The sequence below is a fragment of the uncultured Pseudoramibacter sp. genome, assembly GCF_903789625.1.
GTDB classification, from domain to species: domain Bacteria; phylum Bacillota; class Clostridia; order Eubacteriales; family Eubacteriaceae; genus Pseudoramibacter; species Pseudoramibacter fermentans.
In genome coordinates this window covers 1-57671 of record NZ_CAIFFF010000007.1, presented here as the reverse complement: position 1 = coordinate 57671, position 57671 = coordinate 1, and the positions used below count along the sequence as shown (strand labels likewise).

Genomic DNA, 57671 nt, shown 5'->3' with positions numbered 1-57671 from the left:
CGATGAGTCTCATCGCTTCGATTTTATTTAATCTGATCCTCGCCCACGCCAACCCGATTAATCTGCCGGCGATCTGGGTCGGCACCGTGATCAAGAACCTGCCGATGGCGTTTTTCTGGAATATGTTCTTCGCCGCGCCGCTGACCCACTGGATTTTCGGCAAACTCTTTCCCAATCCGTAAATCGCAAAAACCCAATGAAAATTTGCTTTTCATTGGGTTTTTAATTTAGCGCTTGAACTGCTTGAGCTGATCGAAAAAAATTTTTTTGATCGCTTTAACGCCCTTCTTATTTTTCAAATCTTCGGGATGGATTTCACCCTTTGCCATTTTTTCTAAAATGATGATGGTGGTTTCGCCAAGGGCTGAGGTCAGCGAGGCTGCGGTTGCCGCGGAAATGACGCTGCCTGCGGCTGTCCCCGCTCCCGGAATGAGCTTCGGCAGCTCCGCCACGATCGTCCGGCCAGTGATCGTCGCCAGAAGCGGTCCGATGACGGCAATCACGTCTGACTTGTGAAAATCCATGCCGTAGATCACCGTGATACCTGCCAGCATCGAAATCTGCTCCGGGATCAAAATCGCCGCATCCTGCCCGGGAATGGGCACCGCGCCGATGCCTGCCGCTGTCGCCGATGCCGTCGCCACGAGACGGCGCGCCCGCTTCTTCTTGAGTGCCAGATCCTTTCCCACCACGACGAAAGCCTCCCGAACCTCCTCCGGGATGACCCGATAGGTCACCTCCGCCAGCGAATCGAGCCCATAAGGCAGAATGGCTGGAAACGCCTCATCGATCACAAAGGGCTCTGCCAGCACCGGCACCACGTCGACGACGCCCAGCTTCTCTGCCTCGACGGTCTCCCGCATCGTCTCTGCATCACGCTTGGAATAGGACTGAGTCAACACGACGATCACCGGAATCCCGGTCCCGGATTGAGCTGAAACGCGCCGCAGAAATTCGATCTCTGCGCTTTCAAAACGATGGGACGGCGTAGAGATGCAGTACCACAAACAGTGGACCATTTGATTGACGTCGCCGCTCTTTCTGCCCGATTTGATAATCGCCGTCACATCCTCGAGCAGCTGCTCTAGCGCGTTGCTGCCGTCGAGCTCCAGCCCCGGCGTGTCGTAAATGGCCAGCGGAAGCCCCGGCTTTTCGAATTTTTGAATTTCTTTCGTGACCGGTTTGCCCACACCGGTCTCGGCTAAATGCGCGCTGAACATATTGTTGATTAACGTACTCTTGCCCACGCCGGTCTTCCCGAGCACCATGACATTTAATATTTTCAGTTCATCGTATTTTTTCTGCGCCTGATCCATCATCTGCTGGATCATCGCGTCCATATCCGCCTCATCTATCGTGTTTTTCAGATGACGCTTTAAATTGCCGCCGGTAGTCTTCATATTCAGCCTCCCAGAGTTTTCGATCGGCTTCGCCGATTTCCCGGATCACCCGACAGGGATTGCCGGCCGCGACGACGCGGGCCGGTATCGCGTGGGTGACGACTGAGCCAGAGCCGATCACACTGCCCTCGCCAATGGTGACGCCGCAGTTGATGACCACATTGCCGCCGATCCAAACGTTGTCGCCGATGGTGACCGGCGCTGAAATTTCCAAATCGGTGCCGCGAATTTCCGGATCGATTGGGTGACTCACCGCGTAGATGCTGACGTGGGGCCCGAGCATGACGTGATCCCCGAAGCGGACTTCATTTTCATCCAAAATTGTCAAATCCGTGTTCGCGTAAAAATGCTCGCCGAAAAACACGTGAACGCCCTGATCGAAATACACCGGCGGCGTAAGCTTTAAGTCGTCCGGCGCCGCCCCAAAGCATTTTTTTAGTGCCGTCATCGCCTGGCAGTCATCCCTAAGCGTTGAATCGTCAGCATCGTTAAAGGCCTTTTGAGCCGCGTGAACCCGCTTCCACTCGTCTCTGCCTAGACCTGCCGGCGAAAACAATTTTCCCGCCAGCATCCGTTGAATTTCTTCTTCTTTGCGCATCTGTTTTCCTTTTACTTATTTAAATTTTGATCGTTACCGTATCTTATTTTAAATTATCATAACACAGGGCTTTTTTTTGGGCAATGCAGTGCCGTGAACCGCTTTACGTCCTGTGTTATAATGCAGAGAGTTGAATAATTTAATAAAAATAAGGAGCGTAATAATGAAATCCTACCGCAAAGAATTACATTTTCATTTTAATACCCGTAGAGGGCTGGTCAACATCACGCCGGACGTCGAGGAAGCCCTCGAAGAAAGCGGCATCAAGGAAGGCTTGATCCTTGTCAACGCGATGAACATCACCTCCAGCGTCTTCATCAACGACGACGAACCGGGGCTTCATCAGGATTTTGAAAACTGGCTAGAAAAATTAGCGCCGGAAAAGCCCTACAGCCGCTACCACCACAACGGCTTTGAAGACAACGGCGACGCCCACCTGAAACGGACCATCATGGGGCGGGAGGTCGTCGTCGCCGTGACAGACGGCCGTCTCGACTTCGGCACCTGGGAACAGATTTTCTACTTCGAATTTGACGGCAAACGGGACAAACACGCCCTGATCAAGATTATCGGGGAATAAATATGCCAGAATCCCTTAAATCGCGCTTTGAAAGCTGTGACCGGAGAACAATGAGTCAAAATGAAAAGGAAGCGCTGAAAAGCGATATTTTGGCCGCAGCAGAGGCCGACAGCGCCCAGGCCATGTATCTCGCGGGGCGGCTCTACTACGAGGGCTTTACCGTCGATCAGGATTACACGACGGCCCGTAAATGGTTCGAACGCGCCGCCGACCAAGGCGAGGACGGCGGTCGCCTCTACCTCGGCTACTGCCATTATTACGGGCGTAACATCCCGGTCGATTACGAAAAGGCCTTTCACGCATTCAGCCTAGCCGCAGAAAACGGCGACCACTGCGCGCTGTACAAGCTCGGTGACATGTACCGGGACGGCCGTTACGTTAAACAAAACAGCGAAAAGGCGATTCATTATTACAGGCAGGCGCTGTCACACGTCACCCCCGACAGCCCCGACTACCCCAATATCGTCTCCCGCATCGGGCACTGCCGCTTCCTCGGCATCGGCTGCCCTCCCGATTTACTCGCCGCGATGCACGATTTAAACACAGCCAAGGAAAAATGCTACGCCCTGCTCGCCAAAGGCGATCCTTACGCCCACCTGCCCCTTTCCGGGATCAAGGCTGATCTCTCCGCGATCGAATCGCAGCTGGACCGCCAATTTTCACCTGAAGCGCAAAACGTCCAATATACCTAAAAATTTACACAAAAAAGCCGTTTGATAATTTTATCTATCAAACGGCTTATCTTTTTAAATGGTGCGCTCGAGCCGATTCGAACGGCCGACACATGGCTTCGGAGACCATTGCTCTATCCACCTGAGCTACGAGCGCAAAAATTACTTTTCTTATGGTATCAAAACCTTTTGCAAAATGCAAGGGCATTTCAAAAAAATTGGGATTCGGCGATTAACCGAATCCCTTTTGTATTTAGATCAAACCAAATTAGAGAATAACTGATAAGTCTGTCTGTTCTTTTTTCTGTGGGTCCAACTGAATATTGGTGTGAATCTGGTATTTCGGCATTTCGACACCGAGGGCTTCCTTCAGCACATCGTCGATCGTTTCCGCGTAGACAAAGGTCAGCTCGTCGGTGACTTTCTTCGGCACATCTTCGAGATCTTCCTTGTTTTCAAGGGGCAGGATGATTTTCTTTACGCCCGCGCGCTGCGCCGCGATGACCTTTTCCTTGATGCCGCCCACAGGAAGCACATTGCCGGACAACGTGATTTCGCCGGTCATCGACAGATGGCTGTCCACAGATTTGCCGAGAATCAAGGATGCCAGCGCGGTGGTGATTGTCACACCGGCACTCGGTCCATCCTTCGGCGTCGCGCCTTCCGGCACGTGAATGTGGGTGTCAAATTTCGAATAATCGAATCCCGTCGCTTCTTCGCTGAAACGCGAGCGGATCAAGCTCATCGCGATGGTCGCCGATTCCTTCATGACGTCGCCGAGCTGGCCCGTCATGATCAAGCGTCCGGACCCCGGCATGAACGTCGCTTCGGTGAACAGGATTTCCCCGCCGACCGCCGTCCAGGCCATCCCCGTCACAACGCCTGGCGCGTTGTGCGCTCTGACCTTTTCGTGATAACGTTTTTTGCGCCCGAGCCACTTTTCGACGTCGTCGGCATCGATCGAAACGCTTTCAGCGCTACCAGTGACGATTTTTTCAGCGGTCATCCGAGCGATTTTCGCGAGCTGTTTGGTCAGCCCTCTGACGCCGGCTTCTGCCGTGTAATCTTCAATGATGCGGCTGATCGCTTCCTTTGAAATGCTCAACTGTTCCGGTTTCAGGCCGTTTTCTTCGATGACCTTTGCAACCAAATGTTCCTGTGCGATATGCAGCTTTTCCGTATTAGTGTAGGACGAAAGCTCAATGATTTCAGCCCGGTCAAGCAATGGCCCCGGAATGCGGGAGGCGTCGTTAGCCGTGCAGATAAAGAAGACATTGGACAGGTCATAGGGCACTTCCAGATAGTGATCGGAGAAGGTATTGTTCTGTTCCGGGTCGAGCACTTCGAGCAGAGCCGCTGACGGATCGCCCTGAGCGGAAATACCGAGCTTGTCGATTTCGTCGAGGACGAAAACCGGGTTCATCGTTTTGGCGTCTCGGATGCCTTTAATGATGCGGCCTGGCAGTGCGCCGATATAAGTCCGGCGGTGCCCTCTAATTTCAGATTCGTCTCGAACGCCGCCGAGGCTGGCGCGGACGTATTCGCGGCCGAGAGCTCTCGCAATGGATCGGCCAAGACTCGTCTTCCCAGTTCCCGGAGGACCGACAAGGAGTAAAATGGTCCCCTGGTTGTCGTTTTTCATTTTCATGACGGCCAAATGTTCGATGATTCGTTCCTTGACCTTTTCGAGGCCGTAGTGGTCTTCGTCGAGGACGCGCTTAGCTTCTTCGATATCGATCTGCTGCGGTTCACAGGTCCACGGCAGATCCAGAAGCAGATCGAGGTAGTTCATGATGATCGACATTTCTGAGGATCCCTGCGGCACCGCTTCGAGTTTTTTCACTTCCCGCATCGCGACTTTTTTGACGTCTTCCGGCATGTCGGACGCTTCAACCCGTTCACGGTAGCTCTGGGATTCGTCGCCGTCGTCTTCTCCAAGCTCTGCTTCAATATTGTGAAGCTGTTCTCTGAGCATGGCGTTGCGGTAGTTCTTATCCTTTTCTCTGGCGTACTTCTTGCTGATTTCCAGCTGCAGGTGTACGGAATCCTTTTCTTTAATCAAGTAGTCGATGAATTTGAGCGCGCGGCGTTTCTGAGAGTTGATTTCCAAAAGCGCCTGCTTTTCCGGAATGGACATGCTCATCATCGGCACCAGGTAGCCCATGATCTGCTGGACGTGCTGCTGACGGTTCAACACCTTCATAAAATAATCTGCGCCTTTGAAGTTTTCAGAAAATTCGCTGCACAGATTTTTAATGTAAGCCGTCATTTCTTCGTCGTCGGCTTCGGTCATGTCTTCCCATTCGGGATATTCTTCGTATTCCGCGATCAGCTGATGATCCGGTGTGTCGGCAACGCTTAAAACTTCAACGCGTCTAAGCGTAAAGATTTCGATGACGTAACCGCCGTTATTCGCTTCTTCAATGCGGTTGAATTGAAAAAGCACGCCGATGCGGTAAAAAGACGAGTCGTTTAATTCTTCGTAGGGAATGTTGCCCTTTGTCGTCAAGCCGACAGCCAGCGTGTTCGCATCACCCATGTACTGTTTAATGTTGTTGCCAATGGTTTCATTGACATAAATCCGGTTCTTGATACCCGGAAATATAACGGTCTCCGTAATTGGAATAACCGGTGCTTTCATTGGGATTTTTCCTTCTGTGGCCATATAATCGCCTCCTGTTTTATGTTAATGCACTTTTTGCAGCAGTGAAATCAGCAGATCGATCTCATCGTCCGTCAGGCTGGCTTCAATATGATAAATCAGCTGCATTTTTCCGCGTTGTTCGCAGCGCGCGGCTGCTTCACCCTTTTCGGTCAGCCGGATGTAAGAGACCCGCCTGTCCTGCTGGCTTTTCTCCCTGACCACACAGCCTTGATCCGACAATTTGTCGATCATTTCCGTGATGGTCGGTTTCGATAAACTAAAAGTATGCGCCAAATCAGAAAAAGTAATGTTCTGACGCTCATCAATAATGTGCAGGCACTCGACTTGGCGCTGCGTGAGCATCGTCCGACACTCATCCTTCACCGCGTCGTTGCAATGGGTTCCCAGTGTCATTAAATGACCCAATGCCTGAATTAAATCTTGCCTTCTACATGCCATACTCGCTCCTATCAAACATCGAACCATCTCAAAAATTAGTTTGGTTTTACCTAAATTTCGATGTTAGTATAAACATTCTGATTCTGATTGTCAAGGCGCTTCAGTTTTATTTAAAGAAAAAGACCGGACAACCCCGTCTGGGGATATCCGGCCTTTGGAAAAAGCGATTCAATTACTTGACATTCGGACCTGCGTCGATGATTTCCTGCGGCATGGTGTCGTATTTCTTGAAGTTTTCGACGAAATGAGCAGCCAAATCCTTGGCGGTCTTGTCGTAGGCTTCCTTGTCTTCCCATGTGTTCTTCGGCATCAAAAGTTCTGAAGGCACGCCCGGGCAGCTCGTCGGAATTTCGATATTAAACAAATCGTCGTGAACCGTCGGAATGTCTTCCAGCTTCCCTGCCGTCGCTGCGGAAACGATCGCGCGGGTGTATTTCAGCTTGAAACGGCTGCCAACGCCGTAAGGGCCGCCGGACCAGCCAGTATTGACCAAGTAAACATTGCAGTGATATTTATCGATTTTTTCGCCTAAAAGTTCAGCGTAACGGGATGCCGGCAATGGCATAAAGGGTTCGCCGAAGCAGGTGGAGAATGTCGTCTGCGGTTCAGTGACGCCGCGTTCCGTTCCAGCGAGTTTGCTGGTATAGCCAGAAACGAAGTGGAACATCGCCTGATATTTGTTGAGTTTTGCGACCGGAGGCAAAACCCCAAAGGCGTCAGCTGTCAAGAAAATGATCGTGTTCGGATGGCCGCCGATACTCGGAATCACCGCGTTTGGAATATAGCTGAGCTGATAGCCCGCACGGGTGTTCTGTGTGTATTTGTCGTCGCTGTAATCCGGTTTGCCGTTTTCGTCCAGCACAACGTTTTCGACGACTGTACCAAAACGGATGGCGTGATAGATTTCAGGTTCACTTTCTTCTTCGAGGTCGATACATTTTGCAAAGCATCCGCCTTCAAAGTTGAAAATGCCATTGTCGCTCCAGCCGTGTTCGTCATCGCCGATCAGACCGCGTTCAGGATTGGCGGACAGCGTCGTTTTGCCCGTACCGGAAAGGCCGAAGAACAATGCGGTCCGGCCGTCGTCGTCCATATTGGCCGAACAGTGCATGGTCAAAACATCCTTCTGCGGCAGCAGGAAATTCATGACAGAGAAAATCGATTTTTTGATTTCTCCGCAGTAGCGGGAGCCCGCGATCAAAACGACGCGCTTTTTGAAGCTGATGATGATCGCCGCTTCGCTGTGGGTGCCGTCAACCGCCGGATCACAATGAAATCCTGGAACCGCGATCACGGTAAACTGCGGATCGATGGCTTTAGATTCTTCATCGTCCTTCGGTTCGATGAACAAATTTTCAACAAAAAGGTTCTGGCTCGCGTACTGATTCACGACGCGAATCGGCAGCTGATAATCCTTGTCAGCGCCGGCGTATCCATTAAAGACGTAAACTTCATCCAAGGTGCCGACGTAAGCCGTCATCTTTTTGTATAAAGCTTCAAATTTATCTTCGTCAAAGGGCATGTTAATAGGACCCCAGGCAACCTTATCGTGGCTGACTTCATCGTCGACGATGAAACGGTCCTTAGGCGAACGCCCAGTGTATTTGCCAGTGTTGACGACGATGGCGCCGGTATCGGACAAATGCCCTTCACCGCGGGAGAGTGCCTTTTCCGTCAACACTGATGCTTTCGCATTCACGAGTGCTTTTTTTCCGTCTAATCCCAAAAAAGATAAATCACAATCGTACATAAGTCTTCCTTTCAGATTTATATTTATTTAATCACATACATAAAAATACACGTTATATTTTCAAGAATTTTCATTACAACCGAGCGATTTCTGTTTAGTTTCGGTTATTTTTCGAAAAAACAGAGGCACAATCGGCTTTTCTTGTAATATTTTCATCGTGTATACAAGGTATTATATGATAGGATGAGTAAAAATGCAAATTGAATTTGTCATTTTCATGTTTTTTTTACACATCCCAATTTTCGGCCATCAATTTTTCAGACAGTCGATTGAGTTTTTTCCGCTGTATTCTGTAATCAGGACAATATTGTTCGACCAGGTTCCAAAATGCCTTCGAGTGGTTCATATACTTAATGTGCGCCAGCTCGTGAATCACGACAGAATCTATGGCCTTGCCGTCCGCCATAACCAGCCGCCATGAAAAATTGATGCTCTTCTTTGACGAGCAGGAGCCCCACCGGCTGGCCGCGTTATTGATCCGGACCTTGGTTGGATGCAGATCCATCACCGCCTCATACCAGGCAACCCGCTGAAGAATGATGTCCTCTGCCAGCTTCCTATAAATGTTGACGATCCCCCGCTTAACGGTTTTGGGATCGGCGCCGGATGGAATCGTAATGACAGAATGGTCCAGCTTCACGGCGCGTTTAAATTCAAACCGGCCGTCCGGCACAGCCAAAACCGGAATATCGACACCGAGCACCCGAAGCCAAGAACCGTCTGAAATTTCAAAATCTTCGGCTGATTTGATCTGTGCGGTCCGTTTCGCAATCCAATCTGATTTTTCTTCTATAAAACGCTCGATTTCGCTCTGACTGACCTGCCGAGGTGCCTTGACCTGCAGCGTGCCGTCCTTCAAAACCTTCAGCGCGATGGTTTTTCGGCTGCTGCGTATTAATGTGTACATGCCCAAAACCTCCTCTCAATGCGGATTCACCGTGCCAATCTTGTATACGCCCCGCCTTTTTGCTATAATACTGAAAAATGAATAATGCCAAAATATTGGAGAAAGGGCAACATGAATTTAGAAAATCGTACGGTGATTCTCGGCGTTTCTGCGAGCATCGCCGCCTACAAAATGGCCGATGTCGCGTCGGCCCTGGCTAAACAGAAATGTGACGTTCATGTCATCATGACGCCGAACGCCACCGAAATCATCCAGCCGATGACCTTTTCCACGCTGACTGGAAATAATTGTATCACAGATACTTTTGATAAGACAATTCAATATAACGTCGCACACGTCGCGCTGGCCAAAAAGGCGGATATTCTATTCATCGCACCGGCTACCGCCGACATCATCGCGAAACTGGCCTACGGCCTCGCCGACGACATGCTGACCACAACCGCTCTGGCTTGTACCTGTCCCAAATATATCGCGCCGGCGATGAATACCGCGATGTACAACAACCCGATCGTCCAGCACAACCTCAGTGTTCTGAAGGACTACGGCTGGCACGTCATTACGCCGGATTCCGGTATTCTCGCCTGCAAGGACAACGGTGCCGGCAAGCTCCCGCAGCCTGACGTGCTTTTGGATTATATCTACCACGAAATCGCCTACGAAAAGGATTTGACTGGGAAAAAGATTTTAATCACCGCCGGTCCGACTCATGAAGCCATCGACCCGGTGCGCTACATCACCAACCATTCCAGCGGAAAAATGGGCTACGCCATCGCCTACGACGCGATGCTGCGCGGCGCGGAGGTCACCCTTGTTTCTGGGCCGACGTCCTTAAAGCCCGTGCCCTTTGTCAATTTTGTTTCCATTCAGTCTGCCGAGGACATGGCTGAGGCCGTGCTCTCCGCCGCACCGGAACAAGACGTCATTATCAAAGCCGCTGCGGTCGCCGACTACACGCCAAAAACGATGGCTGCCGAAAAAATTAAAAAAGACAAGGGCGTCCCAGCCATTGAATTAAAGCGCACGACCGATATTTTAAAGCGTTTGGGCGAAATCAAAAAGGCCCACCAGTTTATCTGCGGCTTTTCGATGGAAACGGAAAATTTAATTGAAAACAGCCGGAAAAAGCTGGAAAAGAAAAAAATCGACATGGTCGTCGCCAACAATCTGCGGGTGAGCGGCGCTGGTTTTCAGGGCGACACCAACGTGGTCACCCTGATCACCAAAAACGGCAACGTTGCCCTGCCGCTGATGCCGAAGTCCCAGGTGGCCCACTGCATCCTCGACGCCATCTTAGAAGCACAGAACGGCCAGCAATAAAAATATTAAATTAAAAGTGTAATTTGGCCGTAGGAAACCTTCACGAGGTGTTTGAGCTCCATCATCATTAACACCGCGTTGAGCTTCGCGATGGGCGTGTCCAGTCTCTGGACCAGCCCGTCAACGGTATCTACGCCCTTTATTACTGCGTCTAATACCGCTTTTTCGTCTTCCGATAACGACAATTGTTTTTCAGCCTGCGCCGATTTCTGAGGGTCCTCAGACGGCGCAGGCTTTGTTTTTTTAACAGCCTTTAACTCGACAAAATCCTCGAGCACATCCTTCGGCTCCGTGACAAGCTTGGCCCCTTCCTTGAGCAGCTGGTTAGAGCCTTCCGCAGATTTTATCCCGATGCTCTGGGGCATCGCGTAAACCGTCTTGCCCTGCTCGAGGGCGTGATCCGCGGTGATTAACGCCCCACTTTTAAGCCGCGCCTCGACCACGACGACACCGTCGGAGAGACCCGCGATGATCCGGTTGCGCAGTGGAAAATGTCCGGATTTCGGCGGCTGCCCGATGAAAAACTCGCTCAATAGCAGCCCTTTCTCCCGGATGCGCTCGTAAAGTTCGCGGTTGCCCGCCGGATAACAGACGTCAATGCCGGAACCGAAAACGGCCACCGTCGAGCCGATGCCGTCAAGGGCGCCCTCGGCCGCAGCGCTGTCGACCCCGTCCGCCATGCCGGAAATCACCGTCATGCCTATTTCGGAAAACCGCCTGCCGAACTGCCGCGCCGTTTTCATCGCTCCAGGGCTTGATTTTCTTGACCCGACCATGCCAATGGTCAAATCCCGTTCAGTAAGCCCGACGTTTCCCAACGCGTAGAGCATCACCGGCGGATTGTATATTTTTTCAAGCCGCCTCGGATAATGGGGACTTTTTTTCGGGATGCAGACAATCTTATTTTTTTCGATAAATCGCACGGCTCGTTCCGTCAGCGCCAAGCTTTTCTGATCCTCGATTTTTTGAATGTCCTTTTCGCGAAGTAAACCCGTCGCCCGAATATCTGACGCGGACGCCGTATAAATCTGCTCCGCGGTTTTAAAAACCGTCAGCAGTGTGTTTTTCTTGATATTCGACACGTTTGTGATCGATGAAAGCCAAATATCGTAAATCGTCGCGTTGTCCATGCCGTCCTCCTTCACTAAGCTACTGCCCTGAACGGTAGGACGTCGCCTCTGACAGGTGAATCAATCCGATCTGCTCCGCGCCGTCCAAATCGGCGATCGTTCGGGCCAGCTTTAAAATGCGGTGGTAGCCCCGCCCGGAGAGCTTGAGCTTGTCGTAAATCATCTCGATAAAATCCTGGCCTTCCCGGTCCAACACGCAATAGCGGTCAATGAGATGGGGTTCCAGCTGCGCGTTGAAGTAAATCCCCTCGTCGTTTTGAAAGCGCTCATTTTGGATTTCCCGCGCTAGGTTGACCCGCTTGCGGATGCACTTTGAGGATTCCCCAGGCGCCCGACTCTCGAGCTCCTTGATGTCCACCGCCGGCACCTCAACTCTGATGTCGATGCGGTCCAGCAGCGGGCCGGAAATGCGGCTGTTGTAGCGCCTGATTTCGTTCTTCGTACACGTGCATTTGTGGGTCGGATCGCCGTAATACCCGCAGGGGCAGGGATTCATGCTCGCGATCAGCATGAAGGACGCTGGATAAGTCAGCGTCGCGTTGACTCTGGAAATCGTCACCTCGTGATCTTCCATCGGCTGTCTGAGCACTTCGAGGGCCGTCTTCTGAAATTCAGGCAGCTCGTCGAGAAACAGCACGCCGAGGTGCGCCAGCGACACTTCACCCGGTTTCGGCACCGACCCACCGCCGACAATGGCGACATTGGACAACGTGTGGTGGGGTGACCTGAACGGCCGGTGGGTCATAATATTGTCTTTTAGCAGTCCCGCAATCGAATAGATCTTCGTGATTTCGAGGGCCTCACTTAACGTCAACGCCGGCAGAATCGACGGAAAAGCCTTGGCCAGCATGCTCTTCCCGCTGCCCGGTGGGCCGCTCATTAACACATTGTGGCCGCCTGCCGCCGCGATTTCGAGGGCGCGTTTCGCGTTGTCCTGACCCTTGATCTCCGAAAAATCGACGCGGTACGACGCCTGGCCCTCGTTGAGCAGCGCCTGAGAGTCAATCTGGTAAGGCGCAATCGGTGCCTTGCCCTTTAAGTGATCGATCACCTGCTTGAGGTTATCGGCCGGCAGAATGTCCATGCCATCCACCACTGCGCCCTCGGTTTTATTCGCCTGAGGCAGCACGACCTTTTTAAAGCCCTCGCGTTTGGCCGCCAGCACCATCGGCAGCACACCCCGGACCGGCCGCAGATCGCCATTGAGGGACAGCTCGCCGAAAAACAGCGTGTCCGAAAAATCCCCTTCCAGCTGATTGGAGGCCGCGAGCAGCCCGATGGCAATGGGCAGATCGTAAGACGGCCCTTCTTTTTTAAGATCAGCCGGCGCCAAATTGACAGTCACTTTCTTGTCCGGATAGGCGTACCCATTGTTTTTAATCGCAGAGAACACCCGATCTCGGGATTCCTTGACACCCGCATCCGGCAGACCGACGACAATGAAACCCGGCAGACCGTAATTTAAATCCACCTCCACCGTCACGATCACGCCCTCTACCCCTAAAAGACCGCAGCTGAATATTTTCGCTAACATTTTCTTCTCCTTATTTCAATGCTGCTGTGCCGTCGCTTTTGATGATAACGTTTTTCTTATTATACTCGCATTTTCGCGGTCTGCCAATAGAAAAAGCCTGCAGATACTCCGAAAAGTATCCGCAGGCTGAAATACCGTAAATTAGAACGTTTAATCGTCGTCGTGTTCAGCGTTTCAGAATCAAAAAAAGAGCCCCTATTTGAAATAGGAGCTCAAAATGACGTGAATTATTCTTCGTCGTCTTTGGTTTCTTCAGTTTCAGCGTCGCCGAAATCAAGTTTACCCAGCAGATCGCCGAAGGAATCACCCAATGTGAAGTTCGCGTTGTCTTCATATACGGTGGTGTTGTGCTGCGGCTGACGTTTACGCGGCTTGCGTCCGCCTTGGCGGCCCTGGAAGCCTTCGCCGCTCTTGCGGTGACGTCTCTGAGCACGTTCCGGTGCTTTCTGAGTTGCTTTGATACTCAGGCTGATCTTTTCCTTTTCGCGGTTGATGCCGATAATCTTCACCTTGACCACGTCGCCTGGTGTCAATTCAGATGCAACTGATTCAACACGGCGGTAAGAAATTTCAGAAATGTGAATCAAGCCTTCAACACCTGGAATGATTTCAGCAAATGCACCGAAATCCAGAACATTGGTGATTTTGACTTCGACAATGTCCCCTTCTTTGTACTGTTCGACAAAGGTATCCCACGGTTTTGGCTGAAGGGCCTTGACGCTTAATTTGATCTTCTTTTCTTCGTCATTCTTCTGGATGACCTTCGCTTCGATTTCCTGTCCCTTTTCGACCAGGTTCTTCGGTTCGTTAGCGCGAGACCAGGTTAAATCTGAGCGGTGAACAAATCCGTCGATCCCGTCTAAATCGATGAAGATCCCAAAGTTGGTGATCGTCTTGACCTTACCGGTTACGACATCGTCCATCTGAATTTCGTTGTAGCGTTCTTCTTTTCTTGCGCGCTGTTCCTTCTGGCGTTCTTTCATTTCCTTTTCGAGGATGACACGCTGTGAGAAAATTGCACGGCGGCGTCTTGCGTTGTAGTCAATGATTTTACCGCGGACTTCTTTGCCGACCAGGGTATTTAAATCCTTGATATAGCGGACGCTGTACTGAGAAGCTGGCATAAAGATGTCAGTGAATCCGATATCGACAATCAGGCCGCTGCCGGAAACGCTCTTGATTTTGCCGTCGAGGACGGTTTCGTCTTTGTACGCTTCTTCGAGCTGACGCTGAATCTTCTGATTGTCGTATTTAATCTTGGACAGTCTGACTGCGCCGTTGTCGTCGTTCATGTTGGTGACAACTGCGTTGATCATGTCACCCTTTTTGACTTCTTCCTTCAGATCGATGTCGTCTTTCCAGGAATAATCACTCTTTTTGATGACACCATCTGCTTTATATTTAATGTTCAGGATGATTTCATCGTCAGTGACCTCAATAACTTCACCTTCAACTGTTGAACCTCTGTGGATTGGCTTATCCTGCAGCGACTGGTCCAGCATTGCGGCAAAATCATTTTCATCAACTGTTTCTTCGACTGCCTGATCCTGAACTTGTGTGTTTTCCGTTTTGTTTTCTTCCATTCTTTCCGTTACCTCCTTAACGATCCAGTCCGGCGTGGACGCTCCCGCTGTTATACCGATGACGTTGTATTTTTTCACCTCAGCGAGATTTAATTCTCCGGCTGTCTCTATGTGACATGTATTGCTGCAGTGCGCCTTGCAGACCTCAAACAGCTTTCGCGTATTTGACGAGTGGTAGCCGCCCACAACAATCATATATTCCACACGTTTTGCCGTTTCAACTGCAGCCGATTGGCGTTCTGCGGTCGCCGAACAAATCGTGTTAAATATCAAACATTCGTCTGCTTTTTTCTGCAGAATCGATGTGATGGCATTGAATTTCGATTCGATAGCTGTTGTCTGAGCCACGACACACATTTTCCCGAAGTGAGGCAAAGCCTCCGCTTCTTCAGGCGTATTGATCACGATGGCCCGTCCGTCGCACCAGCCGACTGCCCCTTGGACCTCCGGATGCGCGGCATCTCCGACAATGACGATCTGATAGCCCTTGCGGTCGTAGTCATACACTTTGTGCTGCATGGCCCCGACAAAAGGACAGGTCGCATTGACGATTTTTAAGTTTTTGGCCTTCGCCTGATCAATGACGTCTTTACTCACACCGTGGGACCGGATGATGACAGTTCCCTTTGGAATATCTTCAATTCGATCGACCTTAATGATGCCCCGTTGTTCCAGGCGTTTCATTTCCTGGCGGTTGTGAGACAGATCGCCCAGACAGTAGATCGGTTGATTGTCTTTCTGTTTCAGTGTATCATCTGCGAGCTTCATCGCGTTGGTAATCCCAAAACAGTAACCAGCCTTCTCCGCTATAATGATCTTCATATACTATCTCCATTATTTTATTTGATAAAATGCTCGTTGTCTATCTTTTTTTTTATTTTTCTTAATTTTTTTAAGACCAAGCCATAAAATCCATCACAGGCTGTAGATTTGATCGAGAATCTGCTGCCCAAGGGCTTCGTTTTCTTTTGCGGTCAAACGCTTGCCGTAATATTCCGTCAATTCGATGGGTTTGCCGAAGACCACCTTGATTTTTCCGCGGAATTTGTAGCTGCCTTGAATGTGCACCGGCACAATCGGCGAATGGGTCTTCAGCGCGAAGAAAATGAAGCCGTCCGCCGGCTTGACCTTTTGGCCCGGCTTGACCCGCGTCCCTTCGGGGAAGATCCCCAAAAGCTTGTCGTCGTTTAAAATGCCCATCGCCGTTCTCAGCGTCGTCATCGACACCTTGTGGCGTTCAACTGGGAAAACGTGCACCTCTTTGAGTATCCAATTGACGAATTTATTGGAAAAGATTTCCGCCTTTGCCATAAAATTGACTGGCCTAACCGGGTGCTTGAGCAGCGTGTCAATGAGCAGCGGATCGTACCAGTACATGTGATTTGGGCAAATCACCGCCCGGCTGTTCTTCGGCACATTTTCCACCCCTTCAACGGTGATATTAAGCCAGAAAAAATTGACAATGTTAAATAAAACGTGTGCGATTCGATAAATCATCTCACCCTCCGTTATTTCGCCTTACCGGCTTCGACGTGATCGATGACACAGGCCACAACCTCTGGAATCGTCATGTGCGTCGTGTCGATGCGCACGGCGTCGTCGCAGCAGACCAGCGGATCGGCCGCCCTGTGGCTGTCGTTGTAATCCCGTTTGGCAATGTCGGCTTCGATATCCTCGATGGTTTTCCCGTCAAGTCCGCCCTTTTCTTTTAACTCAGCGTAGCGGCGCTTCGCTCTTTCGGACACTGCCGCGTCCAGATAAAATTTGTAATCCGCGTTGGGCAGTACCGCCGAGCCGATATCCCGTCCGTCCATGATGACGTCCGTGCCTTCGGCTATTCTGCGCTGCTGCTGCACGAGCACTTTCCGCACCGCTGGAATCGGCGCCACATCGCTCGTGTGCTGGCTGACCTCGGGCGTGCGGATCGCTTCGGTGACTTCTTCACCGTCCAGAAAAACCCGCTGCCCTCTGAATGCAATGACTGCGCCCTCGGCGTACCGGGCAATGGCCTCTTGATCCGCAAAATCAATTTTGTGGTCGATCACGCCCTTTGTGATCGCGCGGTACATCGCCCCGGTATCCAGATAGGTGATGTGTAATGCCTTGGCTATTTGTTTCGCAATTGTACTTTTTCCTGCGCCTGCAGGTCCGTCCATCGCAATTTGCACTTTATTCACTCCTTGTTCCCGCCACGAATCCCGTCGTCGCAGCAATTTGAATATTAAATCCGCCGGTCAGCGCGTCGACATCGATCATTTCCCCCGCAAAATACAGATGGCGGATCCGTTTGGACGCCATCGTCTTGGGATCGATCTCTTTGACGCTCACGCCGCCGGAGGTGACGATTGCCGTGTTGATATCTAAGAAATCGCTGATCTGAAGGGTCTGCCGTTTCAGCGCATCGACAATCGCTCGGCGCTCCGCCTTCGTGATCTGATTGGCGGTTTTTGTCTTGTCCACCCCAGCTAAATCCAGCACAATTGGCATCAGCTTTTTCGGAAGCAGGGACGCCAGCGCATGCACGACCTGCTTGCGGTCGTTTGCCTTAATCTCCCGTTGAATCCGCTGGTCAAGCTTTTGATCCGACAGTGCCGGTTTGAAATCTAAAATGAGACGGTAGGTTTCCGGCGCGTCGTCCATATAAGCTGAATCGGTCAAAATCAAAGGCCCTGAAACGCCGAAATGGGTCAACAGCATCTCGCCCCGCTCCATCCGCATCTTCTTGCCCTTGTGGGTCAGCGTCACGTCGACGTTTTTCAGGGCGAGGCCCTGAACCTGAGCCGGCCAGGTTTCTTTTGTTTTAAGCCCAACCAGAGACGGCCGGCACGGCGTTACCTTGTGTCCCAGCTTTTCTGCAGCGTCCAGTCCCCAGCCGTCTGAGCCGGTTGAACGGTAGCTGAGTCCGCCGGTTGCCGCAATGATTTTATCCCCTTCGAGCACAGTACCGTCCGCAAGTTTGACGCCGACGGCTTCATCCTTCCGCGTGACAATCGATGTCACCGGCGTGTTCAGCCGAACTTCGACCCCCGCCGATTCCAGTGCCTTTCTGAAAGCTTTAATGACATCGCTCGATTTATCCGATTCCGGGAAAACCCGCTGTCCCCGCTCAACCTTCAGCCTGCAGCCGTAGCGCGTGACGAAATCCATCAAGTCCTCACGGTCGAATCGAGAAATCGACGAGTACAAAAACCTCGGATGATGCACAACGTTTTTCAAAAAAGTTTCCTGATCACAGAAATTGGTCAGGTTGCACCGCCCTTTTCCGGTGATGTACAGCTTTTTTCCCAGCTTTTCATTTTTTTCGCAGAGGATGACATCGTCGCCGCCCGACGCGGCGGTGTACGCCGCCATCATGCCGGCGGGGCCGCCGCCAATTACAATGACTTGTTCACTCATAAATATCTTAAATTATTTTCCTGTCTTATTTTTTGAGGACGATAAAAGCCGTTGGGGCTTCTCGGTGATTTTTCACTTCAAAACTGTAGGCGTCGTACCCGCGCCCCAAATTTTGAATCCACGCTTCAATTTTCTCTTTTTCCGCCTGTCCCGTCAAGTGGGAATACGCGCAAACAGTCAAAATACCGCCGGATCTCAAAAGCGCCGCGCTCTGCTCAAGGGCTTGAAGCGTGGTTTCAGGCTGCGTCGTCACCCTAGGATCCCCATCGGGCCAATAGCCTAAATTAAACGTCACCGCACCAATTTTTGGGTTTTGTGCGATGTCGGGATAAGTATTCATGTGCTCATGGCCGTCGCAAAGCCACGAGATCCGTTCTGAGACGCCGCGCTGCGCTGCCAGCGCCTTCGCTTCCTCAATCGCCGCCCTTTGAATATCAAAGCCGTAAACGTGCCCCGTCTTGCCGACACATTCAGCCAGAAACACCGTGTCTTCTCCTGTGCCGACAGTCGCGTCGATGGCTGAATCTCCGGGCTTAATCACATCTTGAATGCAGGCCTTGATAAACGCCGTTTGGCGTCTGAATGTTTCAATCATTTAATGTTCCGCCTTCAGCCTTTCAATTTCTTCTTTCGTTAAATAGCGCCACTGACCAGGTTTAAGCGACGGATCGGTCAAACTGCCGATCGCCTTACGTTCAAGGTGAATAACCGGGTGACCGACCTCCGCGCACATTTTCCGAACCTGGCGTTTTTTACCCTCCGAAATGCGGATCGTCAGCACCGTTGAGCCGCGGTTTTCCTTGACAACTTCGACCTCAGCGCTTTGCGTCTGATACCGGCTGCCGTCGTCCATCGGAATCGAAACGCCGTCGCGAAGCTGTTTCACTTCATACGCACTTACCTTCCCCCGCACCGTACACCGATAAGTTTTAGTGACATGCCGGCTTGGGTGCGTCAATTGAAAAGTCAAGTCGCCGTCGTTGGTTAAAATCAACAACCCCGAAGTTTCTTTATCGAGCCTGCCGACGGAATAAAGGCGTTCCTTGAAATGAATCAAATCCAATAACGTCTGATCCGCATGGCGGTCCGATGAAGTCGAAACCACACCCTTCGGTTTGTTCAAAAGGATGTAGACGTGCTGCTCCGGCGCAATGGATTGACCGTCAACTTTGACCTCGTCCGCCTCGCTCACCTGAGTGCCGGGAAAGGTCACGACCTCGCCATTAACCTGAACGCGGCCTTCTGCAATCATCTGCTCCGCCTTCCGACGCGACGCGACGCCGCAATGGGCCATGTATTTTTGTAATCTCATTAGTTTTCGTCCTCTGCTGCAGAATCCTTTTGCTGTTCCTTCTGTTTAAACGAATCGAAATCGGGAAGCTCCGACAAATCCTCAATATCGAGCGACTTTAGAAACGCCGGTGTCGTCTTGTAATAAAAAGGGCGGCCCGGCGCATCCTTGCGCCCCGCCTCCGCAATCAATTCCCGATCTAACAACACGTGAATTGAACTGGACGACGCCACCCCGCGAATCGCCTCAATGTCAACTCGAGTCACCGGCTGCTTGTAGGCCACAATCGCGAGGGTTTCAAAGGCCGCGCGCGACAGACCGCGGCCTTTGTCAAGCTGCTTCCATTTTGTCAAAACGGGATACAGTGAAGGCTTGGTCGACAGCTGCCAGACGCCTGCCGTGCGGACCAAGCGAAGACCATGGCGCACACTCTGGTAAGATTCAGACAGCGCCTTGAGGTAGGCCTCCGTTTCATTTTCGCTCAGCCCGACGACATTTGACAATGCTCTCGTCGTCAGCCCATCGCCGGACGCGAAAAGCAGCGCTTCCAACCAGCCGAAAATCTCCGGCTCGAAGGACACTGCGTCCGACTGTTTATTGGGTTTTGTCTCCATCGCACTCCTTCTCCTTTAATTGCATCTCACCGAAATTACGCTGCTGCGCCATTTCAATGCGGCCTTTCTTGTAGAGCTCCAATACCGCAAAAAAAGAAGTCGTCACTTCACTGGCTTCATGATGTTGAATCACATTTCTAAACGTAAGTTCAGCGTGTTCCTTTAAGGAACGGGTGATGACGGCTTCTTGATGTTCAACAGTATATCGATCCGGTTCGGGCCGTGGTATCGTCCTGTAGGTGTGGGCTTCCTGATAGCGCCGCATCATGCGGGCAAAGGTGCTTCCGAGCTTTTCAGGCTTGATTTTCAGCTCCGGATCCCATTTTTTTTGTGATAATTCCGGCAAATAAAGCGGATCGCGATAAACGGATCCGCTTTTTTGTTCGTATCTTTTCTCAATGACCAGGCTGGCCGCCTTGATCTGCTTGTAATCCGCCAGCTGGCGAATGAGAACCGCCTCGTCGTCCACCTCATCTTCGCTCTCTTGATTGGTCGACGGCAGTAATCGTCTGGATTTGATCTTGATCAGCCGCGAGGCCATCACGATAAATTCGCTGGCAATTGCCATCCGGTCCTGCTCCCATTTTTCAATCGTCGCCAAATACTGATCTATAATTTCTGAAATCGAGACGTCGTAAATGTCGACCTGATGCCTTTGAACGAGGCTCAGCAGCAGGTCCAGCGGTCCCTCGAAATCGCCGACGTCGTATTGAATGGGCTCGTTTGCCATCATGACACAATCAGTTTCGCGAGGGGCGAAAGAATCAAATCGTAAAGCCGAATCACCCCGTTGGACAGCGGTGTGATCACCCATCCGAAAACACCCGCAAACATCAGAATCAACAGAATGATAAACCCATACCGGGACATCGCTTCCAACCGCATTTTGCCGCGATAGGGCAAAAATTCGTACAAAATATGATACCCGTCCAGCGGCGGAATCGGGATCAAATTAAAGATCGCGAAAACTACGTTGTATTCGAAAATATACTGCAGCACAATAGACAGCACGAGGTTGTTGAGCGGCAGGCAAATCAAGTAGACGCCGTAGCCGATGAACCCAAGCAGCAGATTGGTCAGACACCCAGACAGCGCCACGCGGATCATTCCTTTTTTTCGATCCGTGAAGTTATTCGGATTGATCGGTACCGGCTTGGCCCATCCGAAATGCAGGAAGATCATCGCCAGAAAGCCGATCCAGTCAATGTGCCGGAAGGGATTGAGGGACAGCCGTCCGGAAAGCCTTGGCGTGTCATCGCCCATCGCCTCCGCCGCATAGCCGTGAGCCGCCTCGTGAAAGGTAATCGCGATGAGAATGCCCGGCAGACTCAGCAGCAGCGACAGAAAATAGTTAGATGAGTACGTCATCGCAAGCCTATAAGATTATTTCAACCAATCCGGTACACGGTCGTGGCTGAGGAGTTCTTCGTAGCTTTCCCGTTCGACCATGATCGCTGAGCGGTCTCCCGACAGCAGCACAACTGCCGGAATCGGATAACGGTTGTAGCGGCTGGCCATTGAATAATTGTAGGCACCTGTATTCTTCACCATCAGAATATCGCCAACCTGAGGCTGATTGAGCATCGCTGAATCGATTAACGTATCGGTTTCGCAGGCACGGCCGCTGACGCGGTAGGGTTCCAGTTTTTCGGAGTCCTTGCCGTTGCAAACGACCGCTTCGTATTCCGCGCCGTACAGCGCCGGGCGCGGATTGTCGTTCATGCCGCCGTCCACGCTGATGTATTTGCGCACGCCAGGAATTTCCTTGACAGTGCCGATGGTGTACAGCGTCGCACCTGCTTCACAGACCAAGAAGCGTCCCGGTTCGACGATAAGCTTTGGCATCGGTACATCGCGGTCCGCGCAGATTTTGCGGACGTGATCGACCAACTTCGGAATGTATTTTAAGGTTTCGAAGTATTCATCCCCTTCAAGGTACGGGATGCCGAAGCCGCCGCCTAAATTAATAGCGCGCAGATCGACGCCTTCATTTCGAATATCCTGATACAGCGCGATCATCTTGTCAGCTGCTGCGATAAACGGCACTTCGTCGACAATCTGAGAACCGATATGGCAGTGAATGCCGACAACTGTAATGTGTGGCTGGGCATTGGCGTTTACAATAATATCCTTAGCCAGACTGTAGGGCAGGCCGAATTTCGTGTCCTGGGTGCCGGTTTGAATCAGCTCATGCGTGTGGGCTTCGACGCCCGGCGAAACGCGGAACATGATATTGACGTCCTGATCCAGTTCGTCGGTCACTTGAATCAGTTTTTTCAATTCGTCTTCGCTGTCGACGACGATGAGGCCGACGCCGTTTTCCAGCGCGTATTTCAGTTCGCTGACTTTTTTGTTATTGCCGTGGTAGCAGATACGGTCCATTGGAAAATCAGCTGCCTGAGCAGTCATGATTTCCCCTTTTGAAACCGCGTCCAGCGCGATTCCTTCTGAGGCAACGATTTTGCACATCGCCACATTGGTAAATGCCTTTCCTGCGAAATTGACTTCGTAATCCGCGCCTGCTTCTTCAAAAGCTTTTTTAACGGACTCGATACGGTCACGAATGATGTCTTCACTCATGACGTACAGCGGTGTGCCGTACTGTTCTGCCAATGCGACTGTGTCGTGTCCTGAAAATTGAATATTTTCCATTTTGATTTTCCTGTTAATCCTTCCTAAACTTGTTGTAATGGTTTAAAAATACAAAAGAGTGATTCCCTGCAAAGCCTGCAAAAAATCACCCTTGACTTTATTCGTTTGTATGCTGATGTGAGAAATAATAGCCCAATGCGCTGACCGTCTTGGCGTCGATAAACTCGTGATGATCGTACATTTTTCTAACGGTCTCGATCGGAAGTCTGACCACATGAATAAACTCATCGTCATCCGCCTCGAGGCGGTGGGCTTCAAATTGATTGGCGATAAAAAGATACGTTCTTTCATCGCAGCAGCCAGGTGTCGGATAAACGAATCCACAGGGCGTTAAATTCAGCGGCTTGAGACCGATTTCCTCCTGCAGTTCACGGGATGCGGTCGCCTTCGGGTCCTCGCCCGCTTCGACAAGACCTGCCGGAATTTCTAGCAAATCTGACCCTACCGCGTCACGGTACTGCTGCACGAAAATCATCATCGCGTGGTCGACCGGCAGAATGCCGACGCCGTTTTTGTGCTCGACGATTTCACGCTTGGTGTGCCCGCCGTCGGGAAGTTCAACCGAATCAACCCGCAAATTTAAAATTTTACCCTCGTAAATGCGATTCGAATCTAGAACCTTATTGGCCAATCCTTACTCCTTAATCAATTTGTTTCCTTACTCCTTAATCAATTTGTTGAGTTCTTCAATAAACGCGCCTGCATCTTTAAAACGTCGGTAGACAGACGCAAAGCGCACGTAGGCCACCTCATCGACCGGCTTCAGGGCTTCCATAACCCTTTCGCCGATATATACAGAAGAAATTTCTTTATACTCGAGCTGATAAAGCTGTTTCTCGATTTGATCGACCATGGCCTCAATCTGCTCGACTGAAATCGGCCGCTTTTCACAAGCCTTTAAGATGCCGCTGTAAATTTTATTTCGGTCGTAGGATTCCCGCTGGCCGTTTCGTTTGACCACCATCAGTGGAATCTTTTCAATTCGTTCGTAGGTCGTGAAGCGTTTTTTACACTTTTCGCATTCGCGGCGTCTGCGGATCATGGTCTGATCGTTAACCGGTCTGGAATCAACTACCTTGCTGCCATTATGATTACAAAACGGACATTTCATCGCAGAATTAATCTTCTTTGTTTAAAAATGTCGGAATGGTAAACAAATCGTTTGAATCTGTTTTTGGCTTAGCTGCGCTTGCGGACTGAGCTGGTGCGTCCTTTGGCGCTCTGCTTCTCGCTGGACGCGCGGACATCTTTTCTTTCATATCTCTGACGTCTTCGCTTTCTTCAGCGGGAAGGAACCCCGTCGCGATAACCGTGATTTGGATTTCATCGCCCATGTTTTCATCGATGGTCGCCCCAAAGATGACGTTGGCGTCTTCGTCGCAGGCTTCACGTGCAATCGTCGCCGCCTTGTCAACTTCAAACAGTGACAAATCGTCACCAGCTGTGATGTTCAGCAGAACACCCGTTGCGCCGGTAATTTCCGTTTCAAGCAGCGGGCTCAGGATGGCTTCCTTCGCCGCTTCTTCTGCACGGTTTTCCCCGGTTGCACGGCCAACACCCATGTGTGCTAGGCCCGCATCCTGCATGATCGTCTTGACATCGGCAAAGTCCAAGCTGACCAGACCAGGCATAGAAATCAAGTCGGAAATACTCTTGACCCCTTGAAGCAGGACGTCATCAGCAAGTTTGAAAGCTTCCCGCAGCGACGTGGATTTGTCGGCCATGCGGAGCAGACGGTCGTTTGGAATCGTCACCAAAGCGTCGACATTTTCCTGGAGGAAATCGCAGGCGATCTGCGCATTGCGCATACGAACGCGTCCTTCAAAAGAGAACGGCTTCGTGACGACACCAATGGTCAGAATGCCCATTTCCTGCGCGATTTTTGCGATAATCGGCGCTGCACCAGACCCTGTTCCGCCGCCCATGCCGGCCGTCACAAACAAGAGGTCCGTGCCCTGAATCACTTCAGAAATCGCATCGCGGCTTTCTTCAGCGGAACGCTGACCCATTTCCGGGTTACCGCCTGCGCCGAGACCACCGGTCGTCTTTTCGCCGATCTGCAGTCTTTTTTCTGCTAAAGTCAGGGCCAGAGCCTGATTATCTGTATTAATCGAGACAAAATCGACACCCTTCAGGCCCGATTCAATCATTCTGTTAACAGCGTTGTTGCCACCGCCACCGACACCGACTACACGAATCTGCGCAAAATTATCGTTGTAGTTGTCCAGTTCTATCACTTTTCTTCCTCCTGGTTCTCACATAGACTACTCTATATAGGGTATATGTTTTTATTCATAAATAATAAAGCGAAGATGGTTTCATCTTCTCATAGCATTCTTACAACTTTATAATATGATACCCTTTATTTCACAACATTGCAATAAAAAATCTTTGTTTTCAATTTTTTTAAGTTCTCAGCTTTGATGATTATAACCCATATTATTAGTCAAGACCGATTCTTCAAAAAGGCCTGACCGTCGATTTGAAGGTCCACTTCGACATTGGAACGATTTTCAATCAAAAAGGTTTCGACGTAGCTTTCGTTTTTCTTAAAATTGTCGATGCCGTTCACCTCGAAGACAGAATTATTTTTCGTAATAATGCGGTAAGTATTGTATTTTGTCCAGTGAATTTCCGAAACGCGGTCGAGCAGCCCCTTGTCCTGAATGCGCGCCAAGATATCCAGCGCGTCAATCAGCTTTTCCCTGCTGTTTGATGAAAGTTGACCGCCGCTTTGAAGCGCGCTCGTTCCTTTGATCCCGGTAATAATCGGCAGGTTGACGTTAGTCAGATAATCCGCCCGGTTGACGACGCGGGCGTTTTGATCGATATACAGCACCTTGTTCCCCGTCATGACTGCACCTAGGGCTTCAATGCGCCCTACTTTGATAACCAGGGTATCCGGCCATTTTCTGTAGACACTGACTTGATCGGACTGCAGGATCTTTTTAGCCTGATTGGACAGGCTGTTCACGTCAACCGCTAAGATATTCTGTCCGATTAATGCATCTGTGACTTGATCCAAAAGGTGGGTATCTGCCGAAGCATTGCCGGTCACTTCAACCTGTTTGATGTTCAGCCTTTGATCTGTCGCAACACGCGAAAGATAGTAGCCGCCCACACAGATAATCGCAGCAATCAGGATAACCGCCGTGATGCGGCGCGCAATGCGTCTACGTTTTCGTCTCTTTAGTGTTTTGGATATCTTTTGGCTTTTTTGTTCATCCTTCACGCGGTTAACTCCTCTATCCTGCTTATTGCTGCATTAAAGCCACAGCCTGATCGACGATTCTTTCGTCTGCATCGATTTTTGCGTAAGCCTTCGCATTTTCCGACATGGCCTTGAGATGTGCCGGGTCATCCAAAAGCGCGGACAATTCTTTCAACAGCCGTGCACCACTTAAATCATCTTCGTCAATGACTTCCGCCGCCCCGGCATTTTGCATTGCCATCGCATTGAAACGCTGATGATCCCCTGCTGCGTAGGGGTACGGAATGAGAATGGACGGCGTACCGGACGCGGCCATTTCGCAAATCGACGACGCCCCTGAGCGTCCGATGATGACGTCCGCGGCGCCCATCAGCATTTCCATTTCGTTGGAATAGGCGATCGCGTGGCAATGGGTCGGGCCGAAATATTCTTTGTCGTACACAATGCCCGCTTCGTTCAGCGCTGCACAAACCGTGTCGATCTGTTTCGGGCCGGTAATCTGATAGATTTGAATGTCCTCACGGCCGCCCCATTCTTTCATGACCGTCTGCATCGCGCGGTTGATGGCGGCCGCCCCTTGACTGCCGCCCATCGCCAGCACCATTTTTTCACCTGGCACAAGCTTCATTTTCTGCCGCATGGCCGCGCGGTCGACGTTCTTAAAGGCATCCCGGACCGGATTGCCGCAGAGTACGGTCTTCTTTGCCGGGAAATATTTAGCCGCCTCATTAAAGGTTAGGCAGACGGTATCGGCCTTCTGGGCCGCCCATCGGTTTGATTTTCCAGGGAAGGCATTCTGTTCGTGAATCAATGTCGGAATGCCCTTTTTCGCCGCTTCTCTTAAAATAATGCCCGACGTAAACCCGCCGGTACCGATGACGAGCGCCGGCTTGTAGCGGTTCAAAAGCTTTCTGGAGTCACGGGCGCTTTTGAGCAGATTTTTCGCCGCGATCACTTTCTTGACAAAACCGCGCTGAAAACCCGACGCGTTGATGAATTCCATCGGGTAGCCGTAACGCGGCACAATGTTTTTTTCCATGCCGACGTGTGAACCGATGAACACGATCTTGACGTCCGGCATGCGTTTTTTTAGACAGGCAGCAATGGCCAGACCGGGATAAATGTGTCCGCCGGTTCCCCCTGCTGCAATGAAAACTGTTGTCATGCTGTTTTTTCCTCCGTTTTCTGGCGTTTGCGCCGTTTCGTCTTCGGCTCACCCACCGTCACTTTTCTTCCTGGCTTTCTCGACATATTGACAATTAAGCTCATCATAAAGAAGAGGATGATCATCGATGTACCGCCGGCGCTGATAAAGGGCAGCGCCATCCCGGTAACCGGCATGATATTCGTCGCGACCGCCACATTGACAATCACCTGAAAGCCCAGCAGCGCCATAATCGAGCAGCCGTAAACGTAGCCGAATTTCGTTTTGGACGCCTTCGCGATGCGAATTCCTCTATAAATGATAAACCCGTACAGAATTAGAAGCAGCACACAGCCGACAAGCCCGCATTCTTCGCCGATGTTGGCAAAGATAAAATCGTTCTGAAGCTCCGGCAGAAACAGCATCTTCTGTCTGCCGTTGCCAAGACCCTTGCCAAAGATGCCGCCGGAGCCAATGGCCAAAATTGACTGTCTGATCTGGTAATCCGCGCCGCCCTTTCCCATAAACACGCGGATGCGGTCGAGGCGAAAGGGCTGCAGAATCAAAGCGAGACCAACTGCCGCAACGATCAGCAGAATGTACGGGATAAAATACCTGAATTTAATTCCCGAAAAGAAATAGACGCACAGCATCCCAAAGCCGATCGCCATCGCCGCGGAAAGCGACGGTTCTATTGCCGCGAGTCCGCAGAGCACCACCATCGGCAAAATACAATATAATGTGAATTTCCAAAAATTGCTGTAGACTTCTTTTTTCTGGCAGACAATGCTGCTGGCGTAAATGATGCCGGTCAGCTTCGCGAATTCCGAAGGCTGGAAGGTGATGGATCCGATTGCGAGCCACCGCTTTGCGCCGTTGACCTCTGATCCCGCGACCAGAACGAACCCCAGCAGAGCCGCAGTGATTACAAGTGCGACCAACGCCACATGGACATTATTAAATTTTCGGTAATCGATTCGACTGGCAAACCAAAGTACAAACAGCCCGCCGATCACATAAACGGCCTGTTTGATAAACTGCGCGTAGCCGCTTCCGGTTGCACTCGAAACCGACGACGTGTACATGCTGGCCGAAAAAACCATCAGCAGCCCAAAGCCGGTCAAGACGAGCAGTGCCAGTGTAAAGGCGCGGTCTGGTTTGCTCCAATAACGGCGGCCAGACTGGCGGCGCCCCCCTTGTTGCTGTCGATCCGCCATTACGCTTTAACGAGCTGCTTGAACAAGTCGCCGCGGTCTTCGTAATTGGCAAACATATCCCAGCTTGCGCAGGCCGGCGAGAGCAGCACGACATCGCCGGAGACAGCTTTTTCCTTGGCAGTTTTCACGGCTTCTGGATAATCCTTGACGAAGATATAGTCGCTGAATCCGCACTGATCTGCTGTGGCTGCAATATTCTTCGCTGTTGCACCGAGCAGAATCATCAGCTTCACCTTATCCTTAACGTAGCCCATCAGCTTGGTGTAATCTTCTTTCTTGTCGTATCCGCCTGCAATGAGTATCGTCGGCTTTTCCATCGCTTTCAGTGCCGTAATCGTCGCATCGGTGTTGGTGCCCTTGGAATCGTTGATGTAGTCGACGCCGTCAATCGTCGCGACAAATTCCTGACGATGTTCAACGCCCTTGAAGTCCTTCAGCCCTTTGCGGATATTGCCTAAGGAAACACCTGTGAAATAGGTCAGTCCGATCGCCGCCATCGCATTCATCACATTGTGCGGCCCTTTGATCGTGATGTCCGAAACGGCACTGACCATTACATCCTTTTCCGGGTCGTCCCCTTCGGCGATGTAGACCTTGCCGTCCTTTTGATAAATCCCCGGCGCCACGCGTTTTTCCAAGCTGAAGCTGATCTTTTTGGATTTTGCGTCCGCCGTGTACTTCAATACATTGTCGTCGTCGGCGTTGATGACAAGAATATCGTCCGGCGTTTGATTTTGGAAAATCTTCGCCTTGGCCTTGTAATAATTGTCAAGGGTACCGTGACGGTCAAGATGGTCTGGTGAAAGATTTAAAATCGCAGCCGCCTTCGGTCTGAACGTATCCGTGGTTTCCAGCTGAAAGCTCGAAAGCTCAGCGACATAAAGATCAGACGGCGTAGACGTATTGACGTAATGTGTCACCGCGTTGCCGATGTTGCCGACCACGTAAACATTGGGATAACGATCGTCCAGCTTGAAAATTTCACCGGTCAGTGAAGTCGTGGTCGTTTTGCCGTTCGTCCCGGTAATTCCGACAAAAGGCGTGGAGGTCATCCGGTACGCCGCTTCCACTTCGCTGATGACCGGAATGTTTTTCTTATACGCTTCCTGAATAACTGGAATGGTCAACGGCACACCTGGACTGGGAATGACCGCGGAAACGCCGTTGACGACGCTTTTCGGGACTTGGCTTCCGAAAAAGCAGGACAGATGGGTTTTCGGCAGCGCTTCAAAAGCTTCCGCAATGGCTGGAGAAGCTTTGGCGATCACATTAAAATCCTTCGTGTCCGTCAAAATAACCGATTGTCTATTTAATAGAAGCGCCCGCGTCACTGCAATGCCGCTGCGTTCCGCTCCAATCACTAAATACGTCTTCATATTGAATCTTCCTCCTCAATATTAATTTTAGAAAATGGCTAGCATGGCGACGCTGACGCAAATTACCGTTACAATCCAGAATACGGTCACCACGCGGGTTTCACTCCAACCGGATAATTCAAAATGATGATGAATCGGCGTCATTTTAAAAATCCGCTTGCCGTGGGTCGCTTTGAAATAGGTCACCTGCATAATGACGGAAAGGGCTTCTAGGAAATAAATGAAGCCCGCGATCAGAATAAATATCTGAAGTCTCAGCGTGATCGCGGTCATCGTGACCGCTGCGCCCAATGCCAATGAACCGGTATCGCCCATGAAAATATTGGCCGGATTGGAATTCCAGCGCAAAAATCCAAAGCAGCCGCCTACGACCGCACCGGCAAAGGCGGCGATTTCCGCATCCTTGACGACAATGGCCACCGTCATGAAGAAAATCATCACAAAGGCCGTCACCCCGGCGCACAGCCCGTCAAGACCGTCCGTCAGATTAACCGCGTTGGTCACCGCTACGATGACAAAGACCGTAAAGGGATAGAATCCCCAGCCCAAATCGACAAGTTTGTGGCTGAAAGGCACCACCAGCTGTGTGCCAATGTCGGGATTGGTCCCCGCGTAAACCGCGATGACAATTGCCGCGGCGATTTGGAGCACCAGCTTCTGCCAGGCACGCAGCCCCAGATTGTGGTGTGCCGTGACTTTGATAAAGTCATCGATAAAGCCGATCACGCCAAAGGCAATCATGCCGAGCAGCGGAAACAGCAGATCTTTCCCAACGATGAATGTAAAAACGATCATCGCGATCAGAATGCCGCCCTGAATCACGATGCCGCCCATCGTCGGCGTGCCGGATTTTTTCTGATGGCTCTTCGGCCCTTCCTCGCGAATGGCCTGGCCGAAATTGAGCTTATGCAGAACTGGCAGAAACAATTTTGTACCAATCCAGACCAGCACAAAGCTGATAATCAACGAAATAAACGCAGCGTGTATGCTTTCCATAATATAAATACTCCTTATTCTTTGGTTTGACTGGTCTTAATTTGATTTTAATCGATCTGCGACACTGCCGATGTTCATGCTGTGGGAGGCCTTCAGCAAAACGGTATCCCTCGGCTTTGCTACAGCCTTCAAAATTTCAGCTGCCGCGTCAGCGTTTTCCGCACGGTAAACTTCCGCGCCGTTATTTTCCGCGCCCTGTGCCGTATTTTCAGAAAGCGGCCCAACGGCAATGACGACGGCCGCCTTTTTCGCTGCGTACGCACCGACTTCCCGGTGTTTTGCCGCACTGTCCTTCCCGATTTCGAGCATATCGCCCAAAACGGCAACGACGCGGCCGTCCGCCTGTGCCGATATGGTGTTCAGCGCCGCTTTGACCGATTCCGGATTGGCGTTGTAAGAATCGTCAATCACGTGAAGGCCGGCGATTTCTTCCCGCTTCATCCGGTTGCCGCTCGGTACAAAGGCGTCCAGCCCTGCCTGAATTTCTTCTGGCGTGTAATGGTAGATCAGTCCGACGCCAATGGCCATTAGACAGTTGTAGATGTTGTGTTCGCCGGGATATCTGAAATGATACTGGCTGCCGCGGACCGTAAAGGTCGATCCCGCCGCGTCCTGGCTGATGTTTTCAGCGAGGAAATCCACATCCGCCTGATGAATCCCGATGCGCATCACGCGGTAAGGATCGGACACAACTTTCCGGAGGTAAGGATCGTCGCCATTGACCAGTGCAATATCGTCTGGTCCCATGGTCTCGAGGATTTCCTTTTTCGCTTTAAGGGTGTTGTCCTTGGAACCGAGATTTTCCAGATGAGCCGAGCCAATATTGGTAATGACCCCAATGTGGGGCTTCACTTCAAAAATTGAACGGTGAATTTCCTTTAAATGGTTCATCCCCATTTCGACGACTGCAGCCTCGTGTTCAGGTGTGAGCTGAAAAAGTGTCAGCGGTACGCCGATCTCGTTGTTGAAATTCCCCTGCGTCTTCATGACGTGCTTCTTTACGCCAAGCACCGAGGCGATCAAATCCTTCGTCGTCGTTTTTCCGGCGGAGCCAGTCACCGCGACGACTGGAATATCGTACCGTGCGCGGTTGGCCGCCGCCAGCTGTCTAAGCGCTTCCATCGTGGAGGCCACGACAATTTTAACGGCACCCGCTACGCTGATCTGATCCTGATGATCTGTGTCGCACAGATACGCCGATGCGCCAGCTGCGCAGGCCGCTTTAATAAAACGGTGGCCGTCGTTGTTTTCTCCGATAATCGGCACGTAAAGATCGCCAGCTTTCACAATCCGACTGTCGATCACCACGCCGGTAATCGGCTGCGTGCCGTCACCTTCTGTTATTTTTCCGCCTACAATCTGCGCAGCCTCTTCTGCTGTCCATGGTTTAAATCCCATTACATCTGCCTTCTTTCCTTGTGATTATTTTTGTTTAAAGGTCACGGTAACCTTCGAATTACGGTTGACCTTCGTCCCTGCTTTCGGGTTCTGGCTCACCGCAAAGCCTGAGCCTTTGACTTTTATTTTCAGGCCAAGTCCCGTCAAAATTTCATTGGCCTCCTGAATATTCATGCCGGATAAATCCGGAACGGTGACCTTCGCGTTGGTGTCGTCCGCGCTCTTCCCGGTCACCAGTACCATCGTCTTGCCGCTCTTGTACGTCGATTTAGCCTTCAAGCTTTGGGAAACCACAACACTGCCGCCGGCACTGTCGTCCACTTTGTAAGTGATGCCCTTTTCCTTCAGGATTTCTTTGGCAAATTCCACTTCCTGTCCTGTGACGTCCGGAACCGTCACCGTGTTTTTCGTCATCTTGGTCGACGATTTGCTGCTCGGGTTCATGTAATCTGACGTCTGCTGCAGGATCTTGATCGCCGCCGGCGCCGCCGACTGGGCGCCGTACGCGCCGCTCTGGGCTTCATCGATGACCACCAGGACTGCGTATTTCGGGTTCTTGACCGGCGTAAATCCAAAGAAGGATGTCACGTATTTCGAGTGGGAGTATTCGCCGTTTTCAACTTTCTGTGCCGTCCCGGTCTTTCCGCCGATGCTGTAATCACCAGCCAATGACGCGAGTTCCGGGTTATTGGTGACCACCTTTTCCATGATCTGACGCATTTCCTTTGACGTCGCCTTGGAAATAATCTGCTTTGAAGCGCTCGTCGACGCATTAGAGCTGATGCCCTTATTTTGAGACGAGATCACCGTCGGGCGCATATAATGCCCGTTATTGATGACGCTGTTCAGCGCACTCAATAGCTGAATTGGCGTCGTCATCAACCCCTGTCCAAAGGACAGGTTTGAATAGTCGAGTAGATTAATCGAATTGCCCGATTTAAATACACGCGTCATCACACCGGCTTCTTCACCCGGCAGTTCGATCCCGGTGGTCTTACCAAAGCCATAATCGTAGGCGTAACGGTAGAACAGCGTAGGATCAAGCTTCTGAATGATCTGCACCAGACCAGGGTTGCACGAATTTGAAACCGCTTCAGCCGCAGTTTGAACGCCGTGGGTCGCAGTACAATTGATCGTCACACCGTCGATGTTAATTGATCCATTGCAGACCACCTTGTCCGACGGCGAAATCGCCCCTTCTTCAAAGGCGGATGAAGCCGTGATCGGCTTGAAGGTCGAGCCCGGCTCGTAAGTAAAGCTGACAGCCGGATTGCTCCACATGAGATTCAGCTTGTCGGCATTGGACTTGCCGTCGAGCTGGTCGCTGTAATTCTTGGCGTAGGTTTTGTTTAACGTGTAGGGGTTGTTTAAATCGTAATCCGGCTTCGTCGCCATCGCCAGGATTTCGCCTGTATCCACATCCATGACGATCGCCGTGCCGCGTTTGGCCTTCCATTCCTTGATCGATTCGTTCAGAGCCTTTTCAGCCATGATCTGAATATTGCTGTCGATGGTCAGGACCAGATCCTTGCCCTTTTTCGGCTGCTTGACCACCTTGGTCAAGGACGGCAGTGTGTTGCCTGACGCGTCCTTCTGGAGATAAGCCAGACCGTTTTGACCTGAGAGCCAGCTGTTGTACGTGCTTTCTACACCGCTGACGCCTTGATAGTTTTGGTTTGTAAATCCTAGAACGTAGGACGCAAAATTACCGTTGGTGTAATAGCGGCGGCTGTCGTCGATGAGCTCAACCCCATTGGTCGACTGAACCTCGCCGTTTTTCTTCACGGTCATGTCCTTGAGGATTTTGTTCGCCAGCGAATTGTCCACCTGGCTCTTGATCAAAACCGCTGAATTTTCCTTTTCCGTCAAGTATCCGAGGGCTGTTTTGTAGGACAGGTTGTCAAAAATCGCCGCCAGCGCCTTCGCCGTGGACTTCGCGTCGTCGATTTTGTCCGGATAAGCGTAGAGCGTGCCGTCCCGGTATTTCAAGCCGTCGCGGTCGAGGGCGTGGGCGCGCTGTCCTTCACTCGCCGAGATGCTGTTCTTGACGATAACGTAGTCATTCTCAAGCTTTTCCGCTTTTTTCCTCAGGCTCTCTTCCTTCAAGTCGAGCTTTTTGGCCAATTCCTTAACCAGTTTATCTTCGTCTGTGATTTCAGACGGGATAATGTAGACGGCTTTCGCCGACGAATCCTGAGCCAGAATGTTCCCGTTGCGGTCGTAAATATTGCCGCGGGAGGCCTGCACCTGAACCTGATCGACAACCTGATCGACTTGTCTGGCGTATTGATCTGACGAATCGATGATCTGCAGATAAACCAGTTTGCCGACAATGACCGCCGCGAGAATGAGAAAAATGACCAAGATAAAGGCCACGCGTCTATTTTGCAGGCGCCGCTGCTTCGCAGCCGGTGCCAGTGGCTTCCGGCTACTTTTTTTTGATTTGTGAGTGGTTTTTTTATTTCTTGATGATTCCATATTTCGAAAGTTTCGCCTTAAACCAATCGATTAGATAATCGAAATTTGTTTTCTGTTTTTTCTGATGCTTCGGGACCATGTAGACGTATTGATCTGCCTTCGGCTCGCTCATCCCGTAGCTTCGCGCCTTTTTTTCAATTTTCGCAAGATTGTGAGAGCTGACGATTTTCCCTTCCTTCGAATCGTTGAGGGATTTCTGGGTGTTGACCTGATCTTGAAGATTACTGATCTGCCGATCGAGTCTCAAAATAGCGGCCTGCTGAATCAATGCCCCAAAGGCAATGGCAAAGACCACAATAATGATCAGCACATCTGGCCTGAGCTTTCTGCCAGAGCGGCGCCTTTTTCCAGATTTTCTGCGCCGATGGGATGCGCGGGGCGGCTTTGTCTGTGTCTGTTTTCCCCGGGATTTCACTGTTTGAGATTTTGATCGGGATCTTTTCGGATGACTTTGATTCGCGTTTGGCATATTTATCCTTTAGTTTCTTCGCGTTCCAGACGCTCTGCGACCCTGAGCTTGGCGCTTCTCGCCCGCCTGTTGTCCTGCACTTCTTCAGCTGATGGGGCGATAGGCTTGCGCGTTATCTTTTTTATTGTAGGTTTTCTGCCGCAGACGCACACCGGAAATTCCGGCGGACAAATGCAGGGGTCGGCCTGCTCGTTGAACAGCTGCTTGATCTGCCGGTCCTCCAGCGAGTGAAAGGTAATGACACAGATGCGTCCGCCCGGTTTCGTCCGGTCGATCGCATTTTTGACGGCCTGGGTCAAAATTCTCAGCTCGCCGTTGACTTCGATGCGCAGCGCTTGAAATGTCTTTTTGGCCGGATGACCCTTTCGTCTGAATTTTTCAGGCGTGGCATCCCGAATCACATCGGCTAAATCCAGCGTCCGCTGAAATGGCTGCGTCTTTCTCCGGCTGACAATCGCTCTCGCGATACGGCCGGCCAATTTATCTTCTCCGTATTCGAAAATCACCTGCTTGAGCGCCTGTTCCGAGTAGGTATTGACCACATCCGCGGCGGTTAATGCCTGCTGCCGGTCCATCCGCATATCGAGGGGACCGTCATGGTGATAGGAAAAGCCGCGCTCCGGCTGGTCGAACTGAAAAGACGACACGCCGAGATCAAAGACGACACCGTCCACAGCCGAAATCTGAAGTGCGTCGAGAATGGCCGGAAGGTGGACGAAATTATCTCGGACGAAATCCTTACGGCACGGATAGCTCGAAAGACGCTTCTCGGCTCTGGCGATGGCGTAATCGTCCTGATCGATGCCGATCAGCCGGCCTTGATCGGACAAACGCCTGGCGATCTGCTCCGAATGTCCGCCGCCGCCCAGCGTGCAGTCGACGTAACAGCCGTCGGGCTTCACGTTTAAGGCGTCGATGGTTTCGTTGAGCAGTACGCTGATATGTTGGTCCTTTGATTTCATCTTTCAGCTCCAAAAATTGAAAATTATTAAAACATTATACCACAGATTAATGGCCCCATTATTTTAATGCAAAAATAAAAAGCCGTAAAGTTTGAATTACGGCTCTTTAAGAATTGTCAGCGTATATTTTTTATATATGATTGATCATGCTGGCCAAATAGCCGGCGCCAAAGCCATTGTCGATATTCACCACACTGACACCGCTCGCGCAGGAGTTGAGCATCGACAAAAGTGCCGACAATCCGCCGAACGAGGCGCCGTACCCCACCGAAGTCGGGACGGCAATGACCGGGCAGTCTGCCAGTCCGCCGACGACGCTGGCCAAAGCCCCTTCCATGCCGGCGGCCGCCACAATGACCCGCGCGTTCATAATGTCGTCGAGATGATCGAGCAGACGGTGCAGGCCGGAAACGCCGACGTCGTAAAGCCTATCCACCGTATTGCCGAGCATTTCAGCAGTCAGCGCCGCTTCTTCGGATACTGGCAGATCGCTGGTCCCGCCGGTCACCACCAAGATGCGGCCTTTGCCGGTCTTTTCAGGCATTTCGCCGACCTGGCCAAATCGCGCCAGCTCGTGGTAAATCATCGGGACTTCTTCGCAAATGCGCTGGGCCTTTTCCGAGTTCACCCGGGTGATCATGACGTTCTTCTGATGGTGCGACGTCATTTCTTTGACGATCCCGATAATTTGATCGGCCGTCTTGCCGGCACCATAAATGACCTCCGGGATCCCCTGTCTCAAACCGCGGTGTGTGTCTATTTTCGCGTAACCGATATCCTGATAGGGCGCTTCTTTCAAATCCAAAACCGCCTGATCAATCGATACCTCCCCAGATTTCACCTGTTCGAGGAGTTTATAAACTTCCTTTTGATTCATAAACATCCCCTGCTTTATTTGGACTGTCTGATTTCATCCCGGAGCTCGTCAATCAGCTCCGAGGCTTTAATATTGTTGCGCATCAATTTGCTGTCGCATCGGTCGGTGATGGCCTCTGCTTCCACGCGATTGGACATGCTGGTCGTGTTAATGAGCACATTCAAATGCGCGGCGTTGAGTGCCGCCATGCAGAGCATCGCCGCAGCTGCCGCGTCGCTTTTCGCCAATTCGCTGCCCTTTCCGGCGACTGCCTCGATCGCGTCCAGCGCCTCTTCGCACAAATCCATGATTTTTTCAGGGACACCACAGGCCGTATACAGCGCGGTTTCCAGCGTTTCCCGGTAGCGTTCCCGTTCAACTTCTGTGTCTTTCGGCATGCTGTACGCCTTGGCCAGCGGCCTAAAGGCCGCCGCATCCTCTTCGACACAGCTCAGCAGCTCGTCTTTGATGGCGCCAAGATCCTCGACCTTTTTCTGAAAATCGGCTTCGTGCTGTGCGTATTTTTTCTTGCCGATGCTTAAATTTAAATACATCATTCCGAGCGCAGACCCGAGAGCGCCGACCAGTGCCGCCGCACCACCGCCGCCAGGGACCGCTGATTTTGAGGCCAGAATATCCGCAAAAGACGCGCAGCTTCTTTGAATTAATTCTTTTTCTTCTGACAAAAACTATTCTCCAATCGTCACGCTTTATTAAGTTTTACTGCCGCAGTAATGACGTGCTTCGCCAAAATTGTAGATGTGATCCCGCTGACACCGCCCGGCGTCGGGGTCACCGCATCGACGATCGGCGCCACCTCATCAAGATCCACATCGCCGTAGAGCTTACCGTCCTGAAAGGTTGTCCCTACGTCGATGACGATCTGCCCGGGGCTGACGAAATCCTTTGTGACCATATGGATGCGGCCCGTCGCCGCGATCAGGATCTCCGCGCCTCTGGCGACACCTGCCAAATCGCGGGTCCCGGTATTGCACATCGTCACCGTCGCGCGCCGTTTGAGCAGCATGCTCGCTAAGGGGCGGCCCACCACAATGCCGCACCCGATGATGACTACGCGCTTGCCGTACACGTCGATTTGATAATGATCGAGCAATGCCATCACCGCCTCCGGCGCGCAGTACGCAAAGCCGTCCAATCTGCCGGACAAGGTGTCCGACAGATTCTGATCGGTTGCGCCGTCGACGTCCTTTTTCGGATCGATCACTTGAATGACCCGCTTGTCGTCGTAACCCTCCGGCAGCGGCTGAAACAACAGGATGCCGTGAATCGTCGGATCTTGATTGAGCGCTTCGATCTGCGCAATGACCGCCTCTTCTGACGGCTGGGGATCCAGCACGATGTTCTTGACGCCGATCCCATACTTCTGCATTGTTTTCGTAGCACCCTTTTCGTAGGAAATGTCAGCGCCCTTGTGGCCGATGCGCACTGTCGCCAGAGTAGGCTTGATACCGCGGTCAGCCAAGGCTTTCAAATCCGACTGCCAGCTTTCCTGAATGCCGGCGTTCACGGCCTTTGCTGTGTACTCAACGGCCATCTTAGAACAATCCCGTGATTTTGCCGGTTTCATCGACGTCGATGTTTTCTGCGGCCGGCACCTTCGGTAGCCCTGGCATCGTCATAATGTCGCCGGTCAGCGCGACGATAAAGCCAGCGCCCGAGGAGACCTTAATATTGCGGACAGTGATTCTAAAGCCCTTCGGCGCGCCAAGCAGAGACGCATCGTCTGAGAATGAGTATTGGGTTTTCGCCATGCAGATTGGCAGATTAGAAAAGCCAAGCGCTTCGAGCTGTTCCATCTGCTGACGGGCATCCGCGGTCAAATCGACGCCGTCTGCGTGGTAAATCTTCTTGGCAATGGCATCGAGCTTATCTTCGATTGAATCGTTGGTGTCGTAGGCATATGAAAAATCGTTCGGTTCTTCACAAAGCTTGACCACTTCTTCAGCCAGTGCGATGCCGCCTTCTCCGCCTTTAGCCCAGACTTCGGATAAGACCGCGTTGACGCCGAGCTGCTTGCATTCCGCTTCGACCAGATCCAGCTCTGCCTTCGTGTCTGTCGGGAAGGCGTTGATCGCCACCACGCAGGGCAGATGATAGACATCCTTAATATTCGCCACGTGCTGAAGCAGGTTCGGCAGGCCTTTTTTGAGGGCGTCGAGGTTTTCTTCGTTGAGGTCCTTGACCGCAACGCCGCCGTGGTGTTTGAGAGCGCGGACTGTCGCGACGACGACCACAGCACTCGGGTGGAGGCCAGCCGCGCGGCACTTGATATCAAAGAATTTTTCAGCGCCGAGGTCTGCGCCGAATCCGGCTTCCGTAATGGCGTAATCGCCTAAGTTCATGGCCATTCTCGTCGCCATGACACTGTTGCAGCCGTGGGCAATGTTGGCAAACGGGCCGCCGTGGATAAAGGCCGGTGTGCCTTCGAGAGACTGCACCAAATTTGGCTTGAGGGCATCCTTCAAAAGGGCTGTCATCGCGCCCTGCGCCTTCAAATCTGCAGCAGTAACCGGCTTGTCGTCGCGGGTATAGCCGATAATCATTCGGCCCAAACGCGCCTTCAAATCCGGAATAGACGTCGCCAGGCAGAGTACCGCCATGATTTCCGAGGCGACGGTGATATCGAAGCCGTCTTCGCGAGGCACGCCGTTTTTCTTTCCGCCGAGACCGTCGACGATGTTTCTCAGCTGACGGTCGTTCATATCTACCGCGCGCTTCCAGGTGATTTTTCGCGGGTCGATGTTCAGTTCATTGCCCTGGTGAATGTGGTTGTCGATCATCGCCGCCAGCAGGTTGTTCGCCGCACCGATGGCGTGGAAATCACCAGTGAAATGAAGGTTGATGTCTTCCATCGGAATGACCTGCGCGTAGCCGCCGCCGGCCGCACCGCCTTTAATGCCAAATACCGGTCCGAGGGACGGTTCGCGAAGGGCGACCACGACGTTTTTCCCGATTTTTTTCATCCCATCTGCGAGGCCGATGGTCGTCGTCGTTTTGCCTTCGCCGGCTGGTGTCGGGTTAATCGCCGTCACGAGGATCAATTTGCCGTCTTCAGCTGGGTGATCCGTCAAATAATTGTAGTCAATTTTTGCCTTAATCGGTCCGTACTGTTCCACGTATTTCGGATCGATGTTCAGTGCATCGGCAATTTCGCTGATCGGCTTTGGCGTACAGCTCTGCGCAATTTCAATATCCGATTTGATTTTCATATTATCCTCCCATTTTGCTTTGATCATTTTCGAGTGAATACTTGTGTTTAGTCTATCATCGCAGGTAAGCGATGTCAATTCAATTCACCGGCGGTTTTCAGGCCAAACAAAGGCGTCGCCGAGCGCACGCCGTCTAAAATGGCCAGCCGAATCTGCTCCGCTGCAACCGCCGCAATGGCATCGAAATCCCCTTCGGTTTTGCCAGACGCCATGACAAAAATCGTGTCGCCGTCGCCAGACGTGTGTACCGGCGAAATCGCCCGAGCGTAGCCGTCGTGCGCGATCGACGCGATTTTCAGGCACTGCGCCTTGGTCAGCTTCGCGTTTGTCATCACGCAGGCAATGGTCGTGTTGCCGGGAAAGATCGGATGATCCCGCTTGACGTCCTCGAGCATTTCCTCGTATGTCGTTTTGCCAAAGTGTGCGCCGGATTCGTCGAGCAGCCCTGCAATTTTGGACTCGCCGTCGAACACGTCGCCGAGGGCGTTAACCGCCACAACCGCGCCGATTTGGAGATCCCCAAAGGCGGCTGTGCTCACGCCCTGCCCGCTTTTCATCATGCGCGCCGGTCCACGGTATTTGCCGACGGTCGCGCCGGTTCCCGCGCCGACATTTCCAGACAATAGTTTCTGATTTTTAAAGGCATTTTCAGCCGCGGCCCGGCCCATTGCGATATCCGGCCTGATCTTTCCGTCGCCGACCGGCAGGTCGAATAAGGACGCACCGCAGACGATCGGCACCTTGCCGTATCCCGTCTCAAACCCAATGTGCTTTTCCTCGAGAACGGCCATCACGCCCGAAGCCGCTGTCAGGCCGAAGGCGCTGCCACCGGACAGAGTCACGCTGTGGATGGCCTGGACCATGTTCTCCGGCCTCAGCAGATCCGTTTCCCGGGTAGCTGGGCCGCCGCCCCGGACATCCACACCGGCTGTGGCGCCGTCCGGGCAGATGATCGCCGTCACGCCGGTTCCAGCCTCTTGATTTTCCGCTGTTCCGATTAAAAATCCATCGATTGGCATCATTTCACTCCTTTACAATTTACTGCTTTGCGTTTTATTTATTCTAACAAAAAAAGCAGCCGAAGCTGCTTAATTTTTTTAATGGACAACGCCCTGCAATTCGTTGACCTGCTTTCTCGGGTGCAGGCTCTGAATATGTTCGGCGATGTTCGCGGCGTGGTCGCCAACACGTTCCAAATCGACGAGCAGGTCGAAATAGATCGCAGATGAATTCACCTGACATACACCTTCGGAAAGCCGCTTGATGTGCTTGTCCTTGTATTCGTCGGTCAGATCGTCGGAGCGTTCTTCTTCTTCGTAGATCTTCATGCAAATGGCGTCGTCTTCGCTGTCCAGCGCTTCCTTGACGTGCTGGACAATCGAATAGGTCAGATCGAGCAGTTCCAAAAGTTCATTTCGGGCTGCTTCCGTCATTTTAACGTCTTTTTCGATTTTATCTTCCGCTAACTCGACAATATTTTCTGCGTGATCCCCGATGCGTTCGATATCGTGGGCAATTTGCAGGTAACTGGCCAGACGGTCGTTTTCTTCCTGAGATACATTTAAATTGGAGAGCCGAATCACGAAGTCGATAATCCCTTTTTCGTGTTCGTCGATGCGGTCTTCGCGCTGATACACCTTTTCGATCGCTTTTTCATCACCTTCGACCAAGGCTTTACCCGCGAGTTTCAAATTCTTTTCGGCCATTTCAGCCATGTGAACCAGTTCTCTGCCGACCTGGCCAATGGCAACCGCTGGGTTGTTGAGCAGGCGGTCGTCCAGCTGAAGTCCCTTGTCGCTTTCTTCTTCGTCGTCCTTGATATGCGTTTCCAGGAAGTTCACGAGCTTATCGATAAACGGCAGCATCACGAACATGTTCGCGACGTTGAAGAACGTGTGAGACATAGCGATTTGTCTCGCGACGTTCGGAATCACTGCACCCGATGAGGTTTTCATCGTCCCAGAAATATCCACTAAGAATTGATAAATCGGGTTGACCGGCAGCACCGCATTAAAGATTGCGAGCAGTGTCATGACCCAAATTGCGCCGAAAATGTTCACGCTTAAATGAATGATCGCTGCATTCTTAGCCGCTTTAGACGTCCCAATACTAGACAGCAGGGCCGTCACACAGGTGCCGATGTTGGTACCGATCATCATCGGGATACAAATTTGAATCGCGGCCGTTCCCGATACATCTGCGAAAATACCGGAAATCGCCAGCGCCTGCAGCATGGCCAGTGTCGCGCCGGAGCTCTGCATGATCCCAGTGATGACTGTCCCGATCAGAAGGCCTAAAATCGGGTTGCGCCCGTAGGTAATGAGCCATCTCTTGAAAACCGGATTGTCCTTCAGCGGTTCCATTGTGCTGCTCATCGTCGAAATTCCGAAGAAGAGAATCCCAATCCCCAGTAAAATCGTCCCGATATCCCGGGTCTTTTTCTTATTCCCAAAGACGGACATGACCGTGCCAATTCCGATCAAAATCGGCGCGATGGCATCGACATTGAACGCGATGAGCTGGGCCATCACAGTCGTCCCAATGTTCGCCCCGAGAATAATGCCGGCCGCCTGGGTTAAGTTCATCAGCGATGCGTTGACAAATCCGACCACCATAACCGTCGTCGTACTCGAGCTCTGAACCATGATCGTGACAACGATCCCGCAGATAATAGCTTTAAAGCGGTTACTCGTCAATACCTCGAGCAGATGCTTCATGCGATCGCCCGCAACAACTTTCAGGCTGTTGCTCATAATCTGCATCCCGTAAATGAACAGACCTAACCCGCCAATCAAGCCTACTATAATCTCAAACATACGCACTCCTTCAGCTTATTATTTAATTAAATTGATATTCAATTTCGCAAATGGTCTCTTTTTATTTTATCACGAGCAAAATGTAAAATCTATATAAAGATAGTGTAAAGTATCTCAGAAAACCATCTAGCAATTTATCACAATCGCTATTTTGAGTCAATTGCTATGATTAACTAATTTCCAAAAAATAAAACTGCGGAATAAGATCAAGTGTGATAGAATATTAAAATATTAACAAATTGAATTGTAAAAATCAGGAGGATTACACATGTCGCAGTTCACTATGAACGAAATCGTCAGTCTGGCCAAAATGCGCGGCATCGTTTTTCCAGGTTCGGAAATATACGATGGTCTAGCCAATAGTTGGGATTACGGCCCGATTGGCGTTGAAATGAAAAATAACGTCAAACGCGCTTGGTGGAAAAAATTTGTCCAGCAGTCTCCCTACAACGTCGGCTTGGATGCCGCCATACTGATGAACCCGAAAACCTGGGTCGCTTCTGGCCACGTCGGTGGGTTCAACGACCCGCTGATGGACTGCAAGCACTGCAAGTCCCGCTTCCGCGCTGACAAGCTCATCGAAGATTATTTCAAGGCGCACGGTGAAGAAGTCGTCGTCGACGGCTGGTCCAACGAAAAGATGGAAGCTTTCATCAAAGAAAAAGAAATTCCATGCCCAGAATGCGGAAAATCTGACTTCACCGAAATCCGTCAGTTCAACCTGATGTTCAAAACCTTCCAGGGTGTCACGGAAGACTCCACCTCTCAGCTCTATCTGAGACCGGAAACCGCCCAAGGGATTTTTGTCAACTTCAAAAATGTTCAGCGGACGACCCGCAAACGCGTCCCATTTGGGATTGGTCAGATCGGGAAATCCTTCAGAAACGAAATCACGCCGGGGAACTTCATTTTCAGAACCCGCGAATTCGAACAGATGGAACTTGAATTCTTCTGCGAACCGGGAACCGATTTAAAATGGTTCGCTTATTGGAAGGATCAGTGCAAAAAATGGCTGGCTGATCTCGGCATGACCACAGAAAATCTGCGCTTCCGCGATCACTCTCCGGAAGAACTCTCCCATTACTCCAACGCGACAACCGACGTGGAATACAAATTCCCGTTCGGCTGGGGCGAACTCTGGGGCATCGCCGACCGCACTGACTTCGACTTGACCCAGCACCAGAACGTATCCGGCAAAGACATGCGCTATCAGGATCCTGTTTCACACGAAAAATACATCCCGTACGTCATCGAACCATCACTCGGGGCAGACCGAATGTTCCTCGCTTTCCTCTGCGATGCACTGCAGCACGAAGAGCTTGAAAACGGCGATACCCGTACGGTCATGAAAATTCATCCGTTCCTGTCCGCCTACAAAGCCGCTGTTCTGCCGCTCTCGAAGAAGCTTGCTGATCAGGCTGAAGCTGTGTACGCCGATCTCGCTCAGTACTTCAACGTCGACTACGACCAGACCGGCAGCATCGGCAAACGCTACCGCCGCCAGGACGAAATCGGCACCCCGTTCTGCATTACCGTTGATTTCGACACCCAGGAAGACCATTCTGTAACCGTCCGCGAACGCGACACCATGGAACAAGTCAGAATGCCGATCGACCAAGTTAAAGCTTACATCGAAGGACACATCAAATTCTAATTTCAATTTCACTTCTGCCCATCGAGAACTTTTCTCGATGGGCTTTTTTCTTAATGATTTGCAATTTCGTTGTTGCCTTTTTTGTAAAAGGTGTTATAATAAAGCTGGAATTATAAATGTAATCGTAATACATTGATTGAGTAAAATTTAGTGCTAAAGGAGGTTTTCTGATGTCACATTATTTACTTCTCATTCCGATTTTTGGTCTTATCGCATTAATCGTCGCGTTCTGTTACGCTGCGTGGATCGATAAGCAGGATGCAGGCAACGACCGCATGCGGGAAATTGCCTCCGCGATCAGTGAAGGTGCCCACGCCTTTCTATTCTCTGAATACCGCATACTGATCGTCTTTGTGGCCGTCTTATTCGTATTGATCGGCGTCTTTCTTGGCAACTGGCTCACTGCTGTCAGCTTCATCGTCGGCGGTTTGTTCTCGACGCTGGCTGGGTATTTCGGCATGAATGTCGCAACAAAGGCAAACGTAAGAACCACCAATGCGGCCAAGGAAAAAGGGATGTCACAAGCGCTTAAAATCGCCTTTTCGGGCGGTTCTGTCATGGGCCTCTGCGTGGCAGGCTTCGGTGTTTTCGGTGTCAGTCTGATTTACATTCTGACAAAGAATGTCGATGTGCTGGCCGGCTTTAGTCTCGGCGCTTCCTCGATTGCGCTTTTCGCCAGAGTCGGCGGCGGCATTTACACCAAAGCGGCAGACGTCGGCGCGGACCTCGTCGGCAAGGTCGAAGCCGGTATTCCGGAAGACGACCCACGTAATCCAGCGGTCATCGCGGACAACGTCGGCGACAATGTCGGTGACGTCGCCGGGATGGGCGCCGATCTGTACGAATCCTACGTCGGTGCACTGGTTTCCGCTTTGACCCTCGGTGTCGTGCTGTATCAGCTTAAAGGAATTGTCTTTCCGCTACTTTTAGCCGGACTCGGGCTGCTCGCTTCCATTATCGGCACGCTCATCGTCCGCACCAGCCGAAATAAAAATCCGCAGCGCGCGCTGCAAACCGGGACCTACGTCTCAAGCGGACTCATTATCGTCATTTCATTTATTCTCAGTAAATTGTTCTTCGGCGGCTTCAAACAGGCGATCGCCATCGTCTCCGGGCTCGTCGTCGGTGTGCTGATCGGCTTACTCACCGAATATTACACCTCTGATGAATATCAGCCCGTCCGCGAAATCGCGCAAGAATCTGAAACCGGTGCCGGTACAACCGTCATCAGTGGGATTGCTGTCGGCATGAAGTCCACTGCTTTTCCAATTCTATTGATCTGCGTCGCGATCTTTATCGCCTATCAGACGGCAGGGCTCTACGGCATCGCCCTCGCAGCTGTCGGGATGCTTTCCACCACCGCGATTACAGTCGCCGTCGACGCCTACGGCCCAATCGCCGATAACGCAGGCGGCATCGCAGAAATGTCCCACCTGGACGAATCGGTTCGGGATACGACAGACCGCCTCGACTCCGTCGGCAATACCACCGCGGCTATGGGCAAGGGTTTTGCGATCGGTTCAGCTGCACTGACTGCCCTCGCGCTCTTTGTCTCTTACGCGCAGGCGGTCCATCTAAAATCCATCGATATTCTGAACAACCGCGTCACCATCGGCCTGCTCATCGGCGGCATGCTGCCGTTCCTGTTCTCCGCCTTCACGATGTCTTCGGTTTCTAAGGCGGCGTTCAAAATGATTGAAGAAGTCAGACGGCAGTTCCACGAAATGCCTGGCATCCTCGAAGGCACGACCCGCCCGGATTACAAGACCTGTGTCGGCATCGCGACCAATTCTGCACTGAAGCAGATGCTCGTTCCCGGCATTATGGCCGTTGCCTCCCCGATTGTCATTGGCCTGCTCCTCGGCCCGGATGCCCTCGGCGGCCTGCTCTGCGGCGCACTCGTTTCCGGCGTTGCCATCGCGATTTTCATGGCCAATTCCGGCGGCGCTTGGGACAACGCGAAGAAATACATTGAATCGGGCGCCCACGGTGGAAAGGGCAGCGAAGCCCACAAGGCGGCCGTTGTCGGCGATACCGTCGGCGATCCGTTCAAAGACACTTCCGGCCCGTCGATCAATATTCTGATCAAGCTCATGACCATTGTTTCCCTCGTTTTCGCACCGCTCATCGCTTCAATCGGCGGTTTGTTATAAATTTTTTCTTTTCGCAGCCGAGCAATCGGCTGTTTTTTTCGTTCAAAAGCCTATTTTGTTTTGAATTCGTCAAATTTCGCTTTAAAAATAATCAAAAGTATTGCATTTTACCCTTTACGCATTATACCTATGGGGGTATAATGAAACCAATAAATGAGCATACGTTCATGTTTTAAATTTAGGAGGTCAATCTCATGTCAGTAAAATCCAATATTTTAAAAATCGGCGGCGGCATCTTAGTTGGTGCTTTTGGCGGCAAATTCCTTAAAACGAAAGCAGCAAAATCTGCGGGCGTGCACATCATTGCCGGTGCCAAAATCGCAGGCAACACAATCAAAGACGGCTTTGAAAAATGCCAGGCCAGCTGCAGCAACGCGGCCGCAGAAGCGGATGTCATCAAAGAAAAACATTTCACCAAAAAGGATGAAAATTACCGCGAAAAAATCAAAGCTGAATACGAAGCGATAAAACCAGCCTACGAAAAAATTGTAGAAGAAGAAAATCAAAACGCTGACGCGTAAGTCTGTATTTTGCGTATTCTGAAAGGATGCTGTTTTGATTTATCGCATTATTCAGCGAACGCCCAATCGGTTTCATTTGGATTTGATGCAGCGGCGTCTGAGTGAAACCGAAGCGGACGTTCTCTACTACACATTGATCGAGCTGCCCGGCATCGAAAATGTAAAAGTTTATCAGCGCACGGCACAGCTCGCTGTGCGCTACGTCGGCGTTGAATCGGCCATTCTCGATTACATTTCCGATATGGACCTTTCTGACCCGGCGCTGCAGGACAACGTGCCGACCATTTCGGCCAGAGCCACAAACGAAATGTACAAGAATAAAATTCTCAACAAGGTTATGCTTCGAATCGGGAAATGGCTCTTCCTCCCGCTGCCGATCCGCACCGCTGTGACCATCTATCAAGCCGTTCCCTTTGTCTGGCGCGGCCTAAAGGATTTGTTCAACAAAAACGTTTCTGCGGAAATCATCCACGCGGCGGCCGTTCTCGCTGCACTGCTGACCGGCGAATTCGATACCGCAGCGTCGGTCGTCTTCCTGACCGAAATCGGCGACATTCTCGAAGAATGGACGTACAAAAAGTCGGTCGACGATTTAGCGCAGTCTCTATCTCTCAACGTCGAAAAGGTCTGGAAAGTCGCGGACGACGGCACTGTGTCGCAAGTTTCCCTGAACCATATGCACAACGGCGACCGCTTCAAGGTCACGATGGGCAATATGATCCCCCTCGACGGGAAGGTCGTTTCCGGTGAAGCGATGGTCAATCAGGCCGCACTGACGGGCGAACCGCTGGCGGTGCGCAAGCACGACGGGGTCATCGTCTACGCCGGAACGGTGCTCGAAGAGGGCGAACTCATCGTCGAGGTCCGTTCCTCCTCTGGCGAAACCCGGTACGACAAAATCGTCAATATGATTGAAAATTCCGAAAACCTCGCGGCATTGACTCAAATGAAAGCCGTGTCTGTCGCCGACCGCCTGGTCCCCTGGACCTTTGGCGCGTCACTGCTCGCCTTTGTGCTGACCCGCAACGTAATGAAAGCTGCGTCTGTTTTGATGGCAGACTTCTCGTGCGCAGTCGAGGTGGCCATGCCTATCGCCGTGCTTTCAGCCATGCGCGAAGCCGGCAAGCACGACATTACCGTCAAGGGCGGCAAATTCCTCGAAGCCATCTCTGAAGCCGACACCATTGTCTTCGACAAAACTGGAACGCTGACGCGGGCGACACCGGTCGTTCAAGAGATTGTCACCTTCGACGGGCAGGATCCCGACGAAATGCTGCGCATCGCGGCCTGTCTCGAAGAACAGTTCCCGCACTCCCTGGCCAACGCTGTGGTTCGCGCTGCGAAGGAAAGAGGCCTTTCACATTACGACATCAAAACCAAGGCTGAATACATTGTCGCCCACGGCATCGCATCTAATATCGGCGAAGACCGCGTCGTCATCGGCTCCTACCATTTCGTCTTTGAAGATGAAGGGGTCACCTTTGAAAGCGAAGCCGACCGGGCGCGCCTAGGTGAAATTCCCGCGGAATACTCTCACCTTTACATGGCCATCGGCGGCAAACTCGTCGCGGTCATTGCCATCTCTGACCCGATCAAGGAAAACACACCGGACGTCATTCGTGATCTCAAGGCCGCTGGCTTTAAGAACATTGTCATGATGACAGGCGACAGCGAAAAGACGGCGAAGGCCATCGCTGCCCAGGCCGGCATCACGGAATATTACTCCGAAGTGCTGCCGGAAGATAAGGCCCATTACGTCGAAAAGATCAAGGACCGGGGCGAAAAGGTCATCATGATTGGCGACGGCATCAACGATTCGCCGGCCCTCTCCGCTGCCGACGTCGGCATCGCCATTAAAGAAGGGGCCGACATCGCTCAGGAAATTGCTGACGTCACGATCTCAGGCTCCGACCTGAACCAGCTGGTCAATCTGAGAAGACTCTCAGACAAGCTGATGAAGCGTATGCATTCGACCTACGTCATCGGCAACGTCTTAAACGGCGCGATCCTGGTCTTCGGCATCAGCGGCCTGATTGTGCCGAGAATCGGCGCGGTGCTGCACAACGCCTCAACCATCGGATTGTGCCTAAGAAACATGCAGGACCTCTCAGCCTCTGAAGAAGCTGCGCCTGAGACAGTGTCCCTGCCGCAGCCTTCTGTCGCGTAAACAAAGGCTGAACGCTTTTACAGCTTTGTCCCAATAGGACGGAGCTGTATTTTTTTGTGCCTGTTTATGATAAACTGAAATAAAATCCACACGAAAGGTCTTCTTTATGATCCATTTTCCCAACGAACATCTCGATCTTGAATGCTTAGACACCCGCGAAACCGTCGCAGAGGCCTGCGCCAGAGCCGGCCATCCCCTCGATCTGGTCTGCGGCGGGACGGGGCGCTGCGGGCAGTGCAAGATTCTCATCAAAAATCACGGCATCACGCTGGAAGTGCTGGCCTGCCAATATCCCGTTTTTGACGAAATGGAAATTCTGACCGGCGCCGAAGCTCGTCAGCAGATTCTCGACCGTCACGTCGATTTTGACCCGCTGATTCTGGATCCGCCGGTCCGTTGTTTTCCTGTCAGCTTCGAAAGCCTTAATCTTCAAAACGCTAACGCCTTCCTCGGCTCCATCAACGCGGTGCTGCCCCTCGATTTGACCTGCGGCAATCCCGATATTTTAATTGCCGGCTTTGAGGCGGTGCGCAAAACCCCCGTTCCGATCGTCGACGTCATCGCGGCCGTGCACGAAACCGACCCGTCCGCCTTTGTCGCCCGATCCGGCACACTCCTAGGCGTCACCCCAGAAACGGACGGATTTCCTGAATACGGCGCCGCCTTTGACGTCGGCACGACCACTGTCGTCGGCTACCTGTACAACCTCGAAAGCGGAGATCTGTGCGCAACAGCCTCCGCTAAAAACCGACAGGCCGCTTACGGCGCCGACGTCATCTCTCGAATCGCAGCTGCCGATGACGGCAAGCTTACGGCCCTCAACGACGCGGTCTGCGAAACCCTTGCCAATTTGATCCAGGAACTTTGTCAGAAAGGCGGATCTCTGGACAAGCATCAGATCATTTCCGTCGTCTGCTGCGGCAACACGACGATGCTGCACCTGCTCGCCGGCGTCTCTCCCAAATTCCTCGGCACAGCGCCCTTTATCTCGCAAATCGACGCCCCAATCGAAGGGCCGGCCAGCCGCTGGCAACTCGACCTTCACCCGGCCGCTCAGCTGACGCTGCTGCCGCCGATCACATCTTACATCGGTTCAGACACCAGTGCATTGCTCGCGGCGCTGCCCCGACGAAATGAAACCCGCCTCGTCATCGACCTCGGGACGAACGCGGAAATCGCCGTCGGGCAAAACGGCCATTATACCGTCTGCTCCGCCCCCTGCGGGCCGGCGCTTGAAGGGGACGGCCTCACGATGGGCATGCGCGCGGCTGACGGCGCAATCGAAAAAACCGTCTACGACCCGGGCACAAAGCGCTTTCACTGCCAAATGATCGGCGATCCGCCGGCCACCGGACTCTGCGGTTCGGGCGTGATTGACACGATCGCGGCGCTGCTGGACAGCGGTCTTATCAAACCTGACGGCAGCTTCATCTCAGACGAAGCCGCCGCAGCGCACCCCAATGGCAGCCGCTTGATCCGCTCGGGAAAAATTCGGCAGTTCGTGCTGCTCACCTCGGAAGAAAACAACGGGGCTCCAGCGGTCGTGCTTTCTCAAAAAGACATCCGCGCGATCCAATTGGCCAAAGCTGCGATTCAAACCGCCGTCGACCTGCTGTTAAAAGCGGCGTCCCTTTCCATCGAGGATATTGACACGATTTATCTCGCCGGCGCTTTCGGCAATTATATTTCGGTCACCTCCGCGCAAAAGATCGGCCTTCTCCCGACCGGTCGGATGAAAATCGTCCCCGTCGGCAATGGCGCGGGCTCTGGCGCGATCCACTGCCTGCTGTCCACTGAAGCCAAAAAACAAACCGAAGCGATGGCCGGGCAGTGCACCGTCATCAACCTCACCAATGACGCCGAATTTAACACCCAGCTCGTTGCCAACACCGTTTTATCGCCGCGATAAAAAAATGCAGTGGATTGCGTTCTGCGATCCACTGCATTTTTATTTTTCTAGAATTTCAAATCTTCTATTACGCGGGCTGCTGGCTCTTTTTATGATGGGTCAGGCCCATATGATTGGCCAGTTTGTACAGACGGTCCACAACGGCCAAGGTCACTGCGGCGCCGAGGCCGACCTGAACGAGATTGCCCGGAATCGAAGAAACCGGTGCGACCCAGTTGCCGTAAATAATACCTTCGGCGATGTAGTAGCCGACGATTTTAATCGCGCAGGCGGCAATAAGCGCCAGCACGTAGTGGAGATAATCGTGATGATTTTCGCAAATCGCGCCAACCGCAATGCCCATCAAACCGCAAATCACAAAGGTAAAGGGTGCCCAGGCTGTCCAGCCGCCCAGCAGGTCGAAAAGTCCCATACCGACGCCGCCGGCCAAGCCACCGACGCGTTTACCGAAAATAATCGCACCGATGAAAAGAGGAATATTGCCCAAATGGACCAGTCCGCCATTAGCGGCAATCGGCAGACGTACATTAATAAAGGTAAATACATAGGTCAGCGCAATAAAAGCAGCTGTGATGACTAAATCGTGTAATTTCGTATTTTTCATAAGTTGCTCCTTTGTCTCTCTTAGTCTGCCTCTATTATCGCCCATTAAATTCCTCGGTAAAAGATTCAATCCGCACTCATTTTTTAAGGTCAGTCTTTCGGCAAAAAGGCCAATCTGACCTGATTGACCCTATTATTATTTTGCTTAAGGCCCTTATCAATTGCCATTTTATAAGAAGCGCCTATTCCTGCTGCCGTCTACTATATGCGCTGCGTGATGTCCCTTGTCGTCATATGCCTCTGCCAGAACGCGACCGCATGATCAACCCAGCCTTCAGCCACTGTGCCTTCTCCAAGACCAAACCCGTGGTGAAGGCCTCTAAATACCTCGATCTCGGCGTCTGTGCCGTTGGTCTTGATATTGTAGAAAATGGTCCGTCCGTCCTGTACCTGATCGTAAAAATAATTGGCAATCTCGACCGTTTTGTCTGGATTCATATGGTTGTACCAGGTCAGCCGCAGCGTCCCCAGCGTACTGCCGCTCATAAAACTTGTCTGAACCGGGAACATCAGCCGCCCGTACCCGTCAAAAGCCGCATCATTTCTCACCGTGTCAATTTTAGTCGCACGCGTGTAATGACCAGCGCTTCCCGAACCGCCAGAAGATGCCGAACGGCTCGACGACGCGCCATTTGCCGCAGACTGTGCCCCGCATCCGGCCAAAACGCCCGCACAAAGAAATAGACTGCAGAAAACAGCCGATATCTGCTTTTTAGAATTCATTGCATTGTCCTCTTACTCATTATTAATTTTTATTTGATAATTCAATTTTACGGCGGTTTTTCTAAAAAGTACAATATCAAATCGTAAAAGCAGATTGCGCTCAGCGCATACTCGAGACGAAATGTCAAAATCATAAAAAATCCCCTTTTCGTAAAAATCATCACGATTCACGAAAAAGGGATATCTTTTATGTTATTTTGTCAATTCAAACTGCGCGTTGTAGAGCTTGGCGTAAAAACCGTTTTTCGCGAGCAGGCTTTTGTGATTGCCCTGCTCGACGATTTGGCCGTCCCGCATCACAAGAATGATGTCCGCGTCGCGGATCGTCGACAGCCGGTGCGCGACAATGAAACTGGTCTTGCCCGTCATCAATTTGTCGAAGGCCGCCTGAATCTTGAGCTCTGTACGGGTGTCGATGTTGGACGTGGCTTCGTCGAGAATCAGCATCGGGGGATCGACCAGCATGACTCTAGCGATGCAGAGCAGCTGCTTCTGCCCTTGGCTGAGGTCGCCGTCGTCAATGACCGTATCCAGCCCCTTCGGCATCTGATGAATAAAGGTATCGCAATGAGACGCCGCCGCGACCTGCCAGATTTCGTCATCTGACGCGTCCGGTTTGCCAAAGGCGATGTTGTCCCGAACGGTGCCGTGCATCAGCCAGGTGTCCTGAAGCACCATGCCGAAATTCTGTCTGAGGGACGATCTGGAAACCGCGTACACGTTTTGATCGTCGATCGCGATGGTGCCGCTGTCCGCGTCGTAAAAGCGCATCAATAAATTGATCAGCGTCGTTTTACCGCAGCCGGTCGGCCCGACAATAGCGATACGCGTGCCGGGCTTCGCCTGAAGGGAAAAATCCTGAATCAATTTTTTGGACGGATCGTAGCTGAAATACAAATTATTGATATCGATTTTCCCCGATGCCTTCGGCAGGGCCTTTTCCGGGTCCGGCGTTTGAGGCGGGGCGTCGATAAATTCAAGAACCCGGGCCGCGCAGGCAAGGGCGTTTTGAAATTCGGTTACGACGCTCGAGATGTCGTTGAAGGGTTTCATGTACTGGTTCGCGTAAGTCAGAAGGGCCGCCAGTCCGCCGACTGTCAGTGCCCCGCCCGGCACGGTAAACGCACCGATTAAGGCCACAAAGGCGTAAATGATGCCGTTGACAAAGCGGGTGGACGGATTGGTCAGGCTCGAGTAAAAAACGGCCTGCTGGCTGTATTGCTGCATTTCTCGGTTGACTTCGGCGAAACGGGCCGATCCCCGTTTTTCGTACCCGAAGGCCTTCACCACCTTTTCACCGCCGATCAATTCTTCGATCAGCGAAGTTTGGCGTCCCCGCGTGTCGCTCACATTTCTGAACATCGTAAAGGAGCGGGACGCGATAAACCGCGCCACGAGAAAGCTGACCGGCGTCATCGCGACGACAAAAAGCGTAATCGGCACGTTGATGCTGAGCATGAAGCCAATGGTCACTGCGATCATCACAATGCCGGAGAACAGCTGCGTCAGCCCGAGGAGCAGGCCGTCTGAAAGCTGATCCACGTCAGTGATGACCCGGCTGACAATGTCGCCGGACGGGTGGCTGTCAAGATAAGACAACGGCAGGTCCTGAATTTGGCGGATCGCCCGGGCCCGAATGTCCCGAACCACACCGTAGGACAATTTATTGTTGACCAAATTCATGATCCAAGTCGCCGCGCTGGCGATGAGCACAGCCACCCCGACGCGCACGGCGATATGGGCGATCAGTGCGAATTTGACGTGTCCTTTGCCAATAATGCCGTCGATCATCCGGCCAAACAAAATAGGAATGTAAAGCTGAAGCACGACGCTCACCGCCGCCGTCACCAGGGACAAAATGAGCAGCACCTTGTAGCGCGCCACATAATTCAGCACTTCCTTGAGCGTCTGCCAGCTCTTCGAATCTTGATTCTTCTTTTTCATCTGATCATGCCTCCTGTGCTGTGGCGTTATCCGCGCCGTCTTCTTTCGGGAATTGCGAGTAATAAATTTCCTGATAAACCTGATTGTGCGCGAGCAGTTCTTCGTGCGTGCCCTGCCCGACAAGCTGTCCTTGATCCAAAACGAGAATCTGATCGGCGCTCATGACGCTGGCCGTCCGCTGAGAGACAATAAACACCGTCATGTCGCGGTGCAGGCTGTGAATGGCCTGGCGAAGGGCCGCGTCCGTCGCAAAATCCAACGCGCTGGCGCTGTCGTCCATGATTAAAATCTCAGGCTTTCTCACCAATGCCCGCGCAATTGTCAGACGCTGCCGCTGACCGCCGGAAAGGTTGTGTCCGTTCTGCTGAAGGTGAAAATCGAGGCCCTCTGGCTTTTGATCGACCACATCCTTCACTTGAGCCGTCGCGAGGGCGCGGTTCATTTCGTCGCTGTCCGCATCCGCTTTCCCCCAGCTCAAATTATCTCGGATGGAGCCTTCAAATAACGTGACGCGCTGGGGCACAAAGCCGATTTTTTCGTTGAGCTTCCCTTTGGGGTAATCCCGAACGTCTTCCCCGAACACCGTCACCGCGCCGTCTCCCGCGTCGTAAAACCGCGGAATCAAGCTTACAAGCGTCGATTTGCCGGAGCCTGTCCCGCCGATAATCCCGACGGTTTCGCCTTTTTTCGCCTTAAAGCTGATGTCACTCAAAGCCGGCGCCCCGCCGTTTTCGTAGGTAAAGGTCACGTGATCGAAGACCACCGCTGTATCGTTCGCATCTGTGCCGTCTGCCCAATCCTTCGGGAAAGCCATACCCGGTTTGATTTCAAAAACCGATTGGATCCGTTCGGCGCAGGCGATGGAACGGTTAATCAGCACGATCAACTGCGCCAACTTGATCAATTCGATGATCATCTGCGCCATATAATTGTACAGCGCGACGACCTGGCCCTGTTGAATGCCGCCCATGTTGACGCGGATCGCGCCTACCTGAATCAGCACAATCGTCGCGATATTGACAATGGCGTAGGTTAACGGATTGAGCGCCGCCGACCATCTGCCAACCTTTTCATTCCAGCGCGTCAGCGCGTCGTTGTTATCGTCAAAGGCCTTGACCGCATCCTTTTCCTGGCCAAAGGCCCTCACCACGCGCACACCGGTCAAATTTTCACGGGTGCTGCCGAGGAGCCGGTCCAGCTTTTTCTGAACGCGGCGGAACATCGGAATCGAAACGCGCATAATGCCAAAGACAACCAGACTCAAAATCGGAATGGCCACGACAAAGACCAGGGCGCATTTCACATCGATCGTAAAGGCCATGATCATCGAGCCCAGCACGACGATCGGGCTCCTAAGCAGAAGTCTGAGTGCCATGTTCAACCCGTTTTGAACCTGCTGCATATCGCTGGTCATACGCGTGATCAGCGTATCTGTGCCGACCTGGTCCAATTCGCTGTAGGAAAATTTTTGAATGTGGTCAAACAGTCCCTGACGCATGTCGGTCACACAGCCGACGCTGGACCGCGCCGCAAAAAACTGCGCGGTGATGCTGCTCGCCAGACCCGCCACGGCCAAAATCAGCATTACGATGACCATGTGTACAATATAGGTGTGATTATCTTGAGCGATGCCCACGTCGATGATTTTGGCCACAACCAGCGGCACCAGCAGATCAAAAAACGCCTCCAGTAATTTAAAGGTCGGCGCCAAAATCGCATCCCGACGATAATCTTTCAAATACGCGAACAATTTCTTCATTGGATTCCCTTCCTTTCATGGTTTTATGATATCATGAAACAAAGTATATGAATAATATTGAAAGATTTAATAACCATATTAATTACGTATATAAGGAGGCATTATGGATATCCGTCAGCTCCAATATTTTACCGCGGTCGTCGACAATGGGACGATCTCAGAGGCAGCGCGCAAGCTTCACATTTCTCAGCCACCGCTGTCCACGCAAATCAAGGCGTTGGAAGCAGAATGCGGCGTCACACTCTTCGAGCGGGGCGCCCGCCACATCACCCTGACCGAGGCCGGCCGCCTGTTGTACCACCACGCCGTTCAAATTCTGTCGATGGAAAAGGCCGCCGAGGCGGAAATGCAGAATCTGCGCACCGGCAAGCAGGGCTCCATCCGCATCGGGCTGATCTCTTCCTGCGCTTCAAAAGAGCTTTTCGACGGCATTCAGACTTTTCATCGGCACTACCCCGGCGTCGTCTTCGATGTGTTGGAAAGCAATACCTTTGACCTGCTCGCCCAGCTCGACAACAGCCGCATTGAGCTCGCGGTCATCCGCACCCCCTACCATCGCCAAGATCTGGAAGCCTTAACGTTGAGAAAGGATCCTTTTGCCGCCGTCGCGACCTCTAAATTTTTTGCCGATCATTTGAAAGCGTGCTCCCAAATCAAAATCGAAGACCTGGGCGATTGTCCGCTGATCCTCTACAGAAGGTGGGAAAACGCGATCCGTCAGGTTTTTCAACAGGCCCAGATCGTCCCGAATATCGTCTGCATCAACGACGACGCGCGAACATCACTCCAGTGGGCCGCCTCTGGAATTGGCGTAGCGCTGGTGCCCCTTTCCATCGCGACATCTTTCTCAGATTTAAAGGCAGCGCCCCTTGAGACGCCGGCACTGGACTCGGAGCTGCGCCTAGTTCGGCGGAAAAACGCGCCGATTTCCCAAAACGCCTATCATTTCTTTGAGCTTTTCGAGGCGCAAAATAAAAAAGGATCTTAACGGCGCTGTCGTCGGGCCGTTAAGATCAAGCGATAAAAATATTATTGAATCGGATTATTTTTCTCAAATTGTTCGAGATAATGCTGCGCTTTACGGTATTTTTCGACGCGTTTCTTTGCCGCAGCGTCTGCTTTTTCGAGGCGGGTGAGGTCCTGATTGTGGGCCAAATCGGCGAGCTTCACGCGCCTGGCAGCCGCATTGGGCGCCAATTTTTCAATGTAGTCAAAATAACCCTGTCCCTTCTGACGGGTCAACAGCGCCACCGCATCGACGACAGTCTCTGGATAACCTGATTTTCTTAAATCATCCAAGCTCACCGCGCCATCCTCTACGACATCGTGAAGCAGCGCCACCGTCGTCGCAATTTCGTCGCTCATCTGTTCCGCGACGTGCCACGGGTGAAAGACGTAGGGCACACCGCCCTTATCCCGCTGGTTTTGGTGCACTTGAAACATCAGCACCATCGCTTTTTTCGTCATCGGTGTGTAAATCACTGCCTCTCTCCCTTTCCACTTAAAAGTCGCGACCACCCGTAAAACGGGTGGCTCGCTCTAAGGCTATAAGCCTTTAA

Annotated in this window: 51 protein-coding genes and 1 tRNA gene (1 of these 52 running past the window's edge); 10 read left to right on the top strand and 42 right to left on the bottom strand. The window is 51.9% G+C overall.

Annotated features, from left to right (window positions below; all coding sequences use genetic code 11):
• A protein-coding gene (locus tag QZX60_RS05610; protein WP_295362211.1) for a hypothetical protein crosses the window boundary here: on the top strand, positions 1-182 show its final stretch. Its footprint begins 280 nt before the window's first position; the window shows 182 of its 462 coding nt (coding positions 281-462); its start codon lies beyond the left edge, outside the window; it ends in the stop codon at positions 180-182.
• Positions 183-227: 45 nt separating this feature from the next.
• Here the strand turns inward: QZX60_RS05610 and QZX60_RS05605 are convergent, their stop codons facing one another.
• Together QZX60_RS05605 and QZX60_RS05600 are read right to left on the bottom strand one after the other, a co-directional pair.
• Positions 228-1400, bottom strand: coding sequence for a GTPase family protein (locus QZX60_RS05605; protein ID WP_295362208.1), 1173 nt, complete (start codon positions 1398-1400; stop codon positions 228-230).
• On the bottom strand, positions 1348-1998 hold the full coding sequence (locus tag QZX60_RS05600; protein WP_295362207.1) for a sugar O-acetyltransferase: 651 nt from the start codon (positions 1996-1998) through the stop codon (positions 1348-1350). The genes QZX60_RS05605 and QZX60_RS05600 overlap by 53 nt, the downstream gene beginning before the upstream one ends.
• A 163-nt stretch (positions 1999-2161) precedes the next feature.
• Between QZX60_RS05600 and QZX60_RS05595 the strand changes: the two genes are divergently transcribed.
• Both QZX60_RS05595 and QZX60_RS05590 read left to right on the top strand, forming a co-directional pair.
• Entirely contained in the window at positions 2162-2578 is a 417-nt protein-coding gene (locus QZX60_RS05595; protein ID WP_295362205.1) for a secondary thiamine-phosphate synthase enzyme YjbQ, read from the top strand.
• Between the two features lie 50 nt (positions 2579-2628).
• A complete protein-coding gene (locus QZX60_RS05590; RefSeq protein ID WP_295362203.1) occupies positions 2629-3270 on the top strand; it encodes a tetratricopeptide repeat protein in 642 nt (213 codons plus the stop codon).
• 59 nt (positions 3271-3329) lie between these two features.
• Here QZX60_RS05590 and QZX60_RS05585 read toward each other — a convergent pair.
• The 5 genes from QZX60_RS05585 to QZX60_RS05565 all read right to left on the bottom strand — a co-directional run bounded on the left by QZX60_RS05585 (position 3330) and on the right by QZX60_RS05565 (position 9009).
• Positions 3330-3406 (bottom strand) — tRNA-Arg (locus QZX60_RS05585).
• Between the two features lie 111 nt (positions 3407-3517).
• Positions 3518-5914: an endopeptidase La gene (lon, locus tag QZX60_RS05580; RefSeq protein ID WP_295362201.1), complete on the bottom strand. Its 2397-nt coding sequence runs from the start codon at positions 5912-5914 to the stop codon at positions 3518-3520.
• Positions 5915-5935: 21 nt separating this feature from the next.
• The gene (locus QZX60_RS05575; RefSeq protein ID WP_295362199.1) at positions 5936-6352 is read right to left on the bottom strand and encodes a MarR family winged helix-turn-helix transcriptional regulator; all 417 of its coding nucleotides are present in this window, start codon (positions 6350-6352) and stop codon (positions 5936-5938) included.
• 172 nt (positions 6353-6524) lie between these two features.
• On the bottom strand, positions 6525-8102 hold the full coding sequence (gene pckA / locus QZX60_RS05570; protein WP_295362197.1) for a phosphoenolpyruvate carboxykinase (ATP): 1578 nt from the start codon (positions 8100-8102) through the stop codon (positions 6525-6527).
• Positions 8103-8328: 226 nt separating this feature from the next.
• Positions 8329-9009: a M48 family metallopeptidase gene (locus QZX60_RS05565; RefSeq protein WP_295362196.1), complete on the bottom strand. Its 681-nt coding sequence runs from the start codon at positions 9007-9009 to the stop codon at positions 8329-8331.
• 111 nt (positions 9010-9120) lie between these two features.
• On the opposite strand from QZX60_RS05565, the gene coaBC reads away from it, so the two are divergent.
• Positions 9121-10326, top strand: coding sequence for a bifunctional phosphopantothenoylcysteine decarboxylase/phosphopantothenate--cysteine ligase CoaBC (coaBC, locus tag QZX60_RS05560; protein WP_295362194.1), 1206 nt, complete (start codon positions 9121-9123; stop codon positions 10324-10326).
• 5 nt (positions 10327-10331) lie between these two features.
• Here the strand turns inward: coaBC and dprA are convergent, their stop codons facing one another.
• From dprA to QZX60_RS05410, 30 genes are all read right to left on the bottom strand, one after another.
• A complete protein-coding gene (gene dprA / locus QZX60_RS05555; RefSeq protein ID WP_295362192.1) occupies positions 10332-11456 on the bottom strand; it encodes a DNA-processing protein DprA in 1125 nt (374 codons plus the stop codon).
• Between the two features lie 19 nt (positions 11457-11475).
• On the bottom strand, positions 11476-12990 hold the full coding sequence (locus QZX60_RS05550; RefSeq protein ID WP_295362190.1) for a YifB family Mg chelatase-like AAA ATPase: 1515 nt from the start codon (positions 12988-12990) through the stop codon (positions 11476-11478).
• A 227-nt stretch (positions 12991-13217) separates the two neighbouring features.
• A complete protein-coding gene (locus tag QZX60_RS05545; protein ID WP_295362188.1) occupies positions 13218-15395 on the bottom strand; it encodes a bifunctional 4-hydroxy-3-methylbut-2-enyl diphosphate reductase/30S ribosomal protein S1 in 2178 nt (725 codons plus the stop codon).
• Between the two features lie 93 nt (positions 15396-15488).
• Positions 15489-16070, bottom strand: coding sequence for a 1-acyl-sn-glycerol-3-phosphate acyltransferase (locus QZX60_RS05540; RefSeq protein WP_295362186.1), 582 nt, complete (start codon positions 16068-16070; stop codon positions 15489-15491).
• Positions 16071-16081: 11 nt separating this feature from the next.
• Positions 16082-16741, bottom strand: coding sequence for a (d)CMP kinase (cmk, locus tag QZX60_RS05535; protein ID WP_295362184.1), 660 nt, complete (start codon positions 16739-16741; stop codon positions 16082-16084).
• A gap of 1 nt (position 16742) precedes the next feature.
• Positions 16743-17969, bottom strand: coding sequence for an NAD(P)/FAD-dependent oxidoreductase (locus QZX60_RS05530; RefSeq protein WP_295362182.1), 1227 nt, complete (start codon positions 17967-17969; stop codon positions 16743-16745).
• A 25-nt stretch (positions 17970-17994) separates the two neighbouring features.
• A complete protein-coding gene (locus QZX60_RS05525; protein ID WP_295362180.1) occupies positions 17995-18564 on the bottom strand; it encodes a class I SAM-dependent methyltransferase in 570 nt (189 codons plus the stop codon).
• Entirely contained in the window at positions 18565-19281 is a 717-nt protein-coding gene (locus tag QZX60_RS05520; protein WP_295362178.1) for a pseudouridine synthase, read from the bottom strand. It lies immediately after the preceding gene.
• Positions 19281-19874, bottom strand: a complete 594-nt coding sequence (gene scpB / locus QZX60_RS05515) for an SMC-Scp complex subunit ScpB (RefSeq protein WP_295362176.1) — start codon at positions 19872-19874, stop codon at positions 19281-19283. Before scpB ends, QZX60_RS05520 begins: the two co-directional genes overlap by 1 nt.
• On the bottom strand, positions 19855-20607 hold the full coding sequence (locus tag QZX60_RS05510; protein ID WP_295362174.1) for a ScpA family protein: 753 nt from the start codon (positions 20605-20607) through the stop codon (positions 19855-19857). Before QZX60_RS05510 ends, scpB begins: the two co-directional genes overlap by 20 nt.
• Complete coding sequence (locus QZX60_RS05505; protein WP_295362172.1) at positions 20604-21242, bottom strand: site-2 protease family protein; 639 nt, start codon at positions 21240-21242, stop codon at positions 20604-20606. The genes QZX60_RS05510 and QZX60_RS05505 overlap by 4 nt, the downstream gene beginning before the upstream one ends.
• A 15-nt stretch (positions 21243-21257) precedes the next feature.
• Entirely contained in the window at positions 21258-22526 is a 1269-nt protein-coding gene (lysA, locus tag QZX60_RS05500; RefSeq protein ID WP_295362171.1) for a diaminopimelate decarboxylase, read from the bottom strand.
• Between the two features lie 97 nt (positions 22527-22623).
• Positions 22624-23157, bottom strand: coding sequence for an NUDIX hydrolase (locus tag QZX60_RS05495; RefSeq protein ID WP_295362169.1), 534 nt, complete (start codon positions 23155-23157; stop codon positions 22624-22626).
• A 27-nt stretch (positions 23158-23184) separates the two neighbouring features.
• Positions 23185-23637: a transcriptional regulator NrdR gene (nrdR, locus tag QZX60_RS05490; RefSeq protein WP_154575436.1), complete on the bottom strand. Its 453-nt coding sequence runs from the start codon at positions 23635-23637 to the stop codon at positions 23185-23187.
• A 7-nt stretch (positions 23638-23644) separates the two neighbouring features.
• Entirely contained in the window at positions 23645-24763 is a 1119-nt protein-coding gene (gene ftsZ, locus QZX60_RS05485) for a cell division protein FtsZ (RefSeq protein ID WP_295362168.1), read from the bottom strand.
• Positions 24764-24972: 209 nt separating this feature from the next.
• Positions 24973-25758: a cell division protein FtsQ/DivIB gene (locus tag QZX60_RS05480; protein ID WP_295362166.1), complete on the bottom strand. Its 786-nt coding sequence runs from the start codon at positions 25756-25758 to the stop codon at positions 24973-24975.
• Between the two features lie 22 nt (positions 25759-25780).
• Positions 25781-26902 (bottom strand): undecaprenyldiphospho-muramoylpentapeptide beta-N-acetylglucosaminyltransferase, encoded by a 1122-nt coding sequence (murG, locus tag QZX60_RS05475; protein WP_295362165.1) that lies wholly within the window; start codon positions 26900-26902, stop codon positions 25781-25783.
• Positions 26899-28098, bottom strand: a complete 1200-nt coding sequence (locus QZX60_RS05470) for an FtsW/RodA/SpoVE family cell cycle protein (protein WP_295362163.1) — start codon at positions 28096-28098, stop codon at positions 26899-26901. Before QZX60_RS05470 ends, murG begins: the two co-directional genes overlap by 4 nt.
• Complete coding sequence (murD, locus tag QZX60_RS05465; protein WP_295362161.1) at positions 28098-29474, bottom strand: UDP-N-acetylmuramoyl-L-alanine--D-glutamate ligase; 1377 nt, start codon at positions 29472-29474, stop codon at positions 28098-28100. The genes QZX60_RS05470 and murD overlap by 1 nt, the downstream gene beginning before the upstream one ends.
• Before the next feature lie 27 nt (positions 29475-29501).
• A complete protein-coding gene (gene mraY, locus QZX60_RS05460) occupies positions 29502-30470 on the bottom strand; it encodes a phospho-N-acetylmuramoyl-pentapeptide-transferase (RefSeq protein ID WP_295362160.1) in 969 nt (322 codons plus the stop codon).
• A 36-nt stretch (positions 30471-30506) separates the two neighbouring features.
• Positions 30507-31868 carry a UDP-N-acetylmuramoyl-tripeptide--D-alanyl-D-alanine ligase gene (gene murF, locus QZX60_RS05455; RefSeq protein ID WP_295362158.1) on the bottom strand — a complete coding sequence of 454 codons (1362 nt, stop codon included), beginning with the start codon at positions 31866-31868 and terminating at the stop codon, positions 30507-30509.
• A 24-nt stretch (positions 31869-31892) separates the two neighbouring features.
• Positions 31893-34346, bottom strand: coding sequence for a penicillin-binding transpeptidase domain-containing protein (locus QZX60_RS05450; protein WP_295362157.1), 2454 nt, complete (start codon positions 34344-34346; stop codon positions 31893-31895).
• Positions 34327-34656, bottom strand: coding sequence for a septum formation initiator family protein (locus tag QZX60_RS05445; RefSeq protein ID WP_295362155.1), 330 nt, complete (start codon positions 34654-34656; stop codon positions 34327-34329). The genes QZX60_RS05450 and QZX60_RS05445 overlap by 20 nt, the downstream gene beginning before the upstream one ends.
• A gap of 161 nt (positions 34657-34817) precedes the next feature.
• Complete coding sequence (gene rsmH / locus QZX60_RS05440; RefSeq protein ID WP_295362153.1) at positions 34818-35777, bottom strand: 16S rRNA (cytosine(1402)-N(4))-methyltransferase RsmH; 960 nt, start codon at positions 35775-35777, stop codon at positions 34818-34820.
• A gap of 130 nt (positions 35778-35907) precedes the next feature.
• Positions 35908-36654 carry a nickel pincer cofactor biosynthesis protein LarB gene (gene larB / locus QZX60_RS05435; protein WP_295362151.1) on the bottom strand — a complete coding sequence of 249 codons (747 nt, stop codon included), beginning with the start codon at positions 36652-36654 and terminating at the stop codon, positions 35908-35910.
• 14 nt (positions 36655-36668) lie between these two features.
• The gene (locus tag QZX60_RS05430) at positions 36669-37319 is read right to left on the bottom strand and encodes a cyclodeaminase/cyclohydrolase family protein (RefSeq protein ID WP_295362149.1); all 651 of its coding nucleotides are present in this window, start codon (positions 37317-37319) and stop codon (positions 36669-36671) included.
• 17 nt (positions 37320-37336) lie between these two features.
• The gene (locus tag QZX60_RS05425; RefSeq protein WP_295362147.1) at positions 37337-38221 is read right to left on the bottom strand and encodes a bifunctional 5,10-methylenetetrahydrofolate dehydrogenase/5,10-methenyltetrahydrofolate cyclohydrolase; all 885 of its coding nucleotides are present in this window, start codon (positions 38219-38221) and stop codon (positions 37337-37339) included.
• Positions 38190-39863, bottom strand: a complete 1674-nt coding sequence (locus QZX60_RS05420; RefSeq protein ID WP_295362146.1) for a formate--tetrahydrofolate ligase — start codon at positions 39861-39863, stop codon at positions 38190-38192. The genes QZX60_RS05425 and QZX60_RS05420 overlap by 32 nt, the downstream gene beginning before the upstream one ends.
• 74 nt (positions 39864-39937) lie before the next feature.
• Complete coding sequence (locus QZX60_RS05415) at positions 39938-40882, bottom strand: P1 family peptidase (RefSeq protein ID WP_295362144.1); 945 nt, start codon at positions 40880-40882, stop codon at positions 39938-39940.
• A 78-nt stretch (positions 40883-40960) separates the two neighbouring features.
• Complete coding sequence (locus QZX60_RS05410; RefSeq protein WP_295362142.1) at positions 40961-42679, bottom strand: Na/Pi cotransporter family protein; 1719 nt, start codon at positions 42677-42679, stop codon at positions 40961-40963.
• Positions 42680-42947: 268 nt separating this feature from the next.
• Between QZX60_RS05410 and QZX60_RS05405 the strand changes: the two genes are divergently transcribed.
• From QZX60_RS05405 to QZX60_RS05385, 5 genes are all read left to right on the top strand, one after another.
• On the top strand, positions 42948-44333 hold the full coding sequence (locus tag QZX60_RS05405; protein ID WP_295362140.1) for a glycine--tRNA ligase: 1386 nt from the start codon (positions 42948-42950) through the stop codon (positions 44331-44333).
• A 170-nt stretch (positions 44334-44503) separates the two neighbouring features.
• On the top strand, positions 44504-46486 hold the full coding sequence (locus QZX60_RS05400) for a sodium-translocating pyrophosphatase (protein WP_295362138.1): 1983 nt from the start codon (positions 44504-44506) through the stop codon (positions 46484-46486).
• A gap of 194 nt (positions 46487-46680) precedes the next feature.
• Positions 46681-47007: a hypothetical protein gene (locus tag QZX60_RS05395; RefSeq protein WP_295362136.1), complete on the top strand. Its 327-nt coding sequence runs from the start codon at positions 46681-46683 to the stop codon at positions 47005-47007.
• Between the two features lie 34 nt (positions 47008-47041).
• Positions 47042-49174, top strand: a complete 2133-nt coding sequence (locus tag QZX60_RS05390; protein ID WP_363174774.1) for a heavy metal translocating P-type ATPase — start codon at positions 47042-47044, stop codon at positions 49172-49174.
• Between the two features lie 106 nt (positions 49175-49280).
• Positions 49281-51083: an ASKHA domain-containing protein gene (locus QZX60_RS05385; RefSeq protein ID WP_295362134.1), complete on the top strand. Its 1803-nt coding sequence runs from the start codon at positions 49281-49283 to the stop codon at positions 51081-51083.
• Between the two features lie 67 nt (positions 51084-51150).
• Here the strand turns inward: QZX60_RS05385 and QZX60_RS05380 are convergent, their stop codons facing one another.
• The 4 genes from QZX60_RS05380 to QZX60_RS05365 form a co-directional block, all read right to left on the bottom strand.
• Positions 51151-51687 carry an ECF transporter S component gene (locus tag QZX60_RS05380; protein WP_295362132.1) on the bottom strand — a complete coding sequence of 179 codons (537 nt, stop codon included), beginning with the start codon at positions 51685-51687 and terminating at the stop codon, positions 51151-51153.
• Between the two features lie 200 nt (positions 51688-51887).
• Positions 51888-52409, bottom strand: a complete 522-nt coding sequence (locus QZX60_RS05375) for a hypothetical protein (RefSeq protein WP_295362130.1) — start codon at positions 52407-52409, stop codon at positions 51888-51890.
• 192 nt (positions 52410-52601) lie between these two features.
• Positions 52602-54353: an ABC transporter ATP-binding protein gene (locus QZX60_RS05370; protein WP_295362128.1), complete on the bottom strand. Its 1752-nt coding sequence runs from the start codon at positions 54351-54353 to the stop codon at positions 52602-52604.
• Between the two features lie 4 nt (positions 54354-54357).
• On the bottom strand, positions 54358-56112 hold the full coding sequence (locus QZX60_RS05365) for an ABC transporter ATP-binding protein (protein WP_295362126.1): 1755 nt from the start codon (positions 56110-56112) through the stop codon (positions 54358-54360).
• A gap of 103 nt (positions 56113-56215) precedes the next feature.
• Here QZX60_RS05365 and QZX60_RS05360 point away from each other — a divergent pair, with 103 nt between their 5' ends.
• The gene (locus tag QZX60_RS05360; RefSeq protein ID WP_295362125.1) at positions 56216-57100 is read left to right on the top strand and encodes a LysR family transcriptional regulator; all 885 of its coding nucleotides are present in this window, start codon (positions 56216-56218) and stop codon (positions 57098-57100) included.
• A gap of 41 nt (positions 57101-57141) precedes the next feature.
• Here the strand turns inward: QZX60_RS05360 and QZX60_RS05355 are convergent, their stop codons facing one another.
• On the bottom strand, positions 57142-57594 hold the full coding sequence (locus QZX60_RS05355) for a GTP pyrophosphokinase (protein ID WP_295362123.1): 453 nt from the start codon (positions 57592-57594) through the stop codon (positions 57142-57144).
• Positions 57595-57671 lie beyond the last annotated feature (77 nt).

Excerpts from the sequence above, each read along its gene's own strand:
- QZX60_RS05605 (WP_295362208.1), bottom strand. The coding sequence starts at position 1,400 with ATGAAGACTACCGGCGGCAATTTAAAGCGTCATCTGAAAAACACGATA.
- QZX60_RS05600 (WP_295362207.1), bottom strand. The coding sequence starts at position 1,998 with ATGCGCAAAGAAGAAGAAATTCAACGGATGCTGGCGGGAAAATTGTTT.
- QZX60_RS05595 (WP_295362205.1), top strand. The coding sequence starts at position 2,162 with ATGAAATCCTACCGCAAAGAATTACATTTTCATTTTAATACCCGTAGA.
- QZX60_RS05590 (WP_295362203.1), top strand. The coding sequence starts at position 2,629 with ATGAGTCAAAATGAAAAGGAAGCGCTGAAAAGCGATATTTTGGCCGCA.
- lon (WP_295362201.1), bottom strand. The coding sequence starts at position 5,914 with ATGGCCACAGAAGGAAAAATCCCAATGAAAGCACCGGTTATTCCAATT.
- QZX60_RS05575 (WP_295362199.1), bottom strand. The coding sequence starts at position 6,352 with ATGGCATGTAGAAGGCAAGATTTAATTCAGGCATTGGGTCATTTAATG.
- pckA (WP_295362197.1), bottom strand. The coding sequence starts at position 8,102 with ATGTACGATTGTGATTTATCTTTTTTGGGATTAGACGGAAAAAAAGCA.
- QZX60_RS05565 (WP_295362196.1), bottom strand. The coding sequence starts at position 9,009 with ATGTACACATTAATACGCAGCAGCCGAAAAACCATCGCGCTGAAGGTT.
- coaBC (WP_295362194.1), top strand. The coding sequence starts at position 9,121 with ATGAATTTAGAAAATCGTACGGTGATTCTCGGCGTTTCTGCGAGCATC.
- dprA (WP_295362192.1), bottom strand. The coding sequence starts at position 11,456 with ATGGACAACGCGACGATTTACGATATTTGGCTTTCATCGATCACAAAC.
- QZX60_RS05550 (WP_295362190.1), bottom strand. The coding sequence starts at position 12,990 with ATGTTAGCGAAAATATTCAGCTGCGGTCTTTTAGGGGTAGAGGGCGTG.
- QZX60_RS05545 (WP_295362188.1), bottom strand. The coding sequence starts at position 15,395 with ATGAAGATCATTATAGCGGAGAAGGCTGGTTACTGTTTTGGGATTACC.
- QZX60_RS05540 (WP_295362186.1), bottom strand. The coding sequence starts at position 16,070 with ATGATTTATCGAATCGCACACGTTTTATTTAACATTGTCAATTTTTTC.
- QZX60_RS05530 (WP_295362182.1), bottom strand. The coding sequence starts at position 17,969 with ATGAGTGAACAAGTCATTGTAATTGGCGGCGGCCCCGCCGGCATGATG.
- QZX60_RS05525 (WP_295362180.1), bottom strand. The coding sequence starts at position 18,564 with ATGATTGAAACATTCAGACGCCAAACGGCGTTTATCAAGGCCTGCATT.
- QZX60_RS05520 (WP_295362178.1), bottom strand. The coding sequence starts at position 19,281 with ATGAGATTACAAAAATACATGGCCCATTGCGGCGTCGCGTCGCGTCGG.
- scpB (WP_295362176.1), bottom strand. The coding sequence starts at position 19,874 with ATGGAGACAAAACCCAATAAACAGTCGGACGCAGTGTCCTTCGAGCCG.
- QZX60_RS05510 (WP_295362174.1), bottom strand. The coding sequence starts at position 20,607 with ATGATGGCAAACGAGCCCATTCAATACGACGTCGGCGATTTCGAGGGA.
- QZX60_RS05505 (WP_295362172.1), bottom strand. The coding sequence starts at position 21,242 with ATGACGTACTCATCTAACTATTTTCTGTCGCTGCTGCTGAGTCTGCCG.
- lysA (WP_295362171.1), bottom strand. The coding sequence starts at position 22,526 with ATGGAAAATATTCAATTTTCAGGACACGACACAGTCGCATTGGCAGAA.
- nrdR (WP_154575436.1), bottom strand. The coding sequence starts at position 23,637 with ATGAAATGTCCGTTTTGTAATCATAATGGCAGCAAGGTAGTTGATTCC.
- murG (WP_295362165.1), bottom strand. The coding sequence starts at position 26,902 with ATGACAACAGTTTTCATTGCAGCAGGGGGAACCGGCGGACACATTTAT.
- QZX60_RS05470 (WP_295362163.1), bottom strand. The coding sequence starts at position 28,098 with ATGGCGGATCGACAGCAACAAGGGGGGCGCCGCCAGTCTGGCCGCCGT.
- murD (WP_295362161.1), bottom strand. The coding sequence starts at position 29,474 with ATGAAGACGTATTTAGTGATTGGAGCGGAACGCAGCGGCATTGCAGTG.
- mraY (WP_295362160.1), bottom strand. The coding sequence starts at position 30,470 with ATGGAAAGCATACACGCTGCGTTTATTTCGTTGATTATCAGCTTTGTG.
- murF (WP_295362158.1), bottom strand. The coding sequence starts at position 31,868 with ATGGGATTTAAACCATGGACAGCAGAAGAGGCTGCGCAGATTGTAGGC.
- QZX60_RS05450 (WP_295362157.1), bottom strand. The coding sequence starts at position 34,346 with ATGGAATCATCAAGAAATAAAAAAACCACTCACAAATCAAAAAAAAGT.
- rsmH (WP_295362153.1), bottom strand. The coding sequence starts at position 35,777 with ATGAAATCAAAGGACCAACATATCAGCGTACTGCTCAACGAAACCATC.
- larB (WP_295362151.1), bottom strand. The coding sequence starts at position 36,654 with ATGAATCAAAAGGAAGTTTATAAACTCCTCGAACAGGTGAAATCTGGG.
- QZX60_RS05425 (WP_295362147.1), bottom strand. The coding sequence starts at position 38,221 with ATGAAACCGGCAAAATCACGGGATTGTTCTAAGATGGCCGTTGAGTAC.
- QZX60_RS05420 (WP_295362146.1), bottom strand. The coding sequence starts at position 39,863 with ATGAAAATCAAATCGGATATTGAAATTGCGCAGAGCTGTACGCCAAAG.
- QZX60_RS05415 (WP_295362144.1), bottom strand. The coding sequence starts at position 40,882 with ATGCCAATCGATGGATTTTTAATCGGAACAGCGGAAAATCAAGAGGCT.
- QZX60_RS05410 (WP_295362142.1), bottom strand. The coding sequence starts at position 42,679 with ATGTTTGAGATTATAGTAGGCTTGATTGGCGGGTTAGGTCTGTTCATT.
- QZX60_RS05405 (WP_295362140.1), top strand. The coding sequence starts at position 42,948 with ATGTCGCAGTTCACTATGAACGAAATCGTCAGTCTGGCCAAAATGCGC.
- QZX60_RS05400 (WP_295362138.1), top strand. The coding sequence starts at position 44,504 with ATGTCACATTATTTACTTCTCATTCCGATTTTTGGTCTTATCGCATTA.
- QZX60_RS05395 (WP_295362136.1), top strand. The coding sequence starts at position 46,681 with ATGTCAGTAAAATCCAATATTTTAAAAATCGGCGGCGGCATCTTAGTT.
- QZX60_RS05385 (WP_295362134.1), top strand. The coding sequence starts at position 49,281 with ATGATCCATTTTCCCAACGAACATCTCGATCTTGAATGCTTAGACACC.
- QZX60_RS05380 (WP_295362132.1), bottom strand. The coding sequence starts at position 51,687 with ATGAAAAATACGAAATTACACGATTTAGTCATCACAGCTGCTTTTATT.
- QZX60_RS05375 (WP_295362130.1), bottom strand. The coding sequence starts at position 52,409 with ATGAATTCTAAAAAGCAGATATCGGCTGTTTTCTGCAGTCTATTTCTT.
- QZX60_RS05370 (WP_295362128.1), bottom strand. The coding sequence starts at position 54,353 with ATGAAAAAGAAGAATCAAGATTCGAAGAGCTGGCAGACGCTCAAGGAA.
- QZX60_RS05365 (WP_295362126.1), bottom strand. The coding sequence starts at position 56,112 with ATGAAGAAATTGTTCGCGTATTTGAAAGATTATCGTCGGGATGCGATT.
- QZX60_RS05360 (WP_295362125.1), top strand. The coding sequence starts at position 56,216 with ATGGATATCCGTCAGCTCCAATATTTTACCGCGGTCGTCGACAATGGG.